The organism is Siccirubricoccus sp. G192 (genome assembly GCF_019084075.1).
Taxonomy (GTDB): Bacteria; Pseudomonadota; Alphaproteobacteria; order Acetobacterales; family Acetobacteraceae; genus G192.
Genome location: NZ_JAHREN010000001.1, coordinates 2,703,805 through 2,758,602, shown reverse-complemented (window position 1 = coordinate 2,758,602; position 54,798 = coordinate 2,703,805). Strand labels below are relative to the sequence as shown.

Here is a 54,798-nt window from a genome sequence, read left to right as displayed (position 1 = left end):
GTGTAGCCGGTCGGGCCCCGCGCCGCGGCGCTGTGCCAGACATGGCCGGCGCCGCGCTGCTCCAGCAGGCTGACGAAGGGCTCGAAGAGCTGCGCCAGGTCGAGCGTGCCATCGGCCACGGCCTCGGCATTCTCCGCCATGCTGCGATGCGTGATCCGGCGGAGGGTATCGGGGTCGCGCCCGGCCAGGCGGATATCCTGCTGCAGGGTCCACCAGGGCGTCGGCACTTCCGAGACGGTGCCGAGGGTCAGCCCGGCCAGGTCGGCCAGCCGGAAGCCGGGGCGCGGGGCGCGGCCCACCAGGAAGAAGGGGTCGCGCATCACCACCGCGCCGAAATTGCGCAAGGGGCAGGCGGGATCGGCATCATGCGCCAGCAGCACGCGCATCGGCCCGCCCCAGGCGAGATCGGCCTGGCCGGACAGCACGGAATCCTTGGCCAGCGACGGCACGGCACCGGCCAGCAGCCGCACCTCCACCCCCTCCGCCGCATAGGCGCCGCGGGCCAGCGCCGCGTAGAAGGGCGCGTAGAAGACGGCGCGGAAGGGTTCCTGGAGGGTCACGGGCTGCATGGGCCGTCTCCGACGAAGCTGGATGATGCCAGGGTGGCGCAATCCTTGCGCGGCAACAACTTTGCCGCATGATGCGGACCTCCGCCGGAGGGACCGCCCATGCCCAGCCGCCGCATGATCCTCGCCGCCCCGCTGCTCGCCGCCCCGATGCTTGCCGCTTGGCCCGCCGCAGCGCAGGAAGCCTATCCGAACCGCCCGGTCCGCCTGATCATCCCGGTGGGCGTGGCCGGCGTCACCGATATCGTCGGCCGCATCATCGCCGAGCACATGTCAGTGACGCTCGGCCGGCCGGTGGTGCCCGAGAACATCGTGGGCGCCGGCAGCACGGTCGGCGCGGCCGCCTTCCAGCGCACGGCGGCGGATGGCTACACGATCTACATCGGCACCAACAACCATCCGGTGATGCAGGCGATCTACCCCAATTTCCCCTATGATCCGGTGCGCGACTTCCTCCCCCCTCGCCCTGATCGGCCGCCAGCCCTTCGTGCTGGCGGTGCATCCGGATGTGCCGGCGCGCGACGTGGCCGGGCTGCTGGCCTGGCTACGGCAGCAGGGGCAGGCGGCGAATACGGCTCGGCCAATCCCGGCGCCACCAACCACATGGCCGGCGAGCTGCTGCGGCAGCAGGCGGGCGTGAATTTCACCATCGTGCCCTACCGTACTGCTGCCAATGCCGTGCAGGACCTGGTGGCCGGGCGGATGCAGCTTTCCATCGACAGCCCCTCGATGATGGCGCCGCTGATCCGCGACGGCCGGCTGCGCGCCCTGGCGGTCAGCGGCGCCGAAAGGTCGGAGCAGATGCCGGAATTGCCGACGCTGCAGGAGGCCGGGGTCCCTGGCTACGACCTCACCGCCTGGCAGGTGCTCTTCGCCCGCCCCGGCACGCCGCCGGAGATCCTGGCGGTGCTGGAAGCCGCGGCCCGCCGCGCCGTGACCGATCCCGGCGTGCGGGCCAGGCTGCGGCAGGCGAATGTGGAGACCTGGCCCGACCCCTCCGCCGCCGCCGCCGCGGCACATGTGCGGGCGGAGGTGGCGCGCTGGGCCCCGGTGGTGGCGGCGATGAACCTCAATCCGGGCTGACGCGGCCCTGGCTTGCCCCTGCGTGGGGCCGGTGGTCAATTGCGGCCGACGGAACGCAGCGAGGGAGGCGGGCGGCGCGGCAGGATGCGCGCGGCCCCGGGCAGGCATGGCGGAATCGGCGCGGCTTTTTTCCCTGGAGGGCTCCACCGCCCTGGTCACCGGCGCCTCCGGCGTGCTCGGCGCCCATTTCGCGCGCGTGCTGCATGGCGCCGGGGCGCGGGTGGTGCTGGCCGCGCGGCGGACCGAGGCGCTGGCGGCGCTCGCGGCGGAGCTGGGCGAGCGCGCCGCTTCCGTGGCGCTCGACGTGACCGAGGCCGCCGGCATCGCCCGCGCCTTCGAGGATGCGGCGGCGCTCGGCTTCGGCCCCTGCGACATCATCATCAACAATGCCGGCATCGCGGTGACGAAGCCGGTGCTGCAACAGACCGCCGAGGACTGGGACGGCGTGCTGGGCGTGAACCTGCGCGGCTGCTTCCTGGTGGCGACCGAGGCGGCGCGGCGCCTGGTTGCCGCGGGGCAACCAGGAGCGATCATCAATATCGCCTCAATCCTGGGCGAGCGGATCATCCCCGGCGTCGCCGGCTATACCGCCGCCAAGGCCGGGCTGCTGCAACTGACCCGGCAATTGGCGGTGGAGCTGGCGCGCCACCGCATCCGGGTGAATGCGCTGGCTCCCGGCTATGTCGAGACGCCCATCAACCGCGACTTCTTCGCCTCCGAGCCCGGCCAGGCCATGGTGCGGCGGGTGCCGCAGCGGCGCCTCGGCCAGGTGGCGGATCTCACCGGCCCGCTGCTGCTGCTTGCCTCCCCCGCCGGCGCGCATATGACCGGCGCGACCCTGGTCGTCGATGGCGGCCATTCCGTGAACCCGCTCTAGGGTGCCCAGCCTCGGCACAGCCATAGGACCAGCATCATGGACTTCAGCCTTTCGCCCGAAGTGGACGCCATCCGGCAGAAGATCAGGGCCTTCGTCGAGGATCGCCTGATTCCGCTGGAGGCCGACCGCGCCAGCTATGACGAGCACGAGAACATCGCCCCCGCCCTGCTGCGGACGCTTCGCGCCGAGGCGAAGGCGGCCGGGCTCTGGGCGCTGTCATTGCCCAAGGCGCGCGGCGGCGGCGGCCTCTCCATGGTCGGCATCGCACCCTGCTACGAGGAGATGAACCGCAGCATCTTCGGCCCCGTGGTGTTCAACGCCGCCGCCCCCGATGACGGCAACATGCGCGTGCTGGAACAGGTGGCGCGGGAGGACCAGAAGGCGCGCTGGCTGCAACCCATCATCGATGGCGAGGTGCAGTCCGCCTTCGCCATGACCGAGCCCGATGGCTGCGGCAGCGACCCCTCCATGACCTATACGCGGGCCGAGCGGCGCGGCAACGACCGCTGGGTGATCCATGGCCGCAAGCACTACATCACCGGTGCCGGCGAGGCGAAGCACTTTATCCTCATGGCCCGCACCTCAGATGACAACCGCAAGGGCCTGACCGCCTTCCTCTTCCATGCCGACAGCCCGGGCTGGCGTATCGTCCGCCGCATCCCGATCATGGGGCCGGAGGAGCATGGCGGGCATTGCGAGCTGGAATTCGATGGGCTGGAGATTCCCGACGAGGACCGGCTGATGGGCATCGGCGACGGGCTGAAACTGACGCAGATCCGCCTCGGCCCGGCGCGCCTCACGCATTGCATGCGCTGGACCGGCATGGGCCGCCGGGCGCTGGAGATCGCCATGGCGCGGATCGAGACGCGCCACGCCTTCGGCTCCGCCCTGATCGAGAAGGAGAGCGTGCAGGGCATGATCGGCCAGGCGGCGATGGAGCTCGATATCGGCCGGCTGCTGACCATGCGCGCTGCCTGGGTGCTGGACCAGGGCGGCTATGCGCGGAAGGAGGTCTCCATGGCCAAGGTGGTCGTGGCGGATGCGTTGCAGCGTGCGGTGGACACCTCGCTGCAATTGCTCGGCGCGCGCGGCTATTCCAAGGACACGCCGGTGGAATGGATGTACCGCTACGCCCGCCAGGCCCGGCTGGTGGATGGCGCCAGCGAGGTGCACCGCATGGTGCTCGCCAATATGCTGCGGCGCGAGGGCAAGGACTTCTTCGCCTGGGGCGCCGCGCATGGATGAGGCGGCCCGCACGCGCCTGGGAGCCTGGCTGAGCGGGGCCGCGGGCGCGCCGGTCGCCATCACGCGCATGGCGCTGCTCTCGGGCGGCGCCATCCAGCAGAATTGGGCACTGGATGTCGCCCTGGGCGGCACCGAGCAGCGCTGGGTGCTGCGCACCGACAATGCCGCCGTGCTCTCCGTCAGTCTGCCGCGCCCGGCGGAATTCGCCCTGCTGCGCGCCGCCCATGCCGCCGGCGTCACGGTGCCGCAGCCGCTCTTCTGCTGCGAAAGCCGCGAAGTGACCGGGGCGCCCTTCTTCGTCATGCAGCGAGTGGCGGGGCTGGCGCAGGCGCATCGGCTGGCGCGGCAGGCCGCCGCCATGGGCGGCAACACATCACTGGCGCTGGCGCTGGGGCAGGAGCTGGCGCGCATCCATACCATCCGCCCGCCGCGCCCGGACCTTGCCATGCTGGGAGAGCCGCCGGCCGATCCGGCGTTGGAATTCATCGCCCGGCAGCGCGCGGCGCTGGATGCCGCCGGCACGCCGCGCCCGGTACTGGAATGGGGCCTCCGCCACCTGGAGCGCAACGCGCCGCCGCCCGGCGAGGTGGTGCTGAACCACAACGACTTCCGCACCGGCAACCTCATGGTCGCCGATTGCCGCGTGACCGGGGTGCTGGACTGGGAATTCGCCCGATGGGGCGACCCGCATGCCGATCTCGGCTGGCTCTGCGCGCCCTGCTGGCGCTTCGGCAACCTGGCGCTGGAGGCCGGCGGCCTGGGGCCGCGCGCGGAGTTCTACGCCGGCTACGAGGCCGGGAGCGGCCGCCGGATCGAGCATGACCGTGTCACCTGGTGGGAACTGGCCGGCACCCTCCGCTGGGCGGTGATCGCCGCCGACCAGGCGGCGCGGCACCTTTCCGGCAAGGATGTGAACCTGGAATTGGCGCTGACCGGGCATATCGTGCCGGAACTCGAGATGGACATCCTGCGGATGACGGGGGCGCTGCATGCTTGAGCGACCGGACGGGCCGGAATTGCTGGAAGTGGCGCGCGACGTCCTGCTGCAGGACCTGCTGCCGCATCTGCCGGAGGCGAAGCGCTACCAGGCGCGCATGGTCGCCAATGCCATGGCCATCGCCCGGCGGGAGGCGACCGCGGACCCGGCACCGGCGCTGGCGCAATTGCGCGCCGCCCTGACCCTGCCCGATGCGGCGCCCGAGGCGCTGCTGGCGCGGCTCGCCCGGGAGATCCGCGCCGGGGCGCACGACCCCGGCACGGCAGGCCATGCTGCGCTGGCGGCGGCGCTCGCCGAAATGGTGCGGCTGCGCTGCGCGGTCAGCGCGCCCAGGGCGCTTGGCGGCTGAAGGAGACGGCATGATGAGTGGGTACGACACGCTGCCGAAGCTGCCAGCGAACCATGTGCCGCTCTCGCCCCTCTCCTTCCTGGCACGGGCGGCGCGGGTCTATCCGCAGCGGGTCGCGGTGATCCATGGCGCGCGCCGCCTGACCTATGCGGCGATGTTCGAACGCTGCCGCCGCCTGGCCTCGGCGCTGGCCCGCGCCGGCATCGCGCCGGGCGATACGGTGGCGGTGCTGGCGCCGAATATCCCGGAGATGCTGGAGGCGCATTACGGCGTGCCGATGGCGGGCGCCGTGCTCTGCACCATCAATATCCGGCTCGACGCCGCGGCCATCGGCTTCATCCTGTCCCATTCCGGCGCGAAGCTGCTGCTGGTGGACCGCGAATGGGCGGCAACGGTGCGGGTGGCGCTGGCCGGAATGGCATCGCCGCCCCAGGTCATCGAGATCGTCGATTCCGAGGCGCCGGGCGGTGAGCCCCTCGGCGCGATGGAGTATGAGAGCTTCCTCGGCAGCGGCGGCGCGGCCGCGCCCTTCCGCATGCCGCAGGACGAATGGGAGGCGATCGCGCTCTCCTATACCTCCGGCACCACGGGCGACCCGAAGGGCGTGGTGACGCATCATCGCGGCGCCTATCTGAATGCCTGCGGCAATGCCCTGGCCTTCGAGCTTTCGCCGCGCAGCGTCTATCTCTGGACGCTGCCGATGTTCCACTGCAACGGCTGGACCTATACCTGGGCCGTCACCTTGCAGGGCGGCACCCATGTCTGCCTGCGGCGGGTGGAGCCGGCGGCGATCTTCGCCTCGGTCGCCGAGCATGGCGTGACGCATATGTGCGCCGCGCCCGTGGTGCTGACCATGCTGATCCATGCGCCCGCGGAACACCGCCGCCCCTTCCCGCAGACGGTGCGCATCGCCACCGGCGGCGCCGCGCCGCCCTCCTCGGTGATCGCCGGGATGGAGGAGATGGGCTTCGCGGTGACGCATCTCTACGGGCTGACGGAATGCTACGGCCCCGCCACCATCTGCCTCTGGCAGCCGGGGCTGGACGACCTGCCGCTGCCGGAGAAAGCCGCATTCATGGCGCGCCAGGGCGTGAACCACCCGATGCTGGAGGAGGCGACGGTCCTCGACCCCGCCACCATGCGCCCGGTGCCCGCCGATGCCGCCACGCTCGGCGAGGTGATGCTGCGCGGCAATACGGTGATGAAGGGCTATCTCCGCAACCCCGATGCCACCGAGGCCGCCTTCGCCGGCGGCTGGTTCCATACCGGCGACCTCGGCGTGCTGCATCCGGACGGCTATATCGAGGTGAAGGACCGGGCCAAGGACATCGTGATCTCCGGCGGCGAGAACATCTCGACCCTGGAGGTCGAGGAGGTGCTCTATGCCCATCCGCGGATCATGGAAGCCGCGGTGGTGGCGCAGCCCGACGCCAAATGGGGCGAGGTGCCGCACGCTTTCGTGACACTGACGCCGGGCGCCGAGGCGCTGACCGAGGCCGAGGTCATCGCCTGGTGCCGCGAGCGGCTGGCGCGCTTCAAATGCCCGAAGCGGGTGAGTTTCGGGCCGCTGCCCAAGACCTCCACCGGCAAGATCCAGAAATTCGAGTTGCGGCAGCGGCTGCGCGACACGCCCCCTCCCGCCGCGGAATGATGCTGCTAGGCTGCCCCGGAACGGCCCCGCATCCCGAGGGCCGCATCGGGAGGCCAAGCATGACCCTGCGCCGCCGCCATCTCCTCGCCGCCCCTGCCCTGCTGGCGGCCTCGCCCGCCCTCGCCCAGACCTGGCCGGACCGGCCGATCCGCATCCTGGTGCCCTATACCCCCGGCGGCTTCAACGACACGCTGGCCCGGCTGGTGGGCGAGAAGCTGACCGAGGCTGTCGGCCAGCTTGGCGTGGTGGAGAACCGGCCGGGCGCCAGCGGCTCCATCGCCATCGCCGCCACCGCCCAGGCGGCGCCGGATGGCTACACCATTGCCGTCGCGAATACGGCGAACCTGGCGATGAACCCCTTCCTCTTTGCCAATACCGGCTATGACACGCTGCGCGACCTGGCGCCGCTCTGCGTCTCGGCGCGGCTGATGAATGCGCTGGCGGTGCCGGAGGGCAGCGGCATCACCAGCCTGGCGCAACTGATCGAGCGGGCCAAGGCGCAGCCGGGCAAGCTCAGCTATGCCAGTTCCGGGGCCGGCAGCAGCCCGCATCTCTCGGCGGGAATTGCTGAAGCACCGCACCGGCATCGACATCACCCATGTGCCCTATCGCGGCAGCGCGCCGGCCATGGCGGACCTCATCGCCGGCCGCGTCGACCTGACCATCGACAACCTGCCGAATGTGCTGGCGCAGGTGCAGGCCGGCAAGCTGCGGGCGCTGGCCGTGACGGGCAACGAACGCGACCCCGCCATGCCCGATATCCCCACCTTCCAGGAGGCCGGGCTTCCGGGCTACGAGGTCTATGTCTGGTTCGGCTTCGTCGGCCCGGCAGGGCTGCCGCAGCCGATCCGCGACAGGCTCTCCGCCGCCATCACCCGCATCGTCACCGGCCCCGAGACGGCGGAGCGCATCCGCCGCGCCGGCGCCACGGTCTGGACGCAGGACCAGGCGCAGTTCACCGCGCTGATCCGGGCGGAGCTGGAGAAATGGGGCACGGTGATCCGTGGCGCCGGGCTCAGGATCGAGTAGGCAAGGGCTTCAGCCGGCCGCGACGTATCCGTAGGCGAGATTGCTGCGCTGCCCGCCGGTGGCGGCGTAGGCCGCCTGCACGCGCGCGACCCCATCCGTCTCCAGCCCGGCACGGCGTTGGTCATAGCGGTACATGCGCGCGGAATTGCCGCCGAAGATCGCCGTCTTCACCGGTCCATCCGCGGCACCGAGCGGGGCGAAGCCGTGGCGGGCCTGCATGTCCTCCGGGATCTCCAGCCGCCGCAACGCCTCGATCTGCCATTGCGGCGAACCGGTCCAGACCGCATCCGTGCCCCAGACCACCTTCTCCGCGCCGAGCCCCTTCACCAGGATGCCCATCAGCGCCGCGGCCAGGCGCGGCTGCACCACCGTGGTCTGGGCGAAGATCTGGCCGAGATCGCCGAAAACGTTGGAGACGCCGTATTTCTCCGGAATCTCGGCGAGGTCGCTGGTCCATTCGACGCGGCCGCTGCGCTCGAACTGCTCCAGCCCCTGCTCCGCCCTGCCGCCGCCGGCGAAGCGGTAGGCCGAGTGGTAGATGACGAAATTGATCTGCGGCCAGTCCTTCGCGGCCTTGCCCAGGTCATCGACCCGCGCATAGGGCAGCAGATGCGGGAAGCGCGCCTCGATCTGCGGCGGGAACAGGCCCTTGTGGATGCAGACGATGTTGTGGCCCGCCTTCAGCAGCCGCTCATAGAAGGGATACATCAGCCGCTCGTCATCCAGCCGCCAGGGCCATTGCGCGAGGTGCTTGTTGGTGTTGTCGCCGATTGTATAGTCCTTGAAGCTGTCGGGCTTCAGTTCCTCGATGGCGCGTTCCACCTGGTCCATCCAGCCGGGCTGGCCGGGGGTGAAGATGGCGTGGCTCATGCAGCGGCGGGTGCCGGCGGCCTCGTTGATGCGGCGGCGGGCGTTGAACTTCATCTCGTTCGTCAGGAACCAGTCCTGCGGCTCGTCCGAGGGCGCGCCGCTGATCAGCGCCACCTTGGTGTCGCTGTCGAGGAAGACCTCCTTGAACCAGTTGGCGTACATCAGGTTGTCGATGGTTTGCTCCTGCGGCTTCAGCGCCGGGTTCCAGCCGGCGCGGCCGACCGCCTTGCGCATCTCCACGAAGCCCATCAGCCGCGTGTCCTCGCGCAGGAAATGCGTATGCACATCCATGATGAACTGGTCGCGCAGCGAAGCGGCGCGGGCCGCCGCGCGGTCCGGCTCCTGCGCCTCGGCGCGGGCCACGCCGAAGACCGGGCCATGCACCTCGTTCATCGCCAGGAAGGCCGCCGCCATACCGGAGGCGCTGGCGAGGAAGCCCCGGCGGGAGAGGTTCTGCCGCGGACCGATCTCGTCCGCCAGTTCCTTGATCCGCGCCTCCACCCGGCGCTGCGCCGGAGTCTGCGGGATCGGCGCGAATTCGTCGGAGGACACCACCTGGGTCGGGATCGGCGAGGGGAACATCGCCTCCTGCGCCGGCCGGAGCGCGGCGATCTCGTCCTCGGCCAGGAAACCCATCGGTCCCTCCCCCTTCGGTTGCCGGGGCGAGCTTGCCGTCGCCGCCTTTCCCGGGGCAAGCCCATTCGACCCAGCGCCAGGCTGCGCTAGGATGGGTGGAAGCGAGATGGAGGAAACCACCATGGACGATGCCCCGGGGCTCGTGGAGCCCGCCCAGCCGGACGCCAAGGCGCTGGCGCAGATGGCCGAGCAGCTCACCCAATTGCTGCGGCTGCGCACCCTGCCCATCGGCATGAAGCTCTTTGAAAGCCTGGAGGAGATGGAGCGCATCCCGAGCCTCCGCCGCCCCGCCAAGGGCAAGACCTTCTCCACCTGCCAGCTCGTGACCCAGGCGCGGATCGCCGGCTTCACCCTCGGCATCACGCATGAGAACGTGCCCGCCTTCTCCAATTGCGGCGGCGTCATCGGGCTGAACGAGCCCTCGGACCTCTACCTCTCCGGCCGCAAGATGGAGGGGGTATGGTTCGAGAACCGCGAGGCTTCGGCGGCGCATCAGGCGCAGATGCCGCGGGTGCCAGCGGGGCGCTATCACGGCCTGGTCGTCTCGCCGCTGCGCAGCGCCCGGCTCGATCCGCCGGATATCTGCCTGTTTTACGCCAACCCGGCGCAGATGATCCTGTTCATCAACGGGTTGCAGTGGAAGAGCTACCGCCGCTACGACTTCTCCATCACCGGCGAGAGCGCCTGCGCCGATAGCTGGGGCCATGCGCTGAAGACCCGTGAGGTGAGCCTCTCCATCCCCTGCTACGCGGAGCGCCGCTATGGCGGGGTGGCCGACGATGAGTTGCTGATGGCCTGCCCGCCCGCCGATTTCACCCGGGCGATCGTGGGATTGCAGGGCCTCTCCAAGGCCGGGCTGCGCTACCCGATCATGCCCTATGGCCCCCAGGCCGATCCCGGCGAGGGCATGGCGAAAAGCTACAGCGACAAGAGCTGAACCGCGCCCCGGCGGATTCACGGGCTGCCGGCCGGCGTCCGGACATTCGCCGGAGTGGCGGCAACACCGGCGGGCTCCGGGCGTTGCCGCAGCTTCCCCCAGCGAAGAGGCCATTCATGCCCCCATCCGACCCAACGCCCACACCCGGCCCCGGCATTCCCGGCCCTGGCGGCCCTGGCCCGGAAATTCCGCCGATGCCCCCCCTCGCCCGGACCGGCGCCGGAACCCGGACCGGGGCCGGGGCCCGGCCCGGAACTGCCACCCACCAGCCCGCCTGGCCCGCGGGAGATGCCGCCGCCGCAGGCCGGCCGGCGCTGATGCGGAACCCGGCTCAGGCCGGGCGCCCGAGCAGCCGCAGCACCTCCTCATCCGAGACCTGCCGGAAATCCCGGTAGAAGGCGCCGACCGAGCCGAGCCTGCGGGGCTCGGCCAGCGCGACCACCTCCACCCCCTCGGCGCGGAACCGCGCCGCGACATCGGCGGCGATCACCGGCACCGCCAGCGCCACCCGCGCCGCGCCGGCGGCCTTCACGCCGCGGAGCGCCACTTCGGCCGTGGCGCCGGTGGCGACGCCGTCATCCACCACCAGGGCGCCACGCCCGGCCAGCGCCGGGGGCGGCCGGTCCCCCAGGAACTGCGCGCGCTGGCGGGCCAGCTTCCGCTGCTGCCGCTCCCGTTCCTCGGCGATCCAGGCGTCGCTGATGCCGAGCTCGGCAATGATGTCCCGGTTCAGCACCAGGCCAGGCGGATCGCCGTCAAGGATGGCGCCGACCGCCAGTTCCGGCTGCCCCGGCGCGCCCAGCTTCCGCACCAGCAGCAGGTCGAGCGGCTGTCCGAATGCCGCGGCGATGGGCGCCGCCACCGGCACGCCGCCGCGCGGCAGGGCCAGCACCACCGGCGGCGCCACACCCGGCAGGGCCAGCCGCGCGGCGAGGTCGCGGCCCGCGCTTTCCCGGTTCTCGATCATGCCTCTCCTCCTCCGGCTTGCGGGGTCTCCACTCAGGCTTCAGGATCACGGCAATCGGGGCGCTGCAACGCAGGTTCCGCAATTGGAGAGAAACGGAGAAGACCATGGCAGCCCCGCCCTCAGCCCGTCGCGACCGCATCAACCCGCATTTCCCCAAGCTGGTGGAGATGACGCATTCCTATGTCTATGGCGATGTGTGGGAGCGGAAGGAGCTTTCCAAGCGCGACCGCAGCCTGATCACCGTCGCGGCGCTGGTGGCGCTGGGCTGGGAGGCGCAGCTCAATTCGCATATCGGCCGGGCGCTGGCCAATGGCGTGACGCGCGAGGAGATCGGCGAGGTGGTGACGCATCTCGCGATGTATGCCGGCTGGCCGGCGGCGATGACCGCGGCGCATGTCGCCTGCGATGTCTTCGAAGCCGCCGACGCCAAGGGGGAGTGACGCGCCATGAAGATAGGCTTCATCGGCCTCGGCACCATGGGCGCCTTCATGGCCGCCAATCTGCAGAAGGCCGGCCACAAGCTGGTGGTGCATGACATCAGGCGCCAAGCGGCGGAGCGGCACCTGGCGGCCGGCGCCGAATGGGGCGAGAGCCCGCGCGCGGTGGCAGCGCAATGCGAGGTGGTCTTCACCTCCCTGCCCGGCCCGCCGGAGGTGGAGGCGGTGGTCTTCGGCCCGGACGGGCTACTGGAAGGCGCCCATGCCGGCATGGCGCATTTCGACCTCTCCACCAATTCCCAGGCGCTGATGCGCCGCGTCCATGCGGCCATGGCGGAACGCGGCGCGCAAGCCTTCGACGCACCGGTCAGCGGCGGCCCCAAGGGCGCCGAGAGCGGCAGGCTGGCGATCTGGGTGGGTGGCGATCGCGCCACCTATGACAAGCACAAACCGATCCTGGACGCGATCGGCGACCAGCCCGCCTATATCGGCCCGATCGGCAGCGCCACCGTCGCCAAGCTGGTGCACAACCTCTCCGGCTATGCCATCCAGACCGTCATGGCGGAGGTCTTCACCATGGGCGTGAAGGCCGGCATGGACCCGCTGGAATTGTGGAAGGCGGTGCGCCAGGGCTCGCTCGGCCGCCGCCGCACCTTCGACCGCATCGCCGACCAGTTCCTGGTGAACAAATACGAGCCACCGGCCTTCTCGCTGAAGCTGGCGCATAAGGATGTCACACTGGCGGTCGGCCTCGGGCGCGAGGTCGGCGTGCCGATGCGGCTTTCGCACCTCGTCATGGAGGAGATGACGGAGGCGCTGAACCGCGGCTGGGCGCATCGCGACAGCCGCGTCCCGATGGTGCTGCAGCAGGAGCGCGCGGGGGTGAAGATCGAATGCGACCCCAAGGCGGTACAGGCGGTGCTGGACGGCGGCAAATAGGGGCGGGCCGGATGCTGCTGGCGCAACCGGGGCGGATCGGTCCGCTCCGGCTGAAGAACCGCCTCATCATGGCGCCGATGGGGACCAACTTCGGCACCAGCGACGGGCTCTCCACCGAGCGCGACCGGCACTACTATGCCGAGCGCGCCCGCGGCGGCGTGGCCGCCATCGTCACCGAGGCGATGGCGGTCAGCGAGGGTGGCCGCGCCCACAACAACTCGCTCTGGATCTACCACGACCGCTTCATCCCCGGCCTGGCGCGGCTGGTGGAAGCCATCAAGTCGCATGACTGCCTGACCATCGGCCAGCTCAACCATCGCGGCGCGCTGCTGCGGCGGATGGTGCTCAACATGGAGCCGGTGGGCCCCTCGCCCTGGACCAACCCCAATACCGGCGATGCGGTGCGGCCGCTGGAGCGGGCCGAGATCACCGCCATCCAGCAGGATTTCGTGGCCGCCGCGCGGCGGCTCTGGCAAGCCGGCTACGACGCGGTGGAGTTGCACGCCGCCAATGGCTACCTGTTCCACCAGTTCTTCACGCCACGCATCAACCACCGCACGGATGCCTATGGCGGCTCGGTCGAGAACCGCGCCAGGCTGCTGCTGGAGACGGTGGCGCGGGTTCGCGATGCGCTGCCGGACTTCCCGCTCTGGGTGCGGCTCTCCTGCACGGAATATTGCGGGGATGGCTACCCGATCGAGGATGTGCTGGCGCTGGCGCGGATGCTGGAGGCGGCGGGTGTCTCGGCGCTGGACCTCTCCGGCGGCACCAATGAGAGCCCGGAGCTCTCGCGCTTCTGCATCCAGCCGCCCTCCATGCCACGCCGCTGCCTGGAACCTCATGCGCGGCCGGTGCGGGAGGCGGTGAGGATCCCCACCATCCTCGCCGGGCGCATCATCACCCCTGGGGATGCGGAGGTGGTGCTGGCCAATGGCAGCGCCGATTATATCTCGCTCGGCCGCGCCCTCACCGCCGATGCGCATTGGCCGCGCAAGGCGCTGGGCCAGGTGGCGGCGCCCATCCGTGCCTGCATTTCCTGCAATATCTGCTTCGAGCGGCTGACCCTGGAGCGCGACGTCGCCTGCGTGACCAACCCGATGCTCGGCACCGAATTCGAGGAGCCCGATTTCGCCGAGCCCAGCGCTGCCCATCCGGCGCTGCCGCCCGCGGCACGCCTGCGCGTGCTGGTGCTGGGCGCCGGCGTCGCGGGGATCGAGGCCGCGCGGATGGCCGCCGCGCGGGGCCATCAGGTGGAGATCTGGGAAAAGGCCGCGCGCCCCGGCGGGCAGATCCACCTGGCGGTGGCGGCGCCCGACAAGGAGGAGGTGCGGCCGGTCTGGGCCTATCGCTGGGCGCTGTTGCAGGCGCTGGGTGTCCCGGTGCGGCTGGGCGTCACCGCCACGGCCGCGGCGATCCGGGATTTCGCGCCCGACCAGGTGGTGGTGGCGACCGGAGCGCGGCCACGGCCACTGCATTTGCCAGGCGATGCGGTGCCCTTGCAGGCCTGGGATGTCATCGCCGACCCGGCGCGGGTTGCGGAAGGTGCGCGCGTCGCGATCATCGGCGGCGGCATCGTCGGGCTGGAGGCGGCGGATATGCTGGCGCTCCGCCGCTGCCGGATCACCGTGCTGGAAGCGCTGCCCGGCATCGCCCCCGCCATGGCACGCAACAACCGCACCGACCTGATGCTGCGGCTGCGCGCGGCCGGTGTGGAGTTTCATACCGGCGTACGCGACCTGCGTTGCGACGCGGGGCGACTGACATTCACCGTAGCCGGCCAGGCCCACTCGATCGAAGGCGTCGAGCATGTGGTAGCCGCCATCGGCGCCATACCGAACCGCGATGCCGTGCCGGCGGTGGAGGCGGCGGGCATCCCCTATGCGCTGGTCGGCGATGCCAACCAGCCCGGCGATTTCATGTCGGTGCTGCGCGATGCAGGGATGGTCGGCCTGGCCATCGGGCTGCGCGCCGCGCCGGCCCAGCAAGCGGGAGGAATGAGGGCATGACCCCGACCTATGAAATCTACGCCATCCGCTATGCCTGGCGCGATGCGCGGCGGCACGAGCATTTCATCGGCGGCGACCCGCATGACGCGCCGATGCCGATGGACTATTTCGTCTGGACCGCCATCGGCGGCGGCCGCAGCTTCGTCATCGACACCGGCTTCACCGAGGAAGTGGCCAAGCGCCGCAAGCGCAACTGGCTGCGCTGCCCAGCGGAGAGCCTGAAGCTGATCGGCCTCGATCCTGAGACCGTGAAAGACGTGATCCTGACGCATCTGCACTACGACCATGTCGGCAGCTTCCACAAATTCCCGAAGGCCGAATTCCACCTCCAGGAACCCGAGATGCACTACGCCTGCGGCCGCTTCATGCGCTTCCCGAAGCTCGCGCATTCCTTCGAGCCGGACGACATCGCCGGCATGGTGAAGCTCAACTTCAAGGGTCGTGTGAGGTTCTACAACGGCCAGGCGGAGATCGCGCCCGGCGTCTCCCTGCACCTGATGCGCGGCCATTCGGCCGGGCTGCAATGCGTGAAGGTGAACACGGCGCGCGGCCCTGTCGTGCTCGCCTCCGACGTCACGCATTTCTACGAGAACATGGAGGCCGGCCGCCCCTTCAGCACCGCCTTCCACGTCGGCGAGATGCTGGAGGGCTTCGAGACCCTGGCCGCGCTGGCCCCCTCGCCCCGGCACATCGTACCCGGCCACGACCCGGAGGTGATGCGGCGCTACCCGGCCGCCGCAGGGCTGGAGGGCATCGCGGTGCGGCTCGATCTCGAACCTTCGGCCTGAGGACGTGCCGATGCTCCCACTCCCCCGCCGCGCCGCGCTGCTCGGCGCTGCCCTTGCCATGCCAAGCCTGGCGCGGGCGCAACCCTTCCCCTCGCGCCCCGTGCGCATCCTGGTGCCCTTCCCGCCGGGCGGCGCGGCGGACCTGACCGCGCGGCTGCTCGGCGAACAGATGACGCCCCTGCTCGGCCAGCCCGTGGTGATCGAGAACCGCCCGGGCGCCGGCGGCAATATCGCGGCCGAGGCGGTGGCCCGCGCGGCGCCGGATGGGCATACGGTCTTCCTCGGCGGCGCCACCATCTTCTGCGCCAACAAGTACCTCTACCGCAGCGCCATGCCCTTCGACACGATGCGGGACTTCGCGCATGTCTCGCGGGTCTCGGTCGGCACCACGCTGCTGGTGGTCAATGCCGGAAGGCCCTGGCAGAGCTTCGCGGAACTGATCGCGGCGGCACGGCGGGAGCCGGGCAGGATCACCAGCGGCTCCTCCGGGCTCGGCACCATCAGCCACCTCTCGATCTCAAAGATGATGGCCAGCGCCCATGTGGAGGTTGCGCATGTGCCCTATCGTGGCCTGGCGCCGGGGCTGAACGACCTCCTGGCCGGCACTGTCGACATGCTCTTCGATGGCATCCCGGCGATCATCCCGCATGTGCGGGAGGGCAGGCTGCGGGCGCTGGCGGTGGGCAGCGCCAGGCGCGTCACCTATGTGCCGGGGCTGGAAGCGGTGCCGGGCATGGCGGAGCTGCTGCCGGACTCCGGCATGGACATGGAGTTCTGGTACTGCATCTCCGCCCCCGCCGGCACGCCACCAGCGGCGGTGCAGCGGCTGCACGAGGCGACGGTGCGCGCCGCCCGCACGCGCGACTATGGCGAGAGGCTGCTGCCGCTCGGCTTCACCGCCGTCACCGATGACAGCCCGGCCGGTTTCACCGATTTCATCCGCGCCCAGGACCCGATCTGGCGCGACCTGGTGGAGGTCTCCGGCGCCAGGCTCGACTGACGGGCGCTGCTGGCGGCGTCCCTGCCGCGCCGCCCGGTTAAAGCGGCGTGACGCGGGCCGTCAGCACCGCCGCCTGGCCGCCTTCCACCGCCTCCAGGCAGCGGCGGATGGCGGCTTCCACCTGCCCGGCCTCCGTCACCCTTTCGGCATGCGCGCCGAAGGCCTTCGCCACATCCTCGAAGCGCCGCTCGCCGCGCTGGTCGAGCCGCGCCATGTACTGCTCCTGCGCCACCGCGACGCCCTTGGGATAGACCCGCCGCGTCGCCTCCTTCACCGCCGACCAGCCGCGGTTGTCCAGCACGATGGTGAAGATCGGCAGGCCATGGGTCTGGGCGCAGGCATAGACGCTGTCGGGGGCCGAGAAGTGGTAGCTGCCATCGCCCACGATCTGCACCACCCGGTTCTCCGGCCGCGCCAGTTTGACGCCGAGCGCCATGCCGCCGGAGAAGCCAAGCCCCCCCCGCCGGCAAAGCCGATGAAGCTGCCGGGCTCCGTGCGGGTGATGTGGTCCTGCACCACGCCGCCATTGCGGATGGCCTCGTTCAGCACGATGTCGTCGGCGCGAAGCTGCCGGTTCAGCGCATCCATCAGGAAGGGCACCCCGATGGCATCCGCCTCGCCCGGCTGTGCGGCGGCCGCCGCCAGACGTTGCGCGCGGGCCTGGCGCGCGGGTTCCCAGCCGGCGATGCGGGCGGCGATCCTGTCGCGCCAGGCATCATCGGCGCGCGCGCGGATCACCTCCAGCACCTGGCGCAGCACGATGGCGCAATCGCCCTGCACGCGGAGATCGGCGGGGAAGTTCCAGATCGGCAGGTCGCGCTTCGCCGCATCCACATCCACCTGGATCCAGCGGGTCTCCGGCCGTTCCGGCATGCTGCTCGGGATCCAGGGCACATCGGTATCGAGCAGCAGGCCGAGATCCACCTCCTCCAGCAGCGGCTTCGGGTCGAAGCCGGCGAAGCAGGGGTGCTCCGTGCTGATGTTGAGGGTGATGGGGGCATGCGCCACCACGCGGATGCCGGCCTCCCGCGCCAGCGCCTCCAGCGCCGCCACCGCTTCCGGCTTGCGGCCGAGATAGCCGGTGAAGGCCACCGGGTTCTCCGCCGCCATGATCTGCCGCGCGATCTCCTCCGCCACGGCCGGATCGGCGCCGCCGCCTGCCACCGGGCCGAAACGCGCGGGCGGAAAGGACTGGACCTTCTCCTCCTCGATCTCCTCGGCCAGCGTCTCGCGCGGCAGGGTGAGGAAGACCGGGCCGGTGGGCTCGCTCTGCATCACCGCGGCGCCGCGCGAGAGCAGTTCCTTCGCCACCACGCCGGAGGGAAGGCAGTATTCCCACTTCACATAGGGCCGCACGATACTGGCGATGTCGTAGGGGTCCTGGATGAAATGCACATAGGTGTCGCGTGAGCCGGTGAGCTCGTTGCGTGTGGTGAAGGGCGCGCGCCCGGCCATCAGGAAGACCGGCACCCGGCCGCGGCAGAGATTGTGCAGCGCCATGGCCGCATTGGCTGTGCCGGCATCGACATGCACCAGCACCGCCTGGCCGCGCCCGGTCATCATCGCATAGCCGCCGGCCATGTGGACGGCGACATTCTCATGCGGGCAGACGATGGCGGGCGGGCGCGGGCGGTTGCCCTGGTCCCAGCGCGCCATCTCCTCGATCAGCGAGACATGGTCGGTGCCGAGATTGCAGAAGAGGTAGTCGATCCCGATGTCGCAAAGCCCCTCAAGGAAATAATGGGCGGCGCTGTGGCGGGCCATGCGGGACCTCGTTCTGGCTTGTGCTGGACGTTGCGCCGAGCGTCGGTCCGGGCGGGCCTGCTGTCAAACCCCGTGCGGACTGCTAGGCTGGGCCGGAGGGAGAGACGCATGGCACCGCAAGATCAAGCCGCACCGGCCGGGCCGCTGAAGGGGCTCCGCATCCTGGAATTCGCCGGCATCGGCCCCGGTCCCTTCTGCGGCATGCTGCTGGCCGATCTCGGTGCGGAGGTGGTGCGGCTGGACCGCAGGGGCGGCCCGCCCGGCACGCGGCAGGATTTCGTCGGCCGCGGCCGGCGCTCGGTGGTGCTCGACCTGAAATCCCCGGCGGCGGTCGCCGCCGCGCTGCGGTTGATCGAGGGCGCGGACGCGCTGATCGAGGGCTTCCGTCCCGGGGTGATGGAACGGCTCGGGCTAGGCCCGGAGCCCTGCCTCGCCCGCAACCCGCGCCTGGTCTATGGCCGCATGACCGGCTGGGGCCAGGAAGGGCCACTGGCCCAGGCGGCAGGGCATGACATCAATTACATCGCACTGACCGGCGCGCTCTGGTCCATCGGGCGGCCAGGCGAAAACCCGGTGCCGCCGCTCAACCTGGTGGGGGATTACGGTGGCGGCGGCCTGCTGCTGGCCTTCGGCATCCTGGCAGCGCTGTTGGAGGCGAAGGGATCGGGCCGCGGCCAGGTGGTGGATGCCGCCATGGTGGATGGCGCGGCGATGCTCATGGCGCCGATCTACGCCATGCTGGCCCGCGGCCGCTGGCGGAACGAGCGCGGCGCGAACATGCTGGATGGCGCGGCACCCTGGTACGACACCTATGCATGCGCCGATGGCCGCTACCTCTCGGTCGGGCCGATCGAGCCGCAATTCTTCGCGCTGATGGCCGAGAAGCTGGGGCTCGATCCCGCCCGTTTCGCCGGGCGCATGGAGCCGGCGATTGGCCGGCGCTCCGCGAGGAACTCGCCGCCATCTTCCGCAGCCGCACGCGCGATGACTGGGCCGCGCTGTTCGAGGGCACGGATGCCTGCATCGCCCCGGTGCTCGACCTCGCCGAGGCGCCGGCGCATCCGCACAATGCGGCGCGCGGCACCTTCCAGACCCGCGAGGGTGCGATCCAGCCGGCGCCCGCCCCCCGCTTCAGCCGCACCCCCGCGACACCGGGCCTGCCACCACCGCTCCGGGGCGAGCATACGGAGGCGGTGCTGCGGGACTGGGGCTTCGCCGCCGCCGAGATTGCCACGCTGCAACAGGCCGGGGCCATCCCCGGCGCCTGAACGGAGCATCCGCCATGGATACCAACCTCGCCCCCGGCCGCGGCCTGGCCGGCCCGCGCACGGTCTATACCGCCGAGCATGAGTTGTTCCGCGACCAGGTGCGGCGCTTCTTCGACAAGCACATCGTCCCGCATCACCGGCAATGGGAACGCGACGGCATCGTGCCGCGCGGCCTCTGGCTGGAAGCCGGGGCGCAGGGGCTGCTCTGCCCGATGCTGGCGGAGGAGTATGGCGGCGCCGGCGCCGATTTCGGCTATTCCGCCATCATCATCGAGGAGATCGCGCGGAGCAATTGCAGCGGCCCCGGCTTCCCGCTGCATTCCGACATCGTGGTGCCCTATATCGCCGACCTCGCCACACCGGAGCGCAAGCGGGACTGGCTGCCGGGAATGGCGCGGGGCGAGATCATCGGTGCCATCGCCATGACCGAGCCCGGCATGGGCAGCGACCTGAAGGCGGTGCGGACCACGGCGCGGCGGGATGGCGACCACTACGTCATCAATGGCTCCAAGACCTTCATCAGCAACGGCCAGAATGCCGGCCTCGTCATCGTGGTGGCGAAGACCGACCCGGCGGCGGAGCGCAAGGGCATCAGCCTGATCTGCGTCGAGGAAGGCACGCCCGGGTTCACCAAGGGGCGCAACCTGGAGAAGATCGGGCTGCACGCGCAGGACACCTCGGAACTCTTTTTCGACGATGTGCGGGTGCCGGTCGGGAACCTGCTGGGCGAGGAGAACAAGGGTTTCTCCTACCTCATCCGCAACCTGCCGCAGGAGCGGCTGGTGATCGCCATCCGCGCCGCCACCAGCATGGAGGTGATGCTGGAGAAGACCGTCTCCTATACCAGGGACCGCCAGGCTTTCGGCCAGGCGGTGATCGACTTCCAGCACAACCGCTTCAAGCTGGCCGATGCCAAGGCCGAGGCCACCATGTTCCGCGTCTTCGCCGACCACTGCCTGGCGCTGCACCTGCGCGGCGAGCTCACCGTCGAACTGGCCGCCACCGCCAAGCTGCTCGGCGCCGAGATGCAGAACCGGCTGCTGGACGACTTCCTGCAACTGCATGGCGGCTATGGCTACATGGCCGAATACGAGATCGGCCGCGCCTGGGCCGATGCCCGCGTCGGCCGCATCTATGGCGGCACCAGCGAGGTCATGCGGGAGATCATTGGTCGCACGCTGTAGGCGTGACGGCCGCACGCTGTAGGTGCAGCGACGCCGGCTACTGCGCCGGCGTCGCCCACATCGCGCTGGTATAGCCGCGATGCGAGGGGCTGTAGCGCACGCGGTCCTTCCGCGCCGCCCAGTTGTAGCGGAGATAGAGCAGCGGGATCACGCCCATATCCTCCAGCAGCGCGCGGCCGGCCTGCCGGGTCAGTTCGGCGCGGCGCGGCTCGTCCATGGTGCGCAGCGCCTCGGCCGCCGGATCGTCCACCGCCGGGTTGGAATAGCGCTGGCGGTTGAAGGGGCCGGTGCCGCGCGCCGCATCGCGCGTCATCACCACCTGGCGCATGTAGTTGATCGCCGTGTCGCTGCTGAGATAGCTCATGAACAGCGCGAATTCGCGGTTGGTCGCGCGGGTGAAGAGGGGCGCCGGCGGCAGGGTTTCCACCTGCGTCTCCACGCCGATCCGGGTGAAGCCCTGGGCTACCGCCTGCAACAGGTTGTCGTCGCCGCTGAAGAAGCCGTTCGGCCCATGGATGGTCATGCGGAAGCCGTTGGGATAGCCGGCCTCGGCCAGCAACTTCCGCCCGCGCGCCGGATCATGGGCCAGCGGCGGCAGGTCGGGGAGGCGATGCAGCGCCGGCGGCGAGGGGAATTGATCGGCCGCCCGGCCCTGGCCCTGATACAGCCGCTCGACGATGGCCTGGCGGTTGATGGCGAGCGACAGCGCCTCCCGCACCCGACGGTCGCGCAGCGGATTTTGGGCCAGGGGCTGGCCGGCGCGGTCGCTGACATGCGGCGCCTGGTCGCGTACCGAATCCGGGAACATGTAGACCGAGGTGATGCTGTCGCTGCCGAAGACCGCGATATTCGGGTCGGCGGAAAGCCGCGGCACGTCCTGGTAGGGCACGCCATCGATCAGATCGACCTCGCCCGAGAGCAGGGTGGCGACGCGGGCGCCGGGGTTGGAGACATAGCGCGTCACCACCCGGTCCCAGGGCTGCGCCTCGCCCCAGTAGTCCGGGTTGCGGGCGATCTCGTGCCGCTCGTTCGGGGTGAAGGAGACGTGTCGGTAGGGGCCGGTGCCGATGGCCAGGCGGCCGCTGTTGAACTCGGCGGTGGTCGGCTCGGGGCCATGCACCTTGCGGGAGAGCATCAGCACGAAGACCAGGTCCCAGTCCATCATCGGATTGGGCGCCTTGGTGCGGATATGCAGCGTGGTCGGGTCCACCACCTCCACCGCCGCGATGTTGCGGACATAAGGGGTGAAGGCGGCCGGGCTGTTCGGCACATTGGGCGCGCGGGCGATGGTGAAGGCCACGTCATCGGCCTCAAAGGGCGTGCCGTCATGGAAGCGCACGCCCGGCCGCAGCTTGATCTCCCAGGTGAGCTCGTCGAGCGGGCGCCAGCTCAGCGCCAGGCCGGGATGCAGTTTTCCCTCGTTGTCGAACTGGACCAGGCTGTCGAAGATCTGCCGCAAAGCCTGGTTGTTGTTGCTGGTATTGTGGAAATGCGGGTCGAGCGCGCTGGGCGGCACGATCGTCGCGATGGTGAGCGTCCGCTGCGCCAGGGCCGGCGCGGCGGCGAGCGCGAAGGTGACAGCCATGGCCGCAACCGCGGCCCCGCGGGCGCCTCTTGCCAGCATCATCCGTGATTCCTCCCGTTCGTTTCATTGCGGCTGTTGGCCAGCCGATCGGTTGCGTGGCACGCTAGTCGGCGCCGCCGCCGGGTTCAACCATGGCCCGTCCAGGGCCGGGCGCCACGCCAGGGCGGGGCTGCATGTCAAGGCATGCAAATACTCGCGACGCGGCCCCCTGAAGGTCGCGGCCAGACCAACCGGGAGGACACCGCATGTCAGGCACCAGGCGCCGCACGCTGCTCGCCACCCTTGCCGCTCCGGCGCTGCTGCCGGCGGCCGCAGCCCGCGCGCAGGGGCGCTTCCCGGAGCGGCCCATCACCATCCTCGTGCCCTTCCCCGCTGGCGGCGCGACCGATGTGCAGATGCGTGCCCTGGCCGAGGCGGCGACCCGGCATTTCGGCCAGACCGTGCTGGTGGAGAACCGCCCCGGCGCCGGCAGCACGCTCGGCGTCGCCGCGCTGGCCCGCGCCCGGCCGGATGGCTATGTGGTGGCGCAGATGACCCTGCCGGGGCTTCGCCTGCCCTTCATGCAGCGCATGACCTATGATCCGCGCAAGGATTTCACGCCGATCATCCACCTCACCGGCTATACCTTCGGCGTGATCGTCCGCGCCGACGGCCCCTACAAGACCTGGCAGGATTTCGTCGCGGATGCGCGCCGCCGGCCGGGCGAGGTGCGGATCGGCAATACCGGCGCCAATGGCACGCCGCACCTCACCAATATCGACCTCGCCGAGCGGGAGAAGATCGATGTGGTGCATGTGCCCTTCCGCGGCGAGGCGGATGCGACGCCGGCCGTGCTCGGCGGCCATATCGAGGCCTCGTCCGGCGGCACCGGCAGCGGCCCGCTGGTGGATGAGGGCAAGCTGCGCTTCCTGAATTTCTGGACCCGCCAGCGGCTGCGGCGCTGGCCCGAGGTGCCGACGCTGCTCGAACTCGGCTATGACGGCATGGTCATCACCTCGCCCTATGGGCTGGTCGGGCCGCTCGGCCTCGACCCCGCCATCCTGGCGGCCCTGCATGAGGGATTCCGCAAGGCCCTGCACGACCCGCAGCACCTGGCGGCGCTCGACCGCCTCGACCAGACGCTGGAATACCTGAACAGCGCCGACTACGCGCGCAACATGGCCGAGACGATCGACATGGAGGAAAGGCGGGTGGCGCGGCTCGGGCTCAGGCAGGGCTGAGGTAGCGCTCCTTCAGGATGCGCCGCAGCAGCTTGCCGGCCTCGGAACGCGGCAGTTCGGCCACGAATTCCATGCTGCGCGGCAGCTTCGGCCCGGCCAGATGCGCCCGGCAATGCGCCACCAGCTCCGCCTCCAGCGCCGGGCCGGCGGCGGCGGGGTCGCGCGGCACCACCACGGCGCGCACCTGCTCGCCGAATTCCGGGTGCGGCACGCCGACCACCGCGACCTCCGCCACCGCTGGGTGCTGCGCCAGCACCGCCTCGATCTCCTGCGGATAAAGGTTCACGCCGCCCGACAGGATCAGGTCGGCGCGGCGGTCCGAGAGGAACAGGAAGCCCTCCTCGTCCAGCGAGCCGAGATCGCCGAGCGAGGCCCAGCCGCGCGCATTGTAGGACCCCGCCGTCTTCTCCGGCGCATTGTGGTAGGCGAAGCGCGGCCCGCCCTCGAACCAGATCTGGCCGACCTCGCCGGGCGGCAATCCCTGGCCCGTCTCGTCGCAGATATGCACCGTCACGCCATTCACCGGCCGCCCCACCGAACCCGGGCGGCGCAGCCAGTCCTCGCTGCCGATCACCGTGGTGCCCACACCCTCCGACCCCGCATAGTATTCCCAGAGGATCGGCCCCCACCATGCGATCATCGCCCGCTTCACCGCCACCGGGCAGGGCGCCGCGGCATGGATGGCGCAGCGATGGCTGAAGAGGTCGTGCTGCTGCCGCAGTTCCTCCGGCAGGGCCAGCAGGCGTACGAACATGGTCGGCACCCATTGGCTGTGGGTGACGCGGAAACGCTCGATCGCGGCCAGCGCGGCGGCGGCGTCGAAGCGGCCCAGCACCACGGCGGTGCCGCCCGCGCCGATGGTCCGCGTGACGTAGCGGTTGGGCGCGGCGTGGTAGAGCGGCGCCGGCGAGAGATAGACCGTGTCCTCCCCGAAACCGTAGAGCGACTTCCAGGTCATGTCCCATTCCGGCCTGTCGCGATCGGCATAGGGGATCAGCGGCCGGCGGATGCCCTTGGGCAGGCCGGTGGTGCCGGAGGAATAGAGGAATTCGCGCCCGATCGGCCGCTCCGGCAGCGGCGCCGGTGCCGGGTATTCGGCCAGCGCGGCCTCCAGCGGGGCATAGCCGGGCAGCCCTTCGGCCAGGGCGAAGCGCGGCAGGTCGCCGGCGGCGCCCTCCGCCACCAGCTCCGCTGCCAGCCCGGCCAGGGCGGGGCTCACCAGCAGCAGCCTGGCACCGCTGTCGCGCAGCACATAGGCCACCTCGCGCGGCCGCAGATGGATAGAGAGCGGGGTATAGCAGAGCCCGGCCTGGCGCGCGGCGAAGGCGATCTCCAGGAATTCCGGCCGGTTCTCCAGCAGCAGCGCAATGCCGTCGCCAGGCTGCAGCCCAAGGCCGATCAGCCATTGCGCCAGCCGGTTCGCCCGCGCCTCCAGCGCGCCATAGGTCAGCGCGATGCCGCTTTCCAGGAAGTGGCACGCGACCTTCCCCGGATTGCGTGCGGCCCAATGCGAGAGCTGCGCCATCGCCCGATCCTCCTGCCCCTTGCCGCCAAGGTGGGGTGGCGGCGCGGGTGGCGTCAATCTGGCCGCCCCGCGTTTGACCGGGACGCCGCCACATAGGAGGCTCGGCGCAAAGGGAGAGCGGCCATGGATGTCAGGGATGTTGCGGCACTGGTCACGGGCGGCGCCTCGGGGCTCGGCCTCGCCACGGCGCGGCGGCTGATCGCGCGGGGCGCGCGGGTGGTGCTCTGCGACCTGCCCGGCTCGCGCGGGGCGGATGTGGCAGCGGAGCTCGGCCAGGGCACCCGCTTCGCGCCGGCGGATGTGGCCGACGAAGCCTCGATGCAGGCGGCGGTCGCCATGGCGGAGGGGCTGGGGCCGCTGCGCGTGCTGGTGCATTGCGCCGGCCGCGGCGGCTCGAAGCGGATCCTGGACCGGGAGGGCGCGCCGATGCCGCTGGAGCATTTCCAGGAGATCATCCGCGTCAACCTCACCGGCAGCTTCAACGTGCTGCGCCTCGCCGCCGCCGCCATGGCGCGGACCGCGCCGGTCGCCGGCGAAGGCGGGGTCGAGCGCGGCGTCTGCATCATGACCGCCTCCATCGCCGGCTATGAGGGGCAGATCGGGCAGTCGCCCTATGCCACCTCCAAGGCCGGCGTCATCGGGCTGACCCTGGTGGCGGCGCGCGACCTGGCCAGCCGGCATATCCGGGTCTGCACCATCGCCCCCGGCATCTTCGACACGCCGCTGCTGGGCCGGCTGCCGGAGCCGGTGCGGCAGGCGCTGAATGCCTCGGTGCCCAACCCCGCGCGGCTCGGCGTGGCGGAGGAATACGCCATGCTGGCCATGCAGATCCTGGAGAACCCCTATCTGAACGGCGAGACCATCCGCCTCGATGGCGCGCTGCGGATGCCGCCGCGCTAGTGGTGCAAACCCAATGGAAATGACCATTGGATTTGCACCACCAGCCTTGGTTTGGTGGGCCGATTCACTTGGCGCTTGGGAACCAAGCGCCAGGATCGGACCACTAGCGCTTCGTCGCGCGCTTGCAGATGTGAAGGCTGATACCGCCCCCGGTTGTGCCAGCCTGGGGCTGCGGCCGCCCGAGGCGGCCGAAGCAAGCCAATAGGGGAGGATGGGACATGCCCGATTTCAGCCGCCGGATGCTGCTCGGCGCCGCCGCCGCATTGCCGTTGCTGCGCGGCGGGGTGGCAGGGGCCGCCGCGCCCTTCCGCAACGACCTGCCCCCGGCCTGGCACCGCTTCCGCCTGGGCGACTACGAATTGACGGTTGTCTCCGATGGCACCCTTCCGCTCGGCAAGCCGGAACCGGCCTTCCCGGCCTCCCCGCCACAGGAGATCCACGCGCTGCTGCAGGCGAATTTCCTGCCCCCCGATGCCGCGACCCTGGAACAGAATGCGCTGGTCCTGAACACCGGCCGGCAATTGATCCTGTTCGATACCGGTATGGGCGAGAGCATGGGCGCGGCCAGCAAGATGTTCGGCCCGACCACCGGGCGGCTGCTGGCCAATCTGCGCGCCGCCGGCATCGAGCCCGCGCAGATCGACCTGGTGGCGCTCACCCACGCGCATTGCGACCATTGCTGGGCGCTGGTGGATGCCGATGGCAAGCGCAATTTCCCGAATGCCCAGGTGGCGGTCAGCGAGGCCGACCTGAAATTCTGGACCGACGACGCGAACAAGCGCGGCCCGGATTTCATGGTGCCCTTCATCGACGGCGCCAAGAAGAACCTCAGCGCCTATCGCGACCGCATGGTGATGCTGCGCGATGGGCAGGAGGTGGCGCCCGGCGTCACCGCCGTGGCAACGCCGGGCCATACGGTGGGGCACCACATGTTCTTCATCACCTCGGGCAACCAGGTGCTGGCGAATAGCGGCGACCTGGCGCATCACCCGGTGCTGCTGCTGCGCAAGCCGCTCTGGGAATTCGCCTTCGACACCGACCCGAAGCAATCGGCGCAGACGCGCAGCCGCATGCTGGAGCGGCTGGCGACGGAGCGGCATGCGGTGCTGTCCTACCACTTCCCCTGGCCGGGCCTCGGCCATGTGGCGAAGGAAGGGGATGGGTATGAATGGATCCCGGCGCCGATGAACGTGACCACGCTCGGCTGACCGGTCCAGCGGGGAGCCGGCGGATGGCGCTTGCGGGATTGCGGGAAGAGCAGGCGCCACCGGAGATCGCGGCGCTCTACGCTGCGCTCCGGCAGGCGACCGGCGTGCCGCTGGTGAACCTGATCCACCGGCATCTGGCGACCCTGCCCGGGGTGCTGCCCTGGGTCTGGCAGGCGATCCGCCCGCCGCTGCAGGATGGCAGCCTGGCCGGCGCGCGGGAAAGGCTTGCCGCCGCGCTGCCGCTGCCGCCGCTCGGCCTGATACCGGAGGCAGCCTGGCAGGCCGCCGGGCTGGCGCCGGCGGACCGCCCCCGCATCGCCGCGCTGGCCGAGGTCTACAACCGCGGCAACCTGACCAACCTCATCCTGCTGACCGCGCTGCGCCGTTCATTGGAAGGGGTGCCGCTGGAAGGGGCGCCGGCCGTCGTCGCGCTTCCACCCCCGCCATACTGCCCGCCCCGCCGCCCCTGCCGCGGGCGGAGGCGCTGCCCGGGGCGACCCTGGCGCTGGCGCGCGGGCTGGCGGCGCGGCATGGCAGGCTGGAGGGCGGCGTCATCCCCAGCCTCTACCTGCATCTCGGCCACTGGCCGGGGCTGCTCGCCGCCCTGCCTACCTGGCTCGACCCGCTGCTCGACCCGGCGGCGCTGGCCGCGGCACGCGACGCGACGATCCGGCTGGCGGAGCGGGAGGCGGATGCGCTGCGCCCTGGCCTGACGCTGGCGGGCGAGGTGCCGGGCGGGCATGGGCCGGCGGTGCTGGAGGTGGTTAAACGGTTCACCCGACAGGTGATTCCCGGAATGGTACCGGTCGGCCTCGCGCTGCGGCAGGTGGTGGAGGCAGGCACCGCAATGCCGTTTGCTCGCTAACCCGTGATTGCTCGGCGTGAATATGTTTCGTCATTTTTTGTATACTGTTTGACCGAGCCGGGACACAGGAATTCAGATACTGTCCGCCACCAACCCCTTTCCTGGCCAGACGGCCGCCGCGGATCCCACCCCGCCGGCACCGGGCCCAAATCGCATCCTGGATGGGCTCGATGCGGGCTGGGTCCTGTTGCGTGGCTGCGTGATCGGCGGCCCCGCCGAGCCGCCGGTGCGGATCGACATGGCGCTGCTGCATCCCGATATCGGCGTGGTGCTGCTGGGATTGCCGCCGCGCTGGACGCCGGATGCCACGGGCAAGCTGCTGCGGCGGCTGGAGATGGCGCATTTCGGGGCCATCTTTCCGGGCCATCTTCCGGTGGTCCATCGGCGCGTCCAGCGCCAGAACCTGGCGGACCTGCCCCGCATGCTGGCGGATGGCTTCGCCGGCCAGCCGCCGATTTCGGTGCCGGAAGGCGATGCCTGGACCCTGGCGGTGCGGCGCGCCCTGGTGGATGCGGTGCAACTGGACCCGACCTGGCTCCAGAAAGTCAGGGGCCAGCCCGGGCAGGCCGGGAAGCCTGCACCGCAGCCCCGCAGGGCCACGGGCAAGCCCAGGCCTCGCATCCTGCCGGCGGTGGCCGGGCTCGCCCTTCTGGCCAGCGGCTTGGCCGCCCTGGCGCTGCTGCCGCGCCAGGGGGGGCCGGTAATGGAGGCGGAGCGGGGCGGTTCCGCCGATGCCATGGGCCTTGTCCTGACGGATGCCACGGATGTCCCGCCGGACTCCGGCAGCGGGTCCGCCGAGGGCCTGACCTGGGCCGGACAGACCGCTGGCTGGGCAGGCACCATCCCGGCGATGGATGCCGCGGAGGCGGCGACACCGCCAGCCACGCCCGAATCCCAAACCGAGGCGCTGGCGGCCGGCCCGCCGCCGCAGGGCGGCATGCCCGATACCGGGGTTGGCCTGGGCGCGGAGGCCGGCTCGACCGCCGCGATCCCGGCATCGGCGCCGTTGTCCGCGGCAGAGCCCGGCCCCGAGGGCGCCACATCGGGCATGGCCGCGAGCACGCCCGCACCCGCCATGGCGCCCGACCCGGAGGAGGGCAAGCCGGCCGAAGTGGCAGCGCGACTGCCAGGCCCTGCCGTGGAACCGCAGCTCGCGCCTGAGAGCGCGACCGCGGCCATGGGCCAGGACGAGCCGGCGTTCGCGGCCGGATCGCAACCGCTTCAGCAGGCGGAGACCGCGGGAATTGCCCATGTGGCAACCGCAATCCGCCCTGGAATCCAGCCTGGCAACCATGGATGGCGGGAACCCCACTGCCGCCGCGGCGCCGGCCCCGGACCCCGGCCCGGCTCCAGCCGCGCAGCAAGCGGACTTGGTCGGCAGCGAAGCGCCAGCCAGGGCAAGCGGCGCCCTGCCGGCAGCGGAGGAGATGCAGCCTCCCGCCGCGGGCGCCATGCTGGGCGCGGCCGATGGCGTTGCGGCGCCTGCGGCGGAAACGCAGCGGGTCCTGCGCGCGGAGCCGGCAGACCCCGGCAGCGACGAGCCGGCATCCGCGGCAGCGGCAGCCATGCCCGCGGCGGAGCCGCAGCAGGTGGGCATGGCCGAGGAACCCGCATTCGGGACGGCACGGGCCGCGGAAGCGCAGCCGGCCCCCGGCCCTGGTCTGACGGACCGCTCGGGCAGCGACCCGCTGGCCATGGCAGCCGAGGCCATGCCCCCACCGGGGCCATGGCTTGACTTCGGGAAGGTCACGGCAGGCGCGGCCGGCTGGGAAGCGGCCATCCAGGCCCCGGCCGCGCCGGAACCACTGCCCGATCCCGGCAGGCAGTTGGCAGGCCTGGCGGGCAGCGAACCAGTATCCGCCGCACCAGGGGCAGCGGCCGGGAGAGATATGGCCGAAGCGGTGCTGCGGCCCGATGCGGAGAATGCGGGGATCGCTGCAAGCGGTGGCAAGCCGGCTACCCTGGAAGCACCCGCCCCGGCCCCCGCGTCGATCCTCGGCCTGACTCCGGCGGACCTCCCGGGCAGCAGCCCGCCACCCGCGACCGCATGGGAGACGCCCAGGGCAGAGCCGCACTCGCGCCCCGATGGCCTCGCGGCAGGCGGGGACAACCAGGAAAGGGCCAGCGCCGAAACCCCGGTGCCGGACGCAGCCGGCCAGGAACCACCCCTCGCCCCGGCGCAGGCGGCAAGCACCGACCCGCAGCCCCTGCCACCTGCCCCGGCCCCGGCGGCGGGCCCGGAGGCGGAGAGGGCCAGCCCGGCACCGGAACCGCATCAGGCCCTGGAGCACCGGACAGAAGCCCCAACCGAGGCGGCGACACCCCCCAGGGTCGCGCCGCCTGAGCCGCCACATCCCACCCCTGATCCCCTTCCGGCGGCCGAGGCGCAGGCTGCCCCCCCTGCCGCGATACCGCCGACCGCGCCCGGCAACACCGCGGCGGCCGAGCCTCCGCAACCCGCCGAGTCACCGCCCACCGGGCCGGGGCACATGCAGGATGCCGCCGGCGCGGCCCCGCCCGGCAGCGCGCCGGCAGCCGGCCAGCCGGCCCCGCCGAAGCCGCCGGCCAGGGCGCCGGACGCCACCGTGGACAGCAAGCCCGCGCCGGCCGGCCCCGTGCCGGCGCCGGCCGCGTCCCTGGCGGCCCCGGCCCGCCCCGCGGCCAATCCCGCCCTCCTCGCCATGCTGCTGCGGCGCGGCAACGGGCTGCTGGTGCTCGGCGATGTCTCGGGCGCGCGGCGCTTCTACGAACGTGCCGCCGAATCCGGTAGCGCCGAGGCCGCCGAGGCCCTTGCCCGCACCTATGATCCCGCCGCGCTCGCCACCCTCGGCGCGCGCGGCATCCAGCCCGACCCCGAGGCTGCCGCCGCCTGGTATCGCCGCGCGGCGGCGCTTTGGGCGGCGGAGCGCGGCCTGCCCCAGGACTCCGGAGCCCCGAAATGACCCCGCCCATGGCCCCCCGCCTGGCCCGCCGCAGCCTGCTGCTCGGCGCTCTGCTCGCCACCGCCGCCCGGCAGGCCATGGCCCAGGGTGGACCGCCCTCCCTCGCCGCGTTGAGCCAGCGCGCCAATGCCGGCACGGTCGGCGTCATCACCGGCGGGATCGACGGCACCTATGCGCGCATCGGCGCCGACCTCGCCTCGGTGCTGGATGACGGGGACGCGCTGCGGGTACTGCCGATCCTGGGCAAGGGCTCGCTGCAGAACATCCGGGACATCCTGGTGCTGCGCGGCGTCGATATCGGCATCGTGCAGTCGGATGTGCTGGCCTTTGCCCGGCGGGAGAGGCTGCTGCCCGGCCTCGATACGCTGATCCAGTACATCGCCAAGCTCTATGACGAGGAGGTGCATATCCTGGCCAAGCCCGGCGTGACGCGGCTGAACGAGCTGGCCGGCCAGGCGGTGAACGTGGATGTCAACGGCAGCGGCACCAGCATGACCGCGACGCTGCTCTTCGAGGGACTCAACATCCCGATCCGCCCGGCGCATGAGCCGCAGGACCAGGCGCTGGAGCGGCTGCGGCGGGGCGAGATCGCGGCGCTGGTCTATGTCGCCGGGAAGCCCGCGCGGCTCTTCGCCGGGGTGCCGCCGGACGCCGGGCTGCGCTTCCTGCCCGTGCCGATGACCGATGCGCTGCTGGAGACCTACCTGCCCTCCAGCCTCTCCCATGCCGACTATCCGGCGCTGGTGCCCGAGGCGGCGCCGGTCGAGACCATCGCGGTCGGTGCCGTCATGGCGGTCTATGCCTGGGCGCCGGGCACCGAGCGGCACCGCAAGGTGGCCCATTTCGTCGATTCCTTCTTCGAGAAATTCGCCCGCTTCCAGCAGCCGCCGCGGCATCCGAAATGGCGCGAGGTGAACCTGGCCGCGCAGGTTCCGGGCTGGACCCGGTTCAACCCGGCGCAGCCACCGCCGGCGCCGAGGCGGAGCCGCTGGGAGGGGGCCTCGCAGTTCCAGCGGTTCTGATCGCCTCCTGCTCGTCCGCTGGCCGCATGGCTTGACCCCCGGCACGGCGGCAGGAACCATGCCGGTCCATCCATTCCGACTCGACCACGAAGGATCGCATGATGCCTGGCCTGACCCGGCGCTTCCTGCTGCGCGCCGCGCTGCTCGTCCCGCTGGCCTCCTGCGCGCCGGTGGTGGCGCCGGTGCCGGTGGAGACGACCCGCCTCACCTTCCTGCATGTGAATGATGTCTATGAACACCTGCCGAAGGACGGCCAGGGCGGCCTGGCCGAGCTCGGCACCCTGTTGGAGCGGGAGCGCGCCGCGGCGCGGGGCCCGGTCTTCACGACCTTCGGTGGCGACCTGATCTCACCCTCCCTCGCCTCCTCCATCACCGAGGGGCGGCACATGATCGGGATCTTCAATGCCCTCGGCACCGATGTCGCCGTGCTGGGCAACCATGAATTCGATTTCGGCCCGGAGGTGACGCGGGCCCGCATCGCCGAATCGCGCTTCCCCTGGCTCGGCGCCAATGTGCTGGGGCCGGATGGACGGCCCTTCGGCGGCACGGTGGCGACGGTGATGCGGCAGGCGGGGGGGCCTCAGGATCGGCTTCGTCGGCGTGCTGACGCCGGAGACCGCCCGCGTCTCCCGCGCGCCCGGCATCACCTTCACCCCCAGATTGCCGGCGCTGCGCCAGGCCGCGGCGGGGCTGCGGGCGCAGGGCGCCGATCTCGTGGTGGCGCTGACCCATCTGGACTTGGCCCGCGATCGCGAGGCGCAGCGGGTCCCGGGCGTGGACCTGGTGCTCGGCGGCCACGACCACGACCCGGCGGCGCTGCTGGAAGGCAACGTGCTGCTGCTGAAGGCGGGGTCGGACGCCCGCTGGCTCGGCGTGGTGGAACTGGCCGTGGAGCGGCAGCCGGGGAAGCCGGCGGCGATCCGCAGCATCGGCTGGCGTATGGTGCCGGTCATCGGGCTGCCGCCCTCCCCCGCCATCCTGCCGCTGGTCACGGCGGTGGAGTCGCAGCTGGACCAGGCGCTGGGGCAGCCCCTGGCCCGGCTCGCCCTGCCGCTCGACAGCCGGACCAGCACGGTGCGCAACCGGGAGGCAGCGCTCGGCAACCTGGTGGCGGATGCGCTGCGGGCGCATTTCGGGGCCGATGTCGCGCTCATCAATGGCGGCGGGCTGCGCGGCAACCGCGAATACCCGGCCGGGCACCAATTGACCCGGCGCGACCTGGTCAGCGAGATGCCCTTCGGCAATGTGGTCATGCTGCTGGAGATCAGCGGCGCCGACCTGCTGACGGCGCTGCGGAACGGCGTGAGCAAGGTGGAGGAGGCGGATGGCCGCTTCCCGCAGGTCTCCGGCCTGACCATGACCTATGACCCGCAGGCGCCCGCGGCCAACCGGGTCCGCGAGGTGAGGGTCGGCGGCCAGCCGCTCGACCCTGCCCGGCGCTACCGGCTGGCCACCACCGACTACCTCCAGGGCGGCAAGGATGGCTACGACGTGCTGAAATCCGCCCGGGTGCTGGTGGATGCCAGCGGCGCCATGCTGCTGGTCTCGGTGGTGGCGGATGCGGCGGCGCGCGCCGGCACCATCGCGATGGCGCCGGAGGGGCGCATCCGCGCCGTCCCGCGCTGAGCGGCGCGTCCGACGAGGAGGAGGAAGGCCCGCCCGGCCTGCCGCCCGGCACCCCCTTCTACATGACGCCCGCCGGCCATGCCGCCCTGGTGGAGGAGTTGCGCCGGCTCTGGTCCGAGGACCGGCCGAAGGTGGTGGAACTGGTCGCCTGGGCCGCCGGGCTCGGCGACCGCAGCGAGAACGCGGACTACCAGTACGGCAAGCGGCGGCTGCGCGAGATCGACCGCCGCGTCCGCTTCCTCCGCAAGCGGCTGGAGCGGGTGCAGGTGGTGGACCCGGGGCGGCAGGCGCGGCGCGACCAGGTGTTCTTCGGCGCGACCGTCACCTATGCCCGGGAGGACGACCAGGAGGTGACGGTCACCATCGTCGGCATCGACGAGACCGACCTGGCCCACGGCCATATCAGTTGGGTGTCCCCGGTGGCGCGCGCCCTGCTCGGCGCCCGCACCGGCGACCTCGTTCGGGTGCGCGCGCCGCAGGGGATCGAGACGCTGGAGGTGCTGGCGATCTGCTATCCCGAAGGGTGATCGCACGGCACGGAAACATTGCGGGGCACGCGGCGTTCCCCGGCAGCAACCAGCAGACAGGTCCCCATGCCGGATCAGGCCGAACGGCCCCCCGCTCCTGCCGGCTCCCCCGCCTTCACCGGCCACGGCGCCGCCGCGCTGCCCGCGGTGACGGTCGATGCCTATAATGCGGAGCTGCGGACGCCGGAGGGCTTCCTCGGCGACCGCGCCAATAGCCGCGCCTTCAAGTCCATCCTGGACGACTGGCGGAAGAAGCTGCGGGAAACCGATGAGGACCCGCTCGGCAAGACCCGGACCGAGGAGGTCAGCCGCGCCCAGCTCGACCAGCTTCTCGCCAATGGCGGCCCCGAGGTGGGCGGGCTGGTGCTCGGCGTGGTCGAGGAATTCGCCCAGGCCCTGACCGGGGTCGTGAAGCGCCTGCTGCGGCTCAAGGACTGGCAGGATACCGAGCGGATCGTCATCGGCGGCGGCATGCGGGCCAGCCGCGTCGGCGAGCTGGCGATCGGCCGCACCGCCATGCTGCTGCGCGGCGAGGATTGCGCGGTGGAACTCGTGGCGATCCGCCATGACCCGGACGAGGCCGGGCTGATCGGCGGCCTGCACCTGGCGCCGCCCTGGATCTTCCAGGGGCATGACGGGGTGCTGGCGGTGGATATCGGCGGCTCCAATATCCGCGCCGGCGTGGTGCGGCCCAACCTGAGGAAATCGCCGGACCTCGGCGCCGCCGAGCTCTGGCAAGCCGAACTCTGGCGCCATGCGGAGGAGAAGCCGGGGCGGGAAGCGGCGATCGACCGGCTGGCGGGGATGCTGCAGGACCTGGTCCGCAAGGCGGCGAAGCGCGGCATGAGGCTGGCGCCCTTCATCGGCATCGGCTGCCCCGGCCGCATCGCGGAGGATGGCGGCATCGAGGCCGGGGCGCAGAATCTGCCCGGCAATTGGGAAAGCAGCCGCTTCAACCTGCCCGCCCGCATCCAGGAGGCCCTGCCGGAGATCGACGGCCACGACACCGTGGTCGTGCTGCACAACGACGCGGTGGTGCAGGGGCTGAGCCAGACGCCCTGGATGCAGGATGTGGCGCGCTGGGGCGTGCTGACCATCGGCACCGGCCTCGGCAATGCGCGCTTCACCAACCGGGGCGGCGCGCCGCGGAAGTAGCCGCGGCCCATTGCCAGCCCCGCCCCGCCGGCGCAGAGAATGCGGCGTGACAGCAAGCGGGACCGCGGAGTGATGCAGCAGGCGATGGCCGGAACCCTGGAAGCGCCGGAGGCCCTGCTGGCCCGACTGGATGCCGCGGCGCGGCGGATGGAGACGCCCTGCGGCGATGGCCTGATGGTCTGGCGGAGCTGGGGCGAGGGCGAGCCGCTGGTGCTGTTCCATGGCGGCTCCGGCTCCTGGCGCCACTGGATCCGCAACATCGAGCCGCTGGCGCGGCACCGGCGCGTGGTCTGCCCGGACCTGCCGGGCCTCGGCGAGAGCGCGATGCCGCCGCCAGCCGAGACCCCGGCGCCGATCGCCACGCTGGTGCGCCAGGGCCTCACCGAGATGCTGGGCGAAGGCACCCGCTACGACCTGGCCGGCTTCTCCTTCGGCGCGCTGATCTCGGGCCATCTGGCGGCGCAGGCGGGGCCGGGATTGCGCAGCGTGACCCTGATCGGCGCCGGCGCGCTCGGCCTGCCGCGGCCGCGCACCGAATTGCTGAAGGTGCGGGACAAGCAGGGCGAGGCGCGGATCGCCGCGCACCGGCACAACCTGGCCACCCTGATGCTGGCCGATTCCGGGCAGATCGATGCGCTGGCGCTGCTGGTGCAGGAATGGAACACCGAGCATGGCCGCTTCCGCAGCCGCGGCTTCGCGCATGGCGCCTCGCTGCGGGAGGCCATCGCCAAGGCGCGCGCGCCGGTCGCGCTGATCTATGGGGAACGCGACGCCATCGCCTGGCCGGAGCTGGAGCGGCGCTTCGAGGCGCTGCGCGCGGTGCAGCCGGAGGCCTGGACCGGGGTGATCCCCGGCGCCGGGCATTGGGTGGCCTATGAGGCGGCGGGGGCCTTCAACGCCATGCTGCTCGACATGCTGCGCCGCCGGGTGGGCGCGGCCTGAAGCCGGCGGCCTGTCCCGGGACATTTTCATTGTCGTTCGGACCTTGGGCCGCCGCTGCCGCGTTCCCCCGGCAGGAGGAATCGGCCATGAGCACGCAGGATGAAACCGATCTGATTGCCGCAGTCTGTGCCGGGGACATTGCGGGGCTGCGTGCGCGGCTTTCGCCCGCAGGCGACGCGAAGGACGACTGCTCGGCCGGCCTGCCGAATGGCCTGACCCCGCTGATGGTCGCCGCCGCCTGCGGCCACCAGGATGTAGTGGAGTTGCTGCTGCAATGCGGGGCCGATCCAACACGGCGGGACAGGCATGGACGGAGTGCCGCCGCCCATGCCCGCGTGTCAGGTCACCCGCATTTGGCGGAACGGCTCGACATCGTGGTGGACCAGGAAAAGACGATGCGTTGAAGGCGGGCCGGTACAGTCCGCGCGCTTCCGGCATCCCTGGATGCCGGTCTGCGATGCCGCCCCGGCTGCCATGGGCCCCGCCGTCGTGGTGTGCGCTGGCCCACAGTCCTGCCGCGCGGCGCAAGGGCAGGATGCCGTGGCGCAGCCCTCCCGCGCAGCCCGCAGCCGCCGGAGCCTTCCATGCAGCCGCACCCGCCTGCCACCGCGAGATACCAGACCGAAAGACGGTCCTGGGAGGGCCGGACCGGCTCTTGCGAAGGCTGCCCGCACCGCCGGGCCGCAGCCCTGGCCCCGCTGCGGCCCTGGATCGCGCCACCGCGCCTGCCGGAACTGCTGACCCAGCCGCGCCCGGAGGCGCCGGCCTAGGTGCTGCGCCAGGGCAAGCCCCGTCCGGGCGGAAGCACCGGGGCGGATGTGGGGCCTTGCGCCTATTCCGCCCAGACGGGCGGATGCGTTCCCAGCGGCACCGAGGGCAGCGCCCAATGCGGCGGCGTTGCGGAAAGCCGGCCGGAATGGCGCATGGCGGTCAATTGGCCGAAGCCACTCCCGCTTTCCTCCAGCAGGTCGCCGATATCCTCGATCCCCGGCACGGTGGCGGCGAAGCCTCCGGGCAGCCGGCCGAGGCGCCGCAGCCACATGCCGGTGCCGACCAGCGAGACCCGGACCAGCCAGCTTCCCCCCTCCTCCGCCCGCCGCAGCAGCGCCGCCAGTGTGCCGAAGGCCAGCAGATAGCCCGAGGCGTGGTCCAGCGCCTGGCAGGGCAGCACCTTCGGCCCCTCGGTGCCGGCCGCCTCGGCCTCGGCATGGTTGAAGCCGGTCGCGGTCTGCACCAGGCTGTCGAAGCCGCGCCGCGCGCCCCAGGGCCCGACCTCGCCATAGGCCGAGAGCGAGGTGCAGACGATGCCCGGCCTGAGCGCCGCCAGCTCGGCCGGCGCGAAGCCCTGGCCAGCGATGGCGCCGGGCCGGTAGCCCTGCAGGAAGACATCCGCCGATTTGTCCCCTTGGGCCACCAGGCCGCGCAGCGCGGCGCGCCCCGCCTCGCTCCGCAGGTCGAGCTGCGTGCTGCGCTTGCCGCGGCCGGTATCCACCAGCAGATGGTCGAAGGAGGGCAGGTGCGCGGCGCTGACATGCAGCACGTCGGCGCCATGCGCGGCCAGCGTCCGGCCGCAGACCGGGCCGGCGATGACCCGGGTGAGGTCCAGCACGCGCAGCCCCTGCAAGGGCCGCGCCGCTGCCGGGGGCAAGGGCGTGGGCGGCGCCTCGCCGATGCGCTCGATCCTGAGCGGTGGCAGGCCGGCTACCGCCTGGCCCTGCGGATGCGCGTCCCATTCGGCGAAGCTGCGCATGGCGGAGACGCACATCCCGGCCTCGGCCGCGGTATCCTCGAAGGCGAAGGCGGTCCAGCCCTGCAGCGCCGCCGCCACGGCCTGCCGGTTGCCCTCGCAGCCGAGCAGGCGCAGCACGCCGGCGCGATGATGCGGGAAATTGGTGTGCAGCCGCACGAAGCGCCCATCCCCGCACCGGTAAGTGCCGGCGATGCTGTCCCAGGGGTCGCGTGGCCCCTGCCCGGCCAGGCGCATATAGTGCTCGCTGTGGAATTCGAGGGTGGCGTGGCGCATGTCCACGCTCGCCTGCTGCGCCTGGCCGCTGCGGCGGCGATGGATCTCCGCCACGGCCGCGGTGGCCGCCGCGACGGTGGATTGCGCTGCGGCGCCGACCCGGAAGGAGGAGGGCAGCGCCGGCTCCGTGCCGGTCAGCGCGACAGGATCAGGCCCGCTCTCGCCGAGCCCGGCCTGGCGCCAGAGCGTGGTGAGGATCTCGCCGGGGGTGGGGTCCGCCATTCTTGCATCCTCCTCGTTCAGAGCGGCGCGCCGTAGAGCGCCTCGCCCTCGATCTGCCGGCCGGCCGCATCAAAGCGCATCGCCTCCGCGGCGCGGGTGCGGCGGCCGTCCACATGGCCCTCATAGAGCACCACCATCTCCCGCGCCGCCGGATCGGCCACCACGCGGTCGAGCACGAAGCGGATCTCGCCGATGCTGCCGAGCGCCGCCTGCCAATAGGCGCGCAGCGCCGGCTTGCCCTGGAGATCGGCGCTGCCGGTAAGCGCCAGGGCCTTCGGGCTGCGGAACCGGGCCTCCTCGGTGAAATGCGCCAGCACGGCCTCCAGGTCGCGGCGGTTCCAGGCCGCGATCCAGGCCCGGGCGAAATCCTGCATCTGCTCCCGCGTCATCGCCGGCTCCTTCTCCTCGTCGGCAGAGTAGGACCGATGCGGGGCCGCCGCGAAGCCTGCGTCGCGACCTCCGTTGATGTCGCGGTCGCGGGCGGAACGGGCGGGAAACCGCAGCGGCACCCGGCGTTCGTATCCCGGGCCCTCATGGCGGGGGCTCCGCGACACACGAAACGGATAGAAATGACCATGGCGAACCAGAAATCCGGCGGTAGTGGCGGCAGCTCGGGCGGCGGCAAAAGCAATCCCGGCAATTTCGCCAATGACCGTCAGAAGGCATCCGAGGCCGGCCGCATGGGTGGCCAGCACCAGGGCAAGGAGAACAACCCCGGCAACTTCGCGAACGACCGCGAGAAGGCCGCCGAAGCCGGCCGCAAGGGCGGCCAGCAGAGCCATAGCGGTGGTGGCGGGCATCGTTCCTGACGCGGCGCAGCCGGGGGCGCCGGGACTCACCGCCCCGGCGCCCCTTTCGCGAGTCCTGCAAAGGATGCTTCCTGGCCACCCCGCGCCGTGATCTCCTCGCCATCGGGCAGCGCTTGCAGCCCGGTGCGATGCAGGAGGTTGCGATGCGGCTCCCCCGCCATTCCTTGTTGCCTGCCGGTGCCGGCCCGGCAGCCCCCCCTGGGGCAGCGCATGGACTGGCCGCGCCGCGCCCTGCTCGCCGGCGCCATGCTGGCCGCCGCCCTCGCCCCGGCGCGCACCGCCCTGGCGCAGCCCGCCGCGACACCCTGGCCGGATCGGCCGGTGCGGCTGGTGGTGCCGAACCCGCCCGGCGGCTCCACCGATGTGCTGACACGGCTGCTGGCGGAGCCGCTGCGGGCCCGGCTTGGCCAGCCCTTCGTGGTGGAGAACCGGCCCGGTGCCGGTGGCAATCTCGGCGTCGACAGCGTGGCGAAGGGACCGGCGGATGGCTATACGGTCAGCGCCGCGACGGTGACGCAGTATGTCGTCAACAGCTTCCTCTACCGGCAGATGCCCTTCGACGCGTCGCAGGACCTGGTGCTGGCCTCCGTCACCTGGGAGCTCGCCAATGTGCTGGTGGTGCCGAGCGCGCATGTGCCGGCGCGGACCGTGGCAGAGTTCATCGCCTGGGCGCGGGAGCAGCCGGGCGGGCTGGTCTTCCCGACACCGGGCATCGGCACCACGGCGCATCTGCTGGGCGAGTTGTTCGGGCGCCGCTATGGCGTGGCGGTGACGCATATGCCCTTCCGCGGCGCCGCCGAGGCGATGCCCGCCATGCTGCGGGGCGACGCGCATTTCGCGATCGACGGCCTGGCCAGCTACCTGCCGCTGGTGCGCGGCGGCCAGGTGCGGACGCTCGCCATCACCTCGGCCGAACGCTCGCCCCTGGTGCCGGAGACGCCGACCTTCAAGGAACTGGGCATGCCGGAATTCGGGCTGACAAGCTGGGGCGCCTTCGCCTTCCCCGCCGCCACGCCGCGCGCCGTGGTGCAGCGCCTGTCGGAGGCGCTGCAACGGATCGCCGAGGACCCGGCGATGCAGGCCCGCTTCCAGGAGGCGGCGGCACGGCTTCGCGGCACCAGCATCGAGGAGGCGATGGACCGTGCGGCGCGGGAACGGCCGCGCTGGGAGGAACTGGTGCAGATCTCCGGCGCCCGGGCGGAGTGAGGGCTGGCGGTGCTCGCGCGGCTTCGCCTCCGGGCGCAGGGCCTCAAGCGGGATGTGCATGCGCTGTATTTGGCGGCACGCGACCCGCGGGTGCCCTGGCCGGCCAAGCTGGTGGCGGCGCTGGTTGCCGGCTATGCGCTCTCGCCGATCGACCTGATCCCGGATTTCATCCCGGTGCTGGGTTACCTGGATGATCTGGTTGTCCTGCCGCTCGGCATCCTGCTGGCCATCCGGCTGGTGCCGCCGTCCTTGCTGGCGGAGCATCGCGCCACGGCGGCAGCGGCGGCGGCGCGGCCGGTCAGCCGGCTTGCCGCCGGGCTGGTGGTCGCCGCCTGGCTGGGCACGGCGCTGCTGCTGCTCTGGCTGTTCTGGCCGGAGGCGGCGGAGTGACTCGCCGCTAGAGCATGATGCGTTCACCTTCGTTCACGCATCATGCTCCAGGCCTTTGTTTGATTGCGTGATTCACGCTTTTCGGTGCGAGCACCTCAAGCGATCGCGCTCTATTCCGCCGCGCTGCGCCGCGCCTGGAAGGCGGGCGCGACATGGGTCATGAAGAGGCGGATCGAGTCCCGCGCCGCCGCCGCCGGCATCGGCCCGAGCCGGAAGGAGCAGATCACGCCGCCAACCCCGGTTTCGTCGATCTCCGCCATCTTCGCGGCGACCGTGGCCGGGGAGCCGTAGATCAGCGCGTGGTCCACCTGCACCCGGGCCGGCGGCGCCACTTCCTGCACCATGCGGATGCCCTGTTCGGCATAGATCCGCTCGCGGAGCGCGCGGCGATGCTCCTGCATGGCTTCGAAGGCGGGGATGCCGATGCGGGCCGCCTCGGCATCCGTCTCCGCCACCACCACATTGCGCCAGACCCAGCTGTTCGCCATGCAGTCCGCGACATGCGCCGCGTCGAAGCCGGACTCCGCCAGGGTGGCGCGATAGGCGGCCAGCCGCGCCCGCGTCGCCTCCAGCGACTGCACGTTCATCAGGAAGGGCAGGCCGCGCCGCGCCAGGTGCAGCGCGCCTTCCTCCGAAGACGCCGCGCGCAGCACGGTGGGATGCGGCCGGGTGAAGGGGGCGGGGCGCAGCCGCGGCACCTTCAGGTCCCAGAATTGGCCGTGATGCTCGAAGCCTTCCGTGCTGGTCCAGGCCTGCAGCATGATGCCCTCGGCCTCCGCATAGCGCGGCCCCGCCTCCTGCCAGTCGATGCCATAGCCCTGGTATTCATAGACATTATAGGCGGTGCCGCGGCCGAGCCCGACGATCAGCCTTCCCTCCGTCAGGTTGTCGAGCAGCGCGATCTGCTCGGCCAGGCGGATCGGGTGGTGCAGCGAGACCTGCGCGACCGCGAAGCCGATCCGGATTCGCCGGGTGCAGGCGGCGACCGCGGCGGCGAAGGTGACGGGATCCACATAGGCGCAATTGCCGTCGAAATGGTGCTCGGCCAGCCACAGCACCTCGACGCCGAGTTCGTCGCAGAGCTTCGCCTCCTCCAGGCTTTCGCGGATGACGCGGGCATCGCTCTCCGGCTCCCGGCTTTCGGGGAACAGGAAGTTGCTGAACTTCAGCATGGGCGTCTCCGTGCGGGCTGCGGCGGGGAGAGCCTAGCGGAGATGCGCGACGCGGCAACCGGGCCGCTTGCAGCGGCCGGGCAATGGGGTGCTAGGCTTGCACGGACCGCCCGGAGCCGTCGCATGGGTTTGCGCCCGATCCTGCTCGCCTTCCTGCTGCTTTTGCCGGTGCCGGCCGTGGCCTGGCCGGACCGGCCGATCCAGCTTCTGGTGGGCTTCGCGCCGGGCGGCAATATCGACATCGCCGCGCGCCTGGCCACGCCCTTCCTGGAACGGCACCTCGGCGGCGCGGCGATCACGGTGGTGAACCGGCCCGGCGCCGGCGGCGCGATCATGCTGGCCGAGGCGGCGGCGGCGCGGCCGGACGGTCATCTGCTGGCCTTCGTCTCCTTCCCCGCCCTCGTCACCGCGCTGCATGACAGCGCACCGCGCTACACGCTCGGCAGCTTCGCCTATGTCGGGTTGCTGACCGACGAGCCCTATACGCTCTTCGTCGGCGGCGCCACGCCCTATCGCAGCCTGGCCGAGCTGGTGGCTGCGGCGCGCGCCCGGCCAGAGGAGATCACGATCGCCGGGGCCGGCGCCGGCGGCGCGCCGCAGCTTGCCCTCCAGCAACTGGAGCAGGCGGCGGGCATCCGCTTCACCTGGGTGCCCATGCAGGGCGCGGCGCAGGCCCTCACGCTGGTGCAGGGCGGGCATGCGGCGGGCGCTGTCTCCACCGTCAGCCTGACGGTGAAGCAGCACCAGGAGGGCCAGGTGCGTATCCTCGGCCTGATGGATGCGGCGCGCTGGGCCCGCACGCCTGACATCCCGACCTTCCGCGAGCAGAGCTTCGCGGTGGAGGCCGGCTCCGCCCGCGGCTTCGCCCTGCCCGCCGGCACGCCGGAGCCGATCCTACGGCGCTTCGAGGCAGCGATCCGGCGCACCGCCGAGGATCCGGGATTCCAGGCCCAGGCGGCGCGCGACTACCTGATCGTCCGGCACATGGACCAGGCCGCGATGACGGCATTCGTGCAGGCGCAGGACCGGCACTACGGCGCGCTCTGGCGCCGCAGCCCCTGGCGTTGAGACGGACGCCACGCGGCCATCACGGCCGATCCCGCCCACAGGGCCGGCCCTGCTGTGCCCTCCGCCAGCCGGATCATTCAGGCGGAGGCGTTCCAGATGTCCCGGTGCCACTTCCAGGCGCCGCCCTCGCGCTTCCAGAGCACGATGTATTTGATGGGAATGGCGCCATTGGCGGTGCCGACCTCGCCGCGGGCGACCTCATAGGCCATATCGCCCACCACCTCCACCTCAAAGGGGTTGAGGCGGCAGGAGGTGGCGCCGAGTTCCCTGGCCGCCTGCTGCCAGAACCGGCGGATACTGTCGCGGCCGGAGACGATCTCGCCGCCCGGCGGCAGGATGATCGCGTCGCTGGTATAGACCCGGTCGAGGGCGGCGAAGTCGCCCTGCTGGATCACCACCTCATCGAAGATCCGGTTGACCTCGCGCATGTCACGCAGCGTCGCTTCGTCGGCCATGCGATCCTCCCTGGTGCTTCCCTGTCCCAGCCCTGCGACGCTGCCTGGACGCCTTCGAAACGGTCAACGGCAACCGCGTGGTGTGGATACGCTGGCACAAGGCGGCCGGGCCAAACCGGGATCAGGACAGCCCCGGTCTAGCCGCGGCCCGGCAATCGGCCCATATCGCCCGGCATCGGATGAGACCGCAGAGCCCATGAAGATCAATGTCGAGATCGACTGCACCCCGGAGGAGGCCCGCCATTTCCTCGGCCTGCCCGATCTCCGGCCGATGCAGGAGGCGGTGATGGCCAGGCTGCAGCAGCAGATGCTGAACGCGGTTTCCGCCGCCTCCCCGGAGGCGCTGCTGAAGGGCTGGATGCCGCTGCTGCCGCAGACGCCGGAGCAGATGCAGCAGGCCATGACCAACCTGTTCCGCATGTTCACCCCGGGCGGGGGTGGCGGATCGGGCGGCAAGCCCGGCCCGGGCTGACCCGGGAGCGTGCGGGCTTCGCTGGCCGGGCTGCGGCGGCGGCCACCCCGCGGCTGGAGAGTGCTGCGGCCGGGGCTGGTCGCCTCGATCCTGCTGCATCTCGGCTTCGTGGTGCTGGTGGTGCTGGCGGCGCTGCAAAGGGAAAGGCCGCCGGAGCCGCTGCCCCCGCCCGCCTTCGCCGTGGGATCCGAATCCGGCTCCCCGGACCGCCCAGCCCAGCTGGAGTCCCAGGCCGCGCCGGTGCCGCCACCACCGGTGCCGGAGGCCGTGCCAGCCCCACCCGCGCCGCCTCCCATGCCGCCTTCCCTGGCTGCGCCGCCCGCCCCGCCCCTGCTGGCCACACCCCTGCCGCCACCGCCGCCGGCCCCGCCACGCCCGGAGGAACAGCCGCAGGCCGAGGCGGCGCTGCCGCCATCGCCCCTGGCCCCGGCCCTGCCAGCCCCGCCCCCGCCGGCCCCCGCCCCGCCGCGCCAGGCGCAGCCGCAGCGCCTGCCCGGGGTCTATATGCCCGAAGCCTTCGCCCTGGCGCCGCCGCGCCAGGCCGCCCGGCCCCGCACGGCGCGCCCCAGCCTCGATCTCAGCCTCGACAGCCTCGCGGCGATCGGCCGCGCCACGCCGGAGCCGCAGGCGGAGGTGCGCGGCGCCCGGGTCGGCCCGGACTGGCGCAATGCCTTCCGCGCCTGGCTGGAGGCGAACAAGCACTATCCGGAGAATGCCCGCGTGGTGGGGGAGCAGGGCACCACCCGGGTGGAATTGCTGGTGGAGCCGGATGGCCGGGTGCGCTCGGCGCGGCTGCTGCGGCGCTCGGGCTCGGTCTGGCTGGATGCGGGAACGCTGTCGCTGTTCCGCGGCGCCAGGCTGCCGCCCTTCCCGCCCGGCGCCGATCCCTCCGGCGTGACGGTGGACCTGACGATCAACTACATCCTGATCCGGAATTAGCCCTCCACGTGCGAATAGAGCCCCTGCCCCGCCACCGGCAGTTCCGCCGCCAGCACGCAGCCGCTATCCGCCTCCGTGATGAGAAGCGTATTCCCGCGGTAGCAGAGATTGGTGGTGGAGAGGCCGCGGCAGGAGCGGATGCGGAAGATCGGCTCGCCCAGCCGCGAGAAGATCCAGACCGTGCCGAGCCCGCAATGCGCCACCGCGAGGTTGCCCTCGGCATCCACGGCCAGCCCATCTGGTCCCGCCAGCCCGCCCGAGAGTTGCAGGAAGGCCGCCACCTTGCTGGTGCTGCCATCCGGGTGCAGCGGCAGGCGCCAGACCTGGTTGGCCCGCGTCACCGCCAGCAGCAGGTGCCGCCCATCCGGCGTCAGCACCAGGCCGTTCGGGCTCGGGATGCCCTCCAGCACGCAATCCACCGCGCCGGTGGCGGCGCGCATGCGGTAGAGCCGGCCACTCGGGTCCTGCAAGCCGCTCTGGCCCTGGTCGGTGAAGTAGAGGTCGCCGTTCCCGGCGAAGGTGAGGTCATTGAGGCCGCGGAAGCCCTCGCGTCGGAGCCGCGGCAGCACCGCATCCAACCTGCCGCTGCGCGGGTCGAAGGCCAGCAGCCCGCGGCGGTGGTCGGCGATGAAGACGCGGCCGTCGCGATGCAGCGCCAGCCCGTTCGGCTCCCCGTCATATTCCAGCGCCAGCGACCAGGCGCCGTCCGGCGAGATGCGGAACAGGCGGCCGAAGGGGATGTCGCTGACCCAGAGATGCCCCTCGCGGTCGATCGCCGGGCCTTCCAGGAAGGAATGCGCCTGCTGGTCATCCTTGCCGAAGAACCAGTCGGAGCGGCGGCCGGGCTGGCGATATTCCGGCGGCAGCTCGGCGAAGACGCGGGTAGCCAATTCGGGCGGCGCGGCGAACATCGGGGCGCTTCCTATTCGATGGTGATGCCGGCATCCCGCACCAGCCGGCCCATGGCCTCGCGCCGTTCCGCCACATAGCGCGCCGCCGCCTCCGGCGGGCTGCCGACGGGGATGGCGCCGATGGCGGCGAAGCGGTCACGCACCGCAGGCAGGGACAGCGCATGGCGCACCGCGGCATGGATGCGCGCCAGCACCTCGGGCGGCGTGCCGGCGGGGGCATAGAGCCCGTTCCATTCATCCAGCACCACCGCCGGCAGCCCGGCCTCTGCCATGGTCGGCACCTCCGGCAGCGACGGCACGCGATGCGCCGAGGCGATGGCGAGCGCCCGCAGCCGCCCATCCTGGATCAGTTGCGTCGCCGAATTCACTGTGGCGAAGGCGAAGACCACATTGCCGGCGATGATGTCCGGCAGCACCGCCGAGCCGCCGCGATAGGGCACATGCGTGATGTCGAGCCCGGTCTCCCGCAGGAAGAGCGTGCCGGCCAGATGCGCCCCCGTGGCATTGCCGGAGGAGCCATAGGAAAGCCGCCCCGGCCGCGCCCGCGCCCAGGCGATGAACTCGGCCAGCGTCGTCACCGGCAGCGCGGGCGGCACCACCATGATCTGCGGCAGCACGGTCAGCAGGCTCACCGGCACGAAAGCCTGGGCATAGTCGAAGCGGAGGCCGCGCAGCAGATGCGGGTTCACCACATGATTGAGCGCATCCACCATCAAGGTATGGCCATCCGCCGGCGCCTCCGCCACTGATGCCGCGCCGATCGAGCCGGCGCCGCCGGGGCGGTTCTCCACCACCACAGGCTGGCCGAGGAACTCACCCATGCCGGGCGCGAGCAGCCGCGCCGTGGTATCGGTGCCGCCGCCCGGGGTGAAGGGAGAGACGATGCGGATGGGGCGCGTCGGAAAGCCCTGCCCGAGTGCCGGCCCCATGGCGAGCGTGGCGGCCGCGGTCAGCAGCGCGCGGCGGGAGGCGCGGATGGCAGGGCGCATGGATGTTTCCTCCGCATCCAGGCTGGCCGCGCGGGCTCCCGGGGTCAAGCCGGCGCCCGCATTGCGCGCCACCCGGCCGCCCCGCATCATCACGCCAAGGACATCAGGGGAGGCGGCGATGCTGGCGGGCGAGGCGGTGGTGGCGATCTGGAACGGGGTCGCGGAAGAAGGCTGGGAGACGAACTACGCCTGGCACTTGCAGGAACACGTGCCGGAGCGCGTCGGCATCCCCGGCTTCAACCGCGGCCGCCGCTACCGCGCCATGGATGCCGCCACCCATCCGGCGCTCTTCACGCTCTATGAGGTGGACACCATGCAGGTGACGCAGGGCCAGGACTATACCAACCGCCTGAACGCCCCCACCGCCTGGACCCGCGCCGCCGGCCAATTCTCGCGTGACACCTCCCGCGGCCTGGCGCGGGTGGTGGCGAGCCATGGCCCCGGCGTGGGCGGCGTGCTGCTGACGCTCCGCTTCGACGCCGCGCCCGATGCGCAGCCCGCCATCACCGCCCTGCTGCGGGAGGCCGCGGCGGCACCGCGCATCACCGGCGCGCATCTCTGCACCGCCGATGCGGGGGCGAGCGGCGTGGTCACGGAAGAGAAGCGCGGCCGCACCGATATCGGCGCCCCGCCCACCTGGTTTGCCCTGGTCGAGGCGACGGATACCGCGGCGCTGGCGCCCCTCCTGCCGGAAGTGGCGATGCTGGCGGCCGGCGCCCGCGGCCCGTTCCAGCGCGGCCTCTACCGGCTGGAATACCTACGCACCAAGACCGCCTGGGCGCCGTGATCCCCCCTCTCCGCCACCCGTGATCGCGTTCCGCCGGGGCGGTCGCGTGGGGCCTGTGCCATGCTGGGCGCGGGCACCCCGGCCGGGTCGTCCTGACCATGTCCACAAGCGAGGAGACGCCGTGATGGACCAGGCCCATGTCACCTATACCGAGGCCAACCTCACCCAGGCCGTGCTCGGGCGCATCCGCCCGGATGCCGACCCGCGCATGGCCGAGATCATGGCCGCGCTGATCCGCCACACTCATGATTTCGTGCGCGAGGTGCGCCTCACCCCGGAGGAATGGGGCCAGGGCGTGGCCTTCCTCACCGAACTCGGGAAATGGTGCGACGACAAGCGGCAGGAGGTGATCCTGCTCTCGGACGTGCTCGGCGTGACCATGCTGGTCGATGCCATCGCCCATGCCGGCGACGGGAATGTCACCGAGACCACGGTGCTCGGCCCCTTCCACCGGGAGAACCCGCCGGTGCTGCCGGATGGCGCCGATATCGCGCCCGGCATGGCGGGCGAGCGCCTGGAAGTGGTGGCGCGGATCGCCGATGCCGAGGGCAACCCGCTGCCCGATGCGCAGGTGGATGTCTGGCACGCCTCGCCGGAGGGATATTACGACAGCCAGATCGGCGATGGCGAGGCGCATAGCATGCGCGCCCGGCTGCGCAGCGGCGCCGATGGCATGGTGCGCTTCACCACCATCGCCCCCGCCAGCTACCCGGTGCCGCATGACGGGCCCGCCGGCCGCATGCTGGCCGCCATGGGCCGCGGCCCGATGCGGCCGGCGCATCTGCATTTCTGGATCAGGCGGGAGGGCTACCGCGACCTCGTCACCCATGTCTTCGCGGCCGGCGACCGCTACCTGGAGGAGGATGCGGTCTTCGGCGTGAAGGCTTCCCTGGTGGCTGATTTCGAGGCCGCCAGACGGCGCGGCGAAACCCCTGACCTGCGGTTGGAATACGAGTTCCGCCTGCCTCGCGCGGCCGCGGCCTGAGGCGGGGCGGGGCAGTGGCGCGGCTGCCGTAGCAGCCGAGCGTGCCGGCCCGCCGCCGAGGCCGGGCTTCTTCCGCGGGCGGCAGGGCAATGCGCGGATTGACCAGCCGCTCGACTTGTCGCTCCACTATGTAACTCAATGTTTCGAATTCAACTTTTCAGTTCAGATGGCTTGTGGGCGCCGTCGCTTCGGCTTATAGGAAAATGGTCAACTCCCGCATTTGGGAACCCCGTATCGGGTGCTGCACTGCGATATTATTTTTAATTCCGCCCTTGCTTCTGCGCAAACCGGAGCGCTTCCCGGCGTTGACGCCCGGCCACCAAGCCCGAGCAAGGTCCATGGCCCTGAATTCCTGAGATGGCCGATGCCCTCCCGTTCCGGGGCTGGACCTGATCCCTGCCGCGATGCAACATAGTTTGTTCCATGAGGATCCATCCCGCATGACGATGGTCACCCCGCCACCTGGCCGCGAATTCCTGCTCCGCGGCGCCGAGACCATGACCCGCGTGCTTGGCCAGGCCCGGGCGCTGGCGGATGTGGCCAACCGGCAGGCCACTAACCTGCTGCCCGCCCTTGCCGCGTCGACGGCGCCGCCGCGCCTGCCCGCCGATCCCGTCAACCTGGCGCGGGACGCCGCGGAATACGCCATCGATGCCAGCCAGCGCGCCATCCTGTTCTGGGACACCATGCGCCAGGCCGGCAATGCCTTCGTCGAGCATGAGGCCGAGGGCTGCCCGCCAGTCCTGGTCTTCGACTGGGAGATGGTGCTGGACGGGCGCAGCCTGCCACGCCCCTGCAACTACGCCCTGGTGCGCATCAAGGTGCCCGAGGGCGCCCGGCCCACCGACCCGAAGCTGCAACCCTTCGTCATCATCGATCCGCGCGCCGGGCATGGCGCCGGCATCGGCGGCTTCAAGTCGGACAGCCAGGTGGGCGTCGCGCTGCGGCGCGGCCATCCCGTCTATTTCGTGATCTTCTTCCGCGACCCGGAGCCCGGCCAGACCGTGCTCGACATCACCGCGGCGGAAACCGCCTTCCTGCGCCGCATCCACGACCTGCACCGGGAGGCGCCGAAGCCCGTCGTGGTCGGCAATTGCCAGGGCGGCTGGGCGGTGATGATGCTGGCCGCCTCGCAGCCCGAGCTTTGCGGTGCCCTGGTGCTGAATGGCGCGCCGCTCTCCTACTGGGCGGGCGAGCGCGGCCGCAACCCGATGCGCTACCTGGGCGGCCTGGCCGGCGGCTCCTGGCCGGCGGCGCTGCTGGCCGATCTCGGCAATGGCAAATTCGACGGCGCCAACCTGGCGATGAATTTCGAGGCGCTGTCGCCGGGCAACACCTGGTTCCGCAAGTATTTCAACCTCTATGAGAAGGTGGATTCCGAGGCGCCGCGCTTCCTGGAATTCGACCGCTGGTGGGGCGGCTTCTTCCTGATGAACCGCGACGAGATCCTCTGGATCGTCGAGAACCTGTTCATCGGCGACCGCTTCGCCCGCGGCGAGATCTCCGCCGGCAGCGGTGCCACCTTCAACATGCGGGCGGTGCGCAGCCCGGTGATCGTCTTCGCCTCGGCCGGCGACAACATCACGCCGCCCGGCCAGGCGCTGCGCTGGATCGCGGATGTCTATCGCGACGAGCAGGAGATCAAGACGCTCGGCCAGACCATCGTCTACCTGATGCATGACGAGATCGGCCATCTCGGCATCTTCGTCTCCGGCGCGGTGGCGCTGAAGGAGCATTCGGAGATCGCCGAGACCCTGCAACTGATCGACAGCGTGGCGCCCGGCCTCTACGAGATGGTCATCACCGCCGATGCCGGCGGCAAGTGGCAGGTGGAGTTGCAGGAGCGCAGCATCGCCGCCATCCGCGCCCGGTCCGGCGAGGCGAAGAACGAGGCCTTCCCGGCGGTGGCGAAGATCGCGGCGCTGAACCAGGGCCTCTATGACATGTTCGCCGCGCCCCTGGTGCGCCAGCTCACGACCGAGCGGACCGCCGAGTTGCGGCGCCAGATGCACCCGATGCGCGCCCGCCGCCACGCCTTCAGCGACAGCAACCCGCTGATGGCACCCGTGGCGCCGCTGGCCGGGATGGTGCGCGAGAGGCGGGCGCCGGCCAGCCCCGGCAACCCTTTCCTCGCCTGGGAGCGCCTTTGGGCCGATGGCGTGGAACGCAGCTTCGACGCTTGGCGCGACATGCGCGATGCCTGGACCGAGACCGCCTTCCACGGCGTCTATGGCTGGCTGGCGGCCCTCGGCGTGGCCGGGGCCGGCACCGTCGCGGAGCCGCAGGCGAGCCCCCTCGCCGAGGCACCGGAGGTGCGGGATGCGCTGTCCCGCATCGCCACCGGCGGCTATGCCGAGGCCGTGGTGCGGATGATGATCCTGCTGGCCCAGGCGCGCGGCGGCGTGCGGCGCAACCGGCTGGTCCGCTCCGACACGCTGCTGCGCGAGGCGAAGCCCTTCGCCGAGATGACCGCGGCCGCCCGCCAGGCGCTGATCCGGGAGCAGACGGTGATCTGCACCATGGCGCCCGCCGAGGCCCTGGCCGCGCTGCCGAAACTGCTGCCGAAACCCGCCGACCGCAGCCGCGCCCTGGCAACGGTGGAGTCCGTGGCAGGGCCCGAGGCGGAACTCGGTGACGCGGCGCAGGCGATGCTGGGGCAGCTTCGCGCCACGCTGCGCAACGGCACCGCCCGCCTCCCGGCCTTCGAGGATGCGGCGATCCCCGCCGATTGAGGCGCGCGGCCCTTGAGAACCCCGGCCGGTGCTACCGCCCTTTGAACACCGGCCGGCGCTTCTCGACATAGGCCTTGATCCCCTCCACCCGGTCCTCGGTGGGGATCAACTGGTAATAGGCCTCGATCTCGAAGAGCATGCCGCTGGCGCGGTCCATCTGGAGGCCCTGGCTGATGGCCTTCTTCGCCTGACGGACCGAGAGCGGCGCATTGTCGCGGATGATCCCGGCGGTGCGCAGCGCCTCCTGCATCACCGTGCCGGGCGCGCAGAGCCGGTTCACCACGCCCCAGGCCAGCGCATCCGCGGCGGTGAAGGGCTGGCCGGTGAAGATCACCTCCTTGGCACGGCGCTCGCCGATGCTGCGGGGCAGGTTCTGGGTGCCGCCGCCGCCGGGCATGATGCCGCGCGTCACCTCGGTGAGCGCGAAGCGTGCGGTGTCCACGGCATAGGCGAAGTCGCAGCAGAGCGCCATTTCCAGCCCGCCCGCCACGGCGGCGCCGTTGATGGCGGCGATCAGCGGCGGCGGGCAGGCCAGCAGCGCGCGGAAGCAGCGCTCATAGAGGTAGTGCTGCCGGGTGAAATCGGCATCGCTCATGCCGTCCCGCTCCTTCAGGTCGGCGCCGGCGCAGAAGACGCGGTCGCCGGCGCCGGTGAGGATGACGCAGCGATAGGCATCGGGCTCGGCCTCCAGCGCGCCGAAGATCACGAGCAGTTCCTCGGCCATGCGGGTGGTCAGGGAATTGGCGCGTTCCGGGCGGTTCAGCGTGACGGCCAGCACCTGGGCGGATGGTTCCGTGGCAGTAATGGTGGCAAATTCCTGGCCGAGGGCGGCGAGTTGCATCCGAGGGACTCCTCTGTCTGCGACGGAGGCTAACCCCGGGGCCGTCCGTGTCCACACCCCCAGGGTTGGCCACCGGCCCGGAACCCCCTACCCTGCCGGGCAATTCAAGGCGGTAGCGGAAGGAAGCGGCGCATGGGCATCGAGGCCGATCTGGTCATCCGGGGCGGCACCGTCCTCGACGGCACGGGGCATGAGGCTTTCGAGGCGGATGTCGCCATCACCAATGGCCGCATCACCGCGGTCGGCAAGGTCGCGGGCAGCGGCCGCGAGGAGATCGCGGCGAAGGGCCGCATCGTCACCCCCGGCTTCGTCGACCTCCATACCCATTACGATGGCCAGGCCGTGTGGGACCAGCACCTTGCGCCCTCCGCCTGGCATGGCGTGACGACGGCGGTAATGGGCAATTGCGGCGTCGGCTTCGCCCCGGTCCGCAGCGGCGACCGCGACACGCTGATCGAGCTGATGGAGGGGGTGGAGGACATCCCCGGCCCGGCACTCGCCGAGGGGCTCGATTTCCAGTGGGAGAGTTTTTCCGAGTTCCTCGACGTGCTGGACGCGAAGCCGCGCGACATCGACATCTGCGCCCTGGTGCCGCATGCGGCGGTCAGGGTCTATGTCATGGGCCGCCGCGCGCTGGAGCTGGAGCCGGCGAACCAGGCCGAGATTGCCACCATGCGGCAGATCGTGGGCGATGCGGTGCGGGCCGGCGCCTTCGGCTTCTCCACCTCCCGCACCATCAGCCACAAGACCCTGAAGGGCGACCCGACGCCCACGCTCCGCGCGCAGGAGGATGAACTCACTGGCATCGCCCTTGGCCTGCGCGATGCCGGCACGGGGCTGCTGGAACTCGTCTCGGACTGGAACACGCCCGACCCCGCCACCGAATTCGCCATGGTGCGGCGGGTGGCGGAGCGGAGCGGCCGGCCGATCGTCTTCTCCCTGACGGCGCGGCATGACCGCACCGAGGCCTGGCGCGAGTTGCTGGCGCTGTCGAACCAGGCGGCGGCGGATGGGCTGCCGATCCGCCCGGTCTTCCCGCCACGGCCGATCGGCATCCTGCTCGGCCTTCAGGGCAGCCAGAACCCGTTCAGCGGCACCGAGAGCTACAAATCCATCGCGCATCTGCCGCTGGAGCAGCGGGTGGCGGCGATGCGGGAGCCGGCGATGCGGGCGCGTATTTTGTCCGAAGACCGCATCAAGGGCAGCAATTTCCCGCTGATCACGCGGCTCAGCTTCGACCGAATGTTCCCCTTCGGCGATCCGCCGGACTATGCGCCGCCGCGCGAGAACTCCATCGCCGCCATCGCCGCGCGCCAGGCCATCAGTGCGGAGGCGGCCGCCTATGACATGCTGCTGGCGGATGGCGGCCAGGGCTTCCTCTTCGCACCGCTGACCAATTATGCCGACTACACGCTGGATGCGAGCGCGGAACTGCTGCGGCACCCCAATACCATCGTCGGCCTCTCCGATGGCGGCGCGCATGTCGGCTTCATCTCGGATGGCAGCTTCCCGAGCTTCCTGCTGGCCTATTGGGGCCGCGACCGGCGCGAGGGCACGCTGCCGCTCGCCGATCTCGTGCGCCGCCAGACCTCCGACACCGCCCGCGCCGCCGGCCTCCTGGACCGCGGCGTGCTGGCACCGGGGATGCGCGCGGATGTGAACGTCATCGATTTCGACGCGCTCAGGCTGGAGCGGCCGGAGATGCGCTGGGACCTGCCGGCCGGCGGGCGGCGCCTGTTGCAGCGGGCGCGCGGCTATGACGCCACCATCGTCGCCGGCGCCGTCACCTACCGCGATGGCGAGGCGACGGGCGCCTTGCCGGGGCGGCTGGTGCGGAGCGCGGCGTAACCGCTGCTCCGGCTCCGGCACGACGGGGCGGATCCTTCGAGCGGGCCAGGCAGCCCGGGCGCGCCCGCGGCGGCCAACAGGCCGAGCAGCGGGCGGCGCGGAATCCTGGCCATGGCGGTGCCCCCCGGACTCTGTTGCGGAGGTGGCCTCCGCCCTTCGCCGGCCCTGTCAAGCAAGCCGCTGCCGCGCCAGAATGCGCCGGAACCCAAGGGAGGCTCGACCGATGGCCGATATCCAGCGCTTCGCCCCGCCGGCGGATGGCCGCCGCTTCCCGCCGCTCTCGCTCGCGGTGCGGCATGGCGCGACGCTGCATGTCTCGGGGGTCGCGCCCTATGACGCGGCGGGGCGGATCGCGGCGGGCGACTTCGCGGCGCAATTCGCCCAGGTGATGCAGAACCTGCGGGAGGTGCTGGCCGCCGCCGGCGCCGACCTGACGCGCGTGCTGAAGACCACCGTGCTGCTGACGCGGGCGGGCGACATCCGCGAGATGAACACGCTCTATGCCGCGGCCTTCCCCGCCGCGCATCTGCCGGCACGCACCACCTGCGTGGTGGCGGCGCTGCCGGTGCCGGAATTCCTGCTCGAGATCGAATGCATCGCGGCGCTGGACTGAGCCAGTCACAGGGAAACCCCACCATGCGCGCCATCTGGTATGAAAGGACGGGACCAGCCGCCGAGGTGCTGATGCAGGGCGAGCGGCCGGTGCCGCAGCCCGGGCCGGGCGAGGTGCGGGTGCGGCTGCTGGCCTCGGGCGTCAACCCGGCGGATTGCAACCGCCGCGCCGGCCGTGGCTATCCCATGGAATGGCCGCTGGTCATCCCGAACAGCGACGGCGCTGG

51 protein-coding genes and 3 pseudogenes (2 of these 54 cut by a window edge) are annotated in these 54,798 nt (G+C 71.4%); 40 read left to right on the top strand and 14 right to left on the bottom strand.

Annotated features, from left to right (window positions below; genetic code table 11):
• A protein-coding gene (locus KSF81_RS13180) for an ABC transporter substrate-binding protein (RefSeq protein ID WP_217379376.1) crosses the window boundary here: on the bottom strand, positions 1-569 show its 5' portion. It extends 358 nt beyond the left edge of the window; only the first 569 of its 927 coding nucleotides appear in the window; the start codon lies at positions 567-569; its stop codon lies off the left edge, out of view.
• A 99-nt stretch (positions 570-668) separates the two neighbouring features.
• Here KSF81_RS13180 and KSF81_RS13175 point away from each other — a divergent pair, with 99 nt between their 5' ends.
• From KSF81_RS13175 to KSF81_RS13140, 8 genes and pseudogenes are all read left to right on the top strand, one after another.
• Positions 669-1,649: a tripartite tricarboxylate transporter substrate binding protein gene (locus KSF81_RS13175; RefSeq protein ID WP_217379375.1), complete on the top strand. Its 981-nt coding sequence runs from the start codon at positions 669-671 to the stop codon at positions 1,647-1,649.
• Between the two features lie 106 nt (positions 1,650-1,755).
• On the top strand, positions 1,756-2,526 hold the full coding sequence (locus KSF81_RS13170) for an SDR family NAD(P)-dependent oxidoreductase (RefSeq protein ID WP_217379374.1): 771 nt from the start codon (positions 1,756-1,758) through the stop codon (positions 2,524-2,526).
• A 36-nt stretch (positions 2,527-2,562) separates the two neighbouring features.
• Positions 2,563-3,771: an acyl-CoA dehydrogenase family protein gene (locus KSF81_RS13165; protein WP_217379373.1), complete on the top strand. Its 1,209-nt coding sequence runs from the start codon at positions 2,563-2,565 to the stop codon at positions 3,769-3,771.
• Positions 3,764-4,768, top strand: a complete 1,005-nt coding sequence (locus KSF81_RS13160) for a phosphotransferase family protein (protein WP_217379372.1) — start codon at positions 3,764-3,766, stop codon at positions 4,766-4,768. Before KSF81_RS13165 ends, KSF81_RS13160 begins: the two co-directional genes overlap by 8 nt.
• Positions 4,761-5,117 (top strand): DUF6285 domain-containing protein, encoded by a 357-nt coding sequence (locus tag KSF81_RS13155; RefSeq protein ID WP_217379371.1) that lies wholly within the window; start codon positions 4,761-4,763, stop codon positions 5,115-5,117. The genes KSF81_RS13160 and KSF81_RS13155 overlap by 8 nt, the downstream gene beginning before the upstream one ends.
• A 13-nt stretch (positions 5,118-5,130) precedes the next feature.
• Complete coding sequence (locus KSF81_RS13150; protein WP_375293327.1) at positions 5,131-6,768, top strand: acyl-CoA synthetase; 1,638 nt, start codon at positions 5,131-5,133, stop codon at positions 6,766-6,768.
• Positions 6,657-7,274: pseudogene (locus KSF81_RS32130) on the top strand (Bug family tripartite tricarboxylate transporter substrate binding protein); the annotation flags it as partial. The gene KSF81_RS13150 and the pseudogene KSF81_RS32130, both read left to right, overlap by 112 nt.
• 13 nt (positions 7,275-7,287) lie before the next feature.
• Positions 7,288-7,797: a tripartite tricarboxylate transporter substrate binding protein gene (locus tag KSF81_RS13140; protein ID WP_217379369.1), complete on the top strand. Its 510-nt coding sequence runs from the start codon at positions 7,288-7,290 to the stop codon at positions 7,795-7,797.
• Positions 7,798-7,806: 9 nt separating this feature from the next.
• Here the strand turns inward: KSF81_RS13140 and KSF81_RS13135 are convergent, their stop codons facing one another.
• Positions 7,807-9,303 carry an amidohydrolase family protein gene (locus tag KSF81_RS13135; RefSeq protein ID WP_217379368.1) on the bottom strand — a complete coding sequence of 499 codons (1,497 nt, stop codon included), beginning with the start codon at positions 9,301-9,303 and terminating at the stop codon, positions 7,807-7,809.
• A gap of 121 nt (positions 9,304-9,424) precedes the next feature.
• On the opposite strand from KSF81_RS13135, the gene KSF81_RS13130 reads away from it, so the two are divergent.
• Positions 9,425-10,240 (top strand): DUF169 domain-containing protein, encoded by an 816-nt coding sequence (locus KSF81_RS13130; protein WP_217379367.1) that lies wholly within the window; start codon positions 9,425-9,427, stop codon positions 10,238-10,240.
• A 331-nt stretch (positions 10,241-10,571) separates the two neighbouring features.
• Here the strand turns inward: KSF81_RS13130 and KSF81_RS13125 are convergent, their stop codons facing one another.
• A complete protein-coding gene (locus KSF81_RS13125; protein WP_217379366.1) occupies positions 10,572-11,207 on the bottom strand; it encodes a phosphoribosyltransferase in 636 nt (211 codons plus the stop codon).
• Between the two features lie 104 nt (positions 11,208-11,311).
• Between KSF81_RS13125 and KSF81_RS13120 the strand changes: the two genes are divergently transcribed.
• From KSF81_RS13120 to KSF81_RS13100, 5 genes are read left to right on the top strand one after another with little or no spacing between them, the layout of a single operon-like run.
• Positions 11,312-11,647, top strand: a complete 336-nt coding sequence (locus KSF81_RS13120) for a carboxymuconolactone decarboxylase family protein (protein WP_217379365.1) — start codon at positions 11,312-11,314, stop codon at positions 11,645-11,647.
• A 6-nt stretch (positions 11,648-11,653) separates the two neighbouring features.
• The gene (locus KSF81_RS13115) at positions 11,654-12,583 is read left to right on the top strand and encodes an NAD(P)-dependent oxidoreductase (protein ID WP_217379364.1); all 930 of its coding nucleotides are present in this window, start codon (positions 11,654-11,656) and stop codon (positions 12,581-12,583) included.
• An 11-nt stretch (positions 12,584-12,594) separates the two neighbouring features.
• Positions 12,595-14,589, top strand: a complete 1,995-nt coding sequence (locus KSF81_RS13110; protein WP_217379363.1) for an NAD(P)/FAD-dependent oxidoreductase — start codon at positions 12,595-12,597, stop codon at positions 14,587-14,589.
• Positions 14,586-15,377 carry an N-acyl homoserine lactonase family protein gene (locus KSF81_RS13105; RefSeq protein WP_217379362.1) on the top strand — a complete coding sequence of 264 codons (792 nt, stop codon included), beginning with the start codon at positions 14,586-14,588 and terminating at the stop codon, positions 15,375-15,377. The genes KSF81_RS13110 and KSF81_RS13105 overlap by 4 nt, the downstream gene beginning before the upstream one ends.
• A gap of 10 nt (positions 15,378-15,387) precedes the next feature.
• Positions 15,388-16,377, top strand: coding sequence for a tripartite tricarboxylate transporter substrate binding protein (locus KSF81_RS13100; protein WP_217379361.1), 990 nt, complete (start codon positions 15,388-15,390; stop codon positions 16,375-16,377).
• A gap of 37 nt (positions 16,378-16,414) precedes the next feature.
• On the opposite strand, the gene KSF81_RS29670 is transcribed toward KSF81_RS13100, so the two are convergent.
• On the bottom strand, positions 16,415-16,813 hold the full coding sequence (locus KSF81_RS29670) for a thiamine pyrophosphate-dependent enzyme (protein ID WP_305801202.1): 399 nt from the start codon (positions 16,811-16,813) through the stop codon (positions 16,415-16,417).
• An 11-nt stretch (positions 16,814-16,824) separates the two neighbouring features.
• Positions 16,825-18,141 (bottom strand): annotated as a pseudogene (locus KSF81_RS13095) (thiamine pyrophosphate-requiring protein); the annotation flags it as partial.
• On the opposite strand from KSF81_RS13095, the pseudogene KSF81_RS29665 reads away from it, so the two are divergent.
• Together KSF81_RS29665 and KSF81_RS13085 are read left to right on the top strand one after the other, a co-directional pair.
• Positions 18,052-19,409: pseudogene (locus KSF81_RS29665) on the top strand (CaiB/BaiF CoA transferase family protein). The pseudogenes KSF81_RS13095 and KSF81_RS29665 sit on opposite strands and share 90 nt — an antisense overlap.
• A 14-nt stretch (positions 19,410-19,423) precedes the next feature.
• Positions 19,424-20,593: an acyl-CoA dehydrogenase family protein gene (locus KSF81_RS13085; RefSeq protein WP_217379359.1), complete on the top strand. Its 1,170-nt coding sequence runs from the start codon at positions 19,424-19,426 to the stop codon at positions 20,591-20,593.
• Between the two features lie 37 nt (positions 20,594-20,630).
• Here KSF81_RS13085 and KSF81_RS13080 read toward each other — a convergent pair whose 3' ends face one another.
• Positions 20,631-22,178 (bottom strand): ABC transporter substrate-binding protein, encoded by a 1,548-nt coding sequence (locus KSF81_RS13080; protein WP_254453505.1) that lies wholly within the window; start codon positions 22,176-22,178, stop codon positions 20,631-20,633.
• Between the two features lie 245 nt (positions 22,179-22,423).
• On the opposite strand from KSF81_RS13080, the gene KSF81_RS13075 reads away from it, so the two are divergent.
• Complete coding sequence (locus KSF81_RS13075) at positions 22,424-23,398, top strand: tripartite tricarboxylate transporter substrate binding protein (protein WP_217379357.1); 975 nt, start codon at positions 22,424-22,426, stop codon at positions 23,396-23,398.
• Here the strand turns inward: KSF81_RS13075 and KSF81_RS13070 are convergent.
• Entirely contained in the window at positions 23,385-24,923 is a 1,539-nt protein-coding gene (locus KSF81_RS13070; protein WP_217379356.1) for an AMP-binding protein, read from the bottom strand. The genes KSF81_RS13075 and KSF81_RS13070 overlap by 14 nt on opposite strands.
• Positions 24,924-25,046: 123 nt before the next feature.
• On the opposite strand from KSF81_RS13070, the gene KSF81_RS13065 reads away from it, so the two are divergent.
• The 11 genes from KSF81_RS13065 (at position 25,047) to KSF81_RS13015 (ending at position 36,514) form a co-directional block, all read left to right on the top strand.
• Positions 25,047-25,823: an SDR family NAD(P)-dependent oxidoreductase gene (locus KSF81_RS13065; RefSeq protein WP_217379355.1), complete on the top strand. Its 777-nt coding sequence runs from the start codon at positions 25,047-25,049 to the stop codon at positions 25,821-25,823.
• 218 nt (positions 25,824-26,041) lie between these two features.
• Positions 26,042-27,031: an MBL fold metallo-hydrolase gene (locus tag KSF81_RS13060; protein ID WP_217379354.1), complete on the top strand. Its 990-nt coding sequence runs from the start codon at positions 26,042-26,044 to the stop codon at positions 27,029-27,031.
• Positions 27,032-27,054: 23 nt separating this feature from the next.
• Positions 27,055-27,744: a hypothetical protein gene (locus KSF81_RS13055; RefSeq protein ID WP_217379353.1), complete on the top strand. Its 690-nt coding sequence runs from the start codon at positions 27,055-27,057 to the stop codon at positions 27,742-27,744.
• 339 nt (positions 27,745-28,083) lie between these two features.
• Entirely contained in the window at positions 28,084-29,631 is a 1,548-nt protein-coding gene (locus KSF81_RS13050; protein ID WP_217379352.1) for a hypothetical protein, read from the top strand.
• Between the two features lie 754 nt (positions 29,632-30,385).
• Entirely contained in the window at positions 30,386-30,838 is a 453-nt protein-coding gene (locus KSF81_RS13045; protein ID WP_217379351.1) for an SEL1-like repeat protein, read from the top strand.
• A complete protein-coding gene (locus KSF81_RS13040) occupies positions 30,835-31,860 on the top strand; it encodes a TAXI family TRAP transporter solute-binding subunit (RefSeq protein WP_217379350.1) in 1,026 nt (341 codons plus the stop codon). The genes KSF81_RS13045 and KSF81_RS13040 overlap by 4 nt, the downstream gene beginning before the upstream one ends.
• A gap of 600 nt (positions 31,861-32,460) precedes the next feature.
• Entirely contained in the window at positions 32,461-33,486 is a 1,026-nt protein-coding gene (locus KSF81_RS13035; protein WP_217379349.1) for a bifunctional UDP-sugar hydrolase/5'-nucleotidase, read from the top strand.
• Positions 33,487-33,548: 62 nt separating this feature from the next.
• On the top strand, positions 33,549-34,013 hold the full coding sequence (gene greB / locus KSF81_RS13030) for a transcription elongation factor GreB (RefSeq protein WP_217379348.1): 465 nt from the start codon (positions 33,549-33,551) through the stop codon (positions 34,011-34,013).
• A gap of 66 nt (positions 34,014-34,079) precedes the next feature.
• Positions 34,080-35,168 (top strand): hypothetical protein, encoded by a 1,089-nt coding sequence (locus tag KSF81_RS13025; protein ID WP_217379347.1) that lies wholly within the window; start codon positions 34,080-34,082, stop codon positions 35,166-35,168.
• Between the two features lie 39 nt (positions 35,169-35,207).
• Positions 35,208-36,110, top strand: coding sequence for an alpha/beta fold hydrolase (locus KSF81_RS13020; RefSeq protein ID WP_217379346.1), 903 nt, complete (start codon positions 35,208-35,210; stop codon positions 36,108-36,110).
• A gap of 86 nt (positions 36,111-36,196) precedes the next feature.
• Positions 36,197-36,514, top strand: coding sequence for an ankyrin repeat domain-containing protein (locus tag KSF81_RS13015; protein WP_217379345.1), 318 nt, complete (start codon positions 36,197-36,199; stop codon positions 36,512-36,514).
• Positions 36,515-36,942: 428 nt separating this feature from the next.
• Here KSF81_RS13015 and KSF81_RS13010 read toward each other — a convergent pair whose 3' ends face one another.
• Both KSF81_RS13010 and KSF81_RS13005 read right to left on the bottom strand, forming a co-directional pair.
• Positions 36,943-38,355, bottom strand: a complete 1,413-nt coding sequence (locus KSF81_RS13010) for a CoA transferase (RefSeq protein WP_217379344.1) — start codon at positions 38,353-38,355, stop codon at positions 36,943-36,945.
• 17 nt (positions 38,356-38,372) lie between these two features.
• Complete coding sequence (locus tag KSF81_RS13005) at positions 38,373-38,744, bottom strand: nuclear transport factor 2 family protein (RefSeq protein WP_217379343.1); 372 nt, start codon at positions 38,742-38,744, stop codon at positions 38,373-38,375.
• A 36-nt stretch (positions 38,745-38,780) separates the two neighbouring features.
• On the opposite strand from KSF81_RS13005, the gene KSF81_RS32125 reads away from it, so the two are divergent.
• The 3 genes from KSF81_RS32125 to KSF81_RS12990 all read left to right on the top strand — a co-directional run bounded on the left by KSF81_RS32125 (position 38,781) and on the right by KSF81_RS12990 (position 40,760).
• Entirely contained in the window at positions 38,781-39,164 is a 384-nt protein-coding gene (locus KSF81_RS32125) for a general stress protein (protein ID WP_375293326.1), read from the top strand.
• A gap of 210 nt (positions 39,165-39,374) precedes the next feature.
• Entirely contained in the window at positions 39,375-40,370 is a 996-nt protein-coding gene (locus KSF81_RS12995) for a tripartite tricarboxylate transporter substrate binding protein (protein ID WP_217379342.1), read from the top strand.
• Between the two features lie 9 nt (positions 40,371-40,379).
• Positions 40,380-40,760: a YkvA family protein gene (locus KSF81_RS12990; protein WP_217379341.1), complete on the top strand. Its 381-nt coding sequence runs from the start codon at positions 40,380-40,382 to the stop codon at positions 40,758-40,760.
• A gap of 110 nt (positions 40,761-40,870) precedes the next feature.
• Here the strand turns inward: KSF81_RS12990 and KSF81_RS12985 are convergent, their stop codons facing one another.
• Positions 40,871-41,932 carry an LLM class flavin-dependent oxidoreductase gene (locus KSF81_RS12985; protein WP_217379340.1) on the bottom strand — a complete coding sequence of 354 codons (1,062 nt, stop codon included), beginning with the start codon at positions 41,930-41,932 and terminating at the stop codon, positions 40,871-40,873.
• 123 nt (positions 41,933-42,055) lie between these two features.
• Here KSF81_RS12985 and KSF81_RS12980 point away from each other — a divergent pair, with 123 nt between their 5' ends.
• Positions 42,056-43,000, top strand: coding sequence for a tripartite tricarboxylate transporter substrate binding protein (locus KSF81_RS12980; RefSeq protein WP_217379339.1), 945 nt, complete (start codon positions 42,056-42,058; stop codon positions 42,998-43,000).
• A 77-nt stretch (positions 43,001-43,077) separates the two neighbouring features.
• Here KSF81_RS12980 and KSF81_RS12975 read toward each other — a convergent pair whose 3' ends face one another.
• Positions 43,078-43,455: a DUF4440 domain-containing protein gene (locus tag KSF81_RS12975; RefSeq protein ID WP_217379338.1), complete on the bottom strand. Its 378-nt coding sequence runs from the start codon at positions 43,453-43,455 to the stop codon at positions 43,078-43,080.
• Positions 43,456-43,651: 196 nt separating this feature from the next.
• Here KSF81_RS12975 and KSF81_RS12970 point away from each other — a divergent pair, with 196 nt between their 5' ends.
• Positions 43,652-43,927 carry a DUF6489 family protein gene (locus KSF81_RS12970; RefSeq protein WP_217379337.1) on the top strand — a complete coding sequence of 92 codons (276 nt, stop codon included), beginning with the start codon at positions 43,652-43,654 and terminating at the stop codon, positions 43,925-43,927.
• A gap of 9 nt (positions 43,928-43,936) precedes the next feature.
• Complete coding sequence (locus KSF81_RS31475; protein ID WP_217379336.1) at positions 43,937-44,866, top strand: energy transducer TonB; 930 nt, start codon at positions 43,937-43,939, stop codon at positions 44,864-44,866.
• On the opposite strand, the gene KSF81_RS12960 is transcribed toward KSF81_RS31475, so the two are convergent.
• Both KSF81_RS12960 and KSF81_RS12955 read right to left on the bottom strand, forming a co-directional pair.
• On the bottom strand, positions 44,863-45,777 hold the full coding sequence (locus KSF81_RS12960) for an SMP-30/gluconolactonase/LRE family protein (protein WP_217379335.1): 915 nt from the start codon (positions 45,775-45,777) through the stop codon (positions 44,863-44,865). The two genes, KSF81_RS31475 and KSF81_RS12960, sit on opposite strands and share 4 nt — an antisense overlap.
• Positions 45,778-45,788: 11 nt before the next feature.
• Entirely contained in the window at positions 45,789-46,766 is a 978-nt protein-coding gene (locus KSF81_RS12955) for a tripartite tricarboxylate transporter substrate binding protein (RefSeq protein ID WP_254453504.1), read from the bottom strand.
• Here KSF81_RS12955 and KSF81_RS12950 point away from each other — a divergent pair.
• From KSF81_RS12950 to KSF81_RS12940, 3 genes are all read left to right on the top strand, one after another.
• The gene (locus tag KSF81_RS12950) at positions 46,765-47,553 is read left to right on the top strand and encodes a hypothetical protein (RefSeq protein ID WP_217379334.1); all 789 of its coding nucleotides are present in this window, start codon (positions 46,765-46,767) and stop codon (positions 47,551-47,553) included. The genes KSF81_RS12955 and KSF81_RS12950 overlap by 2 nt on opposite strands.
• A gap of 124 nt (positions 47,554-47,677) precedes the next feature.
• On the top strand, positions 47,678-48,538 hold the full coding sequence (locus KSF81_RS12945; protein ID WP_217379333.1) for a dioxygenase: 861 nt from the start codon (positions 47,678-47,680) through the stop codon (positions 48,536-48,538).
• Between the two features lie 440 nt (positions 48,539-48,978).
• Complete coding sequence (locus KSF81_RS12940) at positions 48,979-51,270, top strand: DUF3141 domain-containing protein (RefSeq protein WP_217379332.1); 2,292 nt, start codon at positions 48,979-48,981, stop codon at positions 51,268-51,270.
• A 31-nt stretch (positions 51,271-51,301) separates the two neighbouring features.
• Here the strand turns inward: KSF81_RS12940 and KSF81_RS12935 are convergent, their stop codons facing one another.
• Entirely contained in the window at positions 51,302-52,111 is an 810-nt protein-coding gene (locus tag KSF81_RS12935; protein ID WP_217379331.1) for an enoyl-CoA hydratase-related protein, read from the bottom strand.
• Positions 52,112-52,243: 132 nt separating this feature from the next.
• Here KSF81_RS12935 and KSF81_RS12930 point away from each other — a divergent pair, with 132 nt between their 5' ends.
• From KSF81_RS12930 to KSF81_RS12920, 3 genes are all read left to right on the top strand, one after another.
• Entirely contained in the window at positions 52,244-53,959 is a 1,716-nt protein-coding gene (locus tag KSF81_RS12930) for an amidohydrolase family protein (RefSeq protein ID WP_217379330.1), read from the top strand.
• 223 nt (positions 53,960-54,182) lie between these two features.
• Positions 54,183-54,572, top strand: coding sequence for a RidA family protein (locus tag KSF81_RS12925; RefSeq protein WP_217379329.1), 390 nt, complete (start codon positions 54,183-54,185; stop codon positions 54,570-54,572).
• Positions 54,573-54,595: 23 nt separating this feature from the next.
• On the top strand, positions 54,596-54,798 hold the 5' end (the start) of the coding sequence (locus KSF81_RS12920) for an NADPH:quinone reductase (protein WP_217379328.1). It continues 790 nt past the right edge of the window; the window shows 203 of its 993 coding nt (coding positions 1-203); the start codon lies at positions 54,596-54,598; its stop codon lies off the right edge, out of view.

Excerpts from the sequence above, each read along its gene's own strand:
- KSF81_RS12985 (WP_217379340.1), bottom strand. The coding sequence starts at position 41,932 with ATGCTGAAGTTCAGCAACTTCCTGTTCCCCGAAAGCCGGGAGCCGGAG.
- KSF81_RS12925 (WP_217379329.1), top strand. The coding sequence starts at position 54,183 with ATGGCCGATATCCAGCGCTTCGCCCCGCCGGCGGATGGCCGCCGCTTC.
- KSF81_RS12970 (WP_217379337.1), top strand. The coding sequence starts at position 43,652 with ATGAAGATCAATGTCGAGATCGACTGCACCCCGGAGGAGGCCCGCCAT.
- KSF81_RS12945 (WP_217379333.1), top strand. The coding sequence starts at position 47,678 with ATGGACCAGGCCCATGTCACCTATACCGAGGCCAACCTCACCCAGGCC.
- KSF81_RS13135 (WP_217379368.1), bottom strand. The coding sequence starts at position 9,303 with ATGGGTTTCCTGGCCGAGGACGAGATCGCCGCGCTCCGGCCGGCGCAG.
- KSF81_RS29670 (WP_305801202.1), bottom strand. The coding sequence starts at position 16,813 with ATGGCGCTCGGCGTCAAACTGGCGCGGCCGGAGAACCGGGTGGTGCAG.
- KSF81_RS13010 (WP_217379344.1), bottom strand. The coding sequence starts at position 38,355 with ATGGCGGACCCCACCCCCGGCGAGATCCTCACCACGCTCTGGCGCCAG.
- KSF81_RS13100 (WP_217379361.1), top strand. The coding sequence starts at position 15,388 with ATGCTCCCACTCCCCCGCCGCGCCGCGCTGCTCGGCGCTGCCCTTGCC.
- KSF81_RS13075 (WP_217379357.1), top strand. The coding sequence starts at position 22,424 with ATGTCAGGCACCAGGCGCCGCACGCTGCTCGCCACCCTTGCCGCTCCG.
- KSF81_RS13005 (WP_217379343.1), bottom strand. The coding sequence starts at position 38,744 with ATGACGCGGGAGCAGATGCAGGATTTCGCCCGGGCCTGGATCGCGGCC.
- KSF81_RS13130 (WP_217379367.1), top strand. The coding sequence starts at position 9,425 with ATGGACGATGCCCCGGGGCTCGTGGAGCCCGCCCAGCCGGACGCCAAG.
- KSF81_RS32125 (WP_375293326.1), top strand. The coding sequence starts at position 38,781 with ATGCGGGGCCGCCGCGAAGCCTGCGTCGCGACCTCCGTTGATGTCGCG.
- KSF81_RS13175 (WP_217379375.1), top strand. The coding sequence starts at position 669 with ATGCCCAGCCGCCGCATGATCCTCGCCGCCCCGCTGCTCGCCGCCCCG.
- KSF81_RS13020 (WP_217379346.1), top strand. The coding sequence starts at position 35,208 with ATGCGGCGTGACAGCAAGCGGGACCGCGGAGTGATGCAGCAGGCGATG.
- KSF81_RS13160 (WP_217379372.1), top strand. The coding sequence starts at position 3,764 with ATGGATGAGGCGGCCCGCACGCGCCTGGGAGCCTGGCTGAGCGGGGCC.
- KSF81_RS13025 (WP_217379347.1), top strand. The coding sequence starts at position 34,080 with ATGCCGGATCAGGCCGAACGGCCCCCCGCTCCTGCCGGCTCCCCCGCC.
- KSF81_RS12950 (WP_217379334.1), top strand. The coding sequence starts at position 46,765 with ATGGATGTTTCCTCCGCATCCAGGCTGGCCGCGCGGGCTCCCGGGGTC.
- KSF81_RS13085 (WP_217379359.1), top strand. The coding sequence starts at position 19,424 with ATGGATACCAACCTCGCCCCCGGCCGCGGCCTGGCCGGCCCGCGCACG.
- KSF81_RS13150 (WP_375293327.1), top strand. The coding sequence starts at position 5,131 with ATGAGTGGGTACGACACGCTGCCGAAGCTGCCAGCGAACCATGTGCCG.
- KSF81_RS13065 (WP_217379355.1), top strand. The coding sequence starts at position 25,047 with ATGGATGTCAGGGATGTTGCGGCACTGGTCACGGGCGGCGCCTCGGGG.
- KSF81_RS13110 (WP_217379363.1), top strand. The coding sequence starts at position 12,595 with ATGCTGCTGGCGCAACCGGGGCGGATCGGTCCGCTCCGGCTGAAGAAC.
- KSF81_RS13055 (WP_217379353.1), top strand. The coding sequence starts at position 27,055 with ATGGCGCTTGCGGGATTGCGGGAAGAGCAGGCGCCACCGGAGATCGCG.
- KSF81_RS13155 (WP_217379371.1), top strand. The coding sequence starts at position 4,761 with ATGCTTGAGCGACCGGACGGGCCGGAATTGCTGGAAGTGGCGCGCGAC.
- KSF81_RS13070 (WP_217379356.1), bottom strand. The coding sequence starts at position 24,923 with ATGGCGCAGCTCTCGCATTGGGCCGCACGCAATCCGGGGAAGGTCGCG.
- KSF81_RS12975 (WP_217379338.1), bottom strand. The coding sequence starts at position 43,455 with ATGGCCGACGAAGCGACGCTGCGTGACATGCGCGAGGTCAACCGGATC.
- KSF81_RS12930 (WP_217379330.1), top strand. The coding sequence starts at position 52,244 with ATGGGCATCGAGGCCGATCTGGTCATCCGGGGCGGCACCGTCCTCGAC.
- KSF81_RS13170 (WP_217379374.1), top strand. The coding sequence starts at position 1,756 with ATGGCGGAATCGGCGCGGCTTTTTTCCCTGGAGGGCTCCACCGCCCTG.
- KSF81_RS12960 (WP_217379335.1), bottom strand. The coding sequence starts at position 45,777 with ATGTTCGCCGCGCCGCCCGAATTGGCTACCCGCGTCTTCGCCGAGCTG.
- KSF81_RS13060 (WP_217379354.1), top strand. The coding sequence starts at position 26,042 with ATGCCCGATTTCAGCCGCCGGATGCTGCTCGGCGCCGCCGCCGCATTG.
- KSF81_RS13080 (WP_254453505.1), bottom strand. The coding sequence starts at position 22,178 with ATGGCTGTCACCTTCGCGCTCGCCGCCGCGCCGGCCCTGGCGCAGCGG.
- KSF81_RS13125 (WP_217379366.1), bottom strand. The coding sequence starts at position 11,207 with ATGATCGAGAACCGGGAAAGCGCGGGCCGCGACCTCGCCGCGCGGCTG.
- KSF81_RS13115 (WP_217379364.1), top strand. The coding sequence starts at position 11,654 with ATGAAGATAGGCTTCATCGGCCTCGGCACCATGGGCGCCTTCATGGCC.
- KSF81_RS12980 (WP_217379339.1), top strand. The coding sequence starts at position 42,056 with ATGGGTTTGCGCCCGATCCTGCTCGCCTTCCTGCTGCTTTTGCCGGTG.
- greB (WP_217379348.1), top strand. The coding sequence starts at position 33,549 with ATGACGCCCGCCGGCCATGCCGCCCTGGTGGAGGAGTTGCGCCGGCTC.
- KSF81_RS12955 (WP_254453504.1), bottom strand. The coding sequence starts at position 46,766 with ATGCGCCCTGCCATCCGCGCCTCCCGCCGCGCGCTGCTGACCGCGGCC.
- KSF81_RS13105 (WP_217379362.1), top strand. The coding sequence starts at position 14,586 with ATGACCCCGACCTATGAAATCTACGCCATCCGCTATGCCTGGCGCGAT.
- KSF81_RS13120 (WP_217379365.1), top strand. The coding sequence starts at position 11,312 with ATGGCAGCCCCGCCCTCAGCCCGTCGCGACCGCATCAACCCGCATTTC.
- KSF81_RS12940 (WP_217379332.1), top strand. The coding sequence starts at position 48,979 with ATGACGATGGTCACCCCGCCACCTGGCCGCGAATTCCTGCTCCGCGGC.
- KSF81_RS12935 (WP_217379331.1), bottom strand. The coding sequence starts at position 52,111 with ATGCAACTCGCCGCCCTCGGCCAGGAATTTGCCACCATTACTGCCACG.
- KSF81_RS13165 (WP_217379373.1), top strand. The coding sequence starts at position 2,563 with ATGGACTTCAGCCTTTCGCCCGAAGTGGACGCCATCCGGCAGAAGATC.
- KSF81_RS13015 (WP_217379345.1), top strand. The coding sequence starts at position 36,197 with ATGAGCACGCAGGATGAAACCGATCTGATTGCCGCAGTCTGTGCCGGG.
- KSF81_RS12995 (WP_217379342.1), top strand. The coding sequence starts at position 39,375 with ATGGACTGGCCGCGCCGCGCCCTGCTCGCCGGCGCCATGCTGGCCGCC.
- KSF81_RS13040 (WP_217379350.1), top strand. The coding sequence starts at position 30,835 with ATGACCCCGCCCATGGCCCCCCGCCTGGCCCGCCGCAGCCTGCTGCTC.
- KSF81_RS13140 (WP_217379369.1), top strand. The coding sequence starts at position 7,288 with ATGCCAGTTCCGGGGCCGGCAGCAGCCCGCATCTCTCGGCGGGAATTG.
- KSF81_RS13045 (WP_217379351.1), top strand. The coding sequence starts at position 30,386 with ATGCAGGATGCCGCCGGCGCGGCCCCGCCCGGCAGCGCGCCGGCAGCC.